Source organism: Streptomyces sp. NPDC059668, assembly GCF_042734135.1.
Classification (GTDB): domain Bacteria; phylum Actinomycetota; class Actinomycetes; order Streptomycetales; family Streptomycetaceae; genus Streptomyces.
The window spans coordinates 1-56,821 of the sequence record NZ_JBHWEL010000007.1; the positions used below are offsets into that span (position 1 = coordinate 1).

The following is a 56,821-nucleotide window of genomic DNA, read 5'->3' on the forward strand; positions in this document are numbered from 1 at the left end:
CGACTCGGCGCCCTGCGCGAGGAACTGCGCGGCAGGATCCTCGTCGACGTCTCCAACGCCACCACCGACGGACCGGACGGACTGCCCGCCGACCTCATCCACCCCGGTGCGAGCCTCGCCGAAAAGCTCCAGGAAGCACTCCCCGAAACGCACGTCGTCAAGACACTCAACACCATGCTCTTCCCGGTGATGACCGCGCCGGCCATGCTCACCCAGGCGCCCGACGCCTTCCTCTCCGGCGACGACCCGCAGGCCAAGAACACCGTCCGCGACCTGCTCACCGACCTCGGCTGGCGCAAGGAATGGATCACCGACCTCGGCGGGATCCAGACCGCCCGCGCCACGGAAGCCGCGATCCTGTTCGTCCCGCACGTCATCCGGTCCACCGGATTCACCCCCTTCGCGATCTCGATCGCCCGATGACCGTCGAGCCGCGCCGGCTCCAGGTGACCGGAGTCGGCGCCGGCATCGATGGGTTCCCGGTGGGACACGATCGCGGCAGGCATGGTCCGACCTGGTCGCGGAGTTGACGTTGACATGAGGTCGTCGTGCATGAATTCAACTGAACATCAGAGCGCTGGCGTGCAGGTCGACGTCCGGGTGCGGCAGGCTGATCTTGGCCGAGGCAACTCGGCAAGCACGATCGGCATGGCCCGCTGGCTGGAGGACGCCCGGATCCGGCTGCGGCTGCACCGTTTCGAACGCCGCATCGATAAGGGCGGGTTCGGCCCGTTCCGGATACTGCTCGTCGGCCAACGGGTCAGCCGGCTCGCTCCGGCTGGACCGGCCGGTTCCCGCGTTCGGGTGCACACTGGCGTTCGCCGGGTCGGGCGCTCCTCCTTCACCTTCGAACAGGTGATCATGGTCGGCGGTACGTGTGTGGGCAGTGGCGACGCAACTGTCGTACTGGCCGACAAGTCGGGGCCACTCCAGCTTCCAGACGAACTGATCGCCGATCTCGACGAGATGCGGCTACCGGAGACAGGGGAGGCAGGAAGGTCCGCAGCTACCCGTCCGCGCACGGAGCGCCTGGACCGAGCCCACTACTCGTACTGGGTCCCGCTGCGTTCCCGGATCGGTGACGTCGACTCCAACCAGCATGTCAACTTCATCGCATTGGCCACTTGGTACGACGAGGCCATCGCCGCATTCACCTTGGACTCGATCGGGACGACCGGTGGGGGCTCGATGCCGGATCTGTTGCCCTGGTCGTACCAGATCCAGTATCTCGGTGAGGTGACCTACCCGGGCGACTATGAGATCGCCCTTTCGGTCCGTTCCGTCGACACCGGGTCCCTGCACTACGAACTCGGTGTCTTCCGAGGCAGCACCTGTCTGGGTGTGGCCGACGCCATCGGTCCACACGGCGAACTGCCGGCCGAAGCCAGGGAAGCGACCTGGGCGACGGACTGAACGCAGCTTCTCGGGTGCCGGGCCGTCCCGACCTGCGGCGCCGTCAGATGCCTTCCGAGACAGCACCTGCCTGACCAGTCCCAACTGGCGGGCATGGGTGATGTCGGCGCGGCCTCCGGGCCTTGGCCGGACTGCAGAACAGGACCCGGCCGTCCCTGGCTGTGAGCAGCGTTGCCTTGACGGCGTTCCGCCATTCTTTGTCGGAGACGAACTCGTCCCGGTCCTTGCGTCCGGCGGCCGTTCACGAGCCCATCAGGGGTCGGATCTCGCGTTGCCGAACTGGGCGGCAGGTCCTAGCCGAACCGGAAGCATCAGCTCCGCCTCTCGACCGCTGCCATGCGAGCCGTCTATAGGAAGATTGGCACAGTGCTCACATGAGCCATGGCGACGTCCTGCGGAACACGGTCACAACAGGACGGCGTTGAAGCAGTGAATGCGAGATCGGAGAGGGATGCGCAGTACTGGAGCGGAGGCCGACAGCGGGCGTGGGGTGTTCGCAGTGGACTCGACCGTCCCGGGCGACGCACCGCGGGGACTGGACGTATTCCGGCGCGGGTGGGAGACACAGATCGGCGACGATGTCTTCCAACTTCCGGCCTTCAGCCCGGACACGATCGGTGACTTCCGGGTCAAGGGCAATGTGACCAAGGTGCACGGCGCGGCGATCGCCGATCTTCACGCCGCATCGGCAACCCGGACCGCGGACGTTCAGGGCGGCGATCAGGATCTGGTTGCCATGTACATAGTGCGGCGCGGCACATGGACATTGGGCGGCGCGCCCGGTTATGGCGACCAGGCCGTGTCGGCCGGGCAGTTCCTCGTCCGGCACCTCGGGCGCCTGACGGCCTTCGAGACGACGGCGCACCTCACGGCGAAGTTCCTTGTCCTGCCACCCGGCGAGCTCAAACCCCTGGTCGGGAACCGGGCCATCACAGGGCCGGCGGACTCGGCCGAGATGCGCTTGCTGACCGCCTTCACCAACATGATCCACATAACCGTGGCGGACCTGGGCCCGGCTGGTGTGGCAGCTGCCCACGGCTCCCTGATCGAGCTGGCCAAGGCGGTGGCGAAGGGCCGGTTCGACGACGTGGAACCCCGTCTGGGTCCCGCGCTCGCCCAGGCAGCCAAGGATCTCGCGGACCGTCGGCTCGCTGATCCCGAACTTTCCCCGGCGATGCTCGCGCGTGAACTCAACGTCTCCGTCCGTACGTTGCACCGGGCATTCGCCGCGGCGGGGGAGCAGATGACCACCTACATCCGGCACCGGCGCCTGCACGAGGCCCGGCTCGCCCTTACCGCGACGTCAGGTCGCCTGAGCATCTCGGAACTCGCCGCACACTGGCAGTTCGCGGACGGCAGTCACTTCACCCGAGCCTTCAAGAAGCACTACGGACAGACTCCCACCGAGTACGCCCGCTCGACCGGAGCAACCTCGCACTCGCCGGACCGGCACTCGGTGGGTCACGAGCCGGCCGAAAGCGTGTGATCAGGGGCACGACCGCAGTTCAGCGGATGCCGCGTTCTCGTGTCCCAAGCAAGGCAGTGCGGCGCTGTGGGCGGCCTGGGCATCGACTGGAGGCCCCGTAGCCTCACGGCCATGCCCACCGGTCACAGCACTTGCCATTGCGTCGTCTGCCAGGACATCAACGGACTGGACTCCCGTACCCAGTCGACCGTCGACACCATCCGCCTGCACGGCTGGCAGGTCGTGACGATCCCCGCCGACGGCTTGGGGCCGGGCTGGGCCTACACCATCGGCCTGTGGCACCGGCATCGGCTGCCCGAGCTGGCGATGTTCGGTCTGGACACCTCGCGTACGCAGACACTCCTCAACGACCTCGCCCAGCGAGCCGTAGAAGGGCAACCCCTCGAAGCGGACCAAGAGGTGCGCGACATCGCGAACGTCCCGGTCGCTGTCAAGAGCGTGGACCACCGCTGGTACAAGGCGTTCTTCGGCACCGCGATCGGCTCCTACCGCAAGCCGCCGTTCCCGTTCCTCCAGGCCGTCTGGCCCAACCGTGACGGCGCCTTCCCCTGGCAGCCCGGCGGAGAGGGCCTCCTGGAGCGCCAACCCCGATTGTCGCTGCGTCCCGACGAACACCCCGTCGGAGTCTGGACACAGGGCTTGTGAGGAAGCGACCGCCACGCCGCTGTGGAGAATGACGTCATGACACGCTGGTTCCGCAGCTACTGGGCCGAGGAAGACACCTGGTTCTACTTCGAGACCGACGCCGAAGGATGGGTTACTCGACAGGTCGAACTTCAGGGGTCACTCCAGAAGCCCGTCGCGGCAGCCTCGTCGACCGAGTGGGAAGCCACCCAGCGAGCCGGAACTCACGCAGACTACGAGGCCACGTTCGGCTTCACGGCGGAGATTCCGGTACACGAGTGGGATCCACACGCCCCCGAGGACCTCGCCGCAGACGAGTTCGAAGCCGTCTGGCTGACAGCACGTGCAACCTGTCAGGCACGAGCCCGTGCACGTGCTCCGCACGGAGCCTGAACCCGAGCACGCTCCCGCGCTCACTGCCTACCACCCGCGCGTCGGAGAATCCTCCTGGGCAGTTCAGGGTCCGCGAGGTCAAGACTGAGCGCACGCGCAAGCCGGGCCCGGATGAGAGCGGTTTGCGCGAAGGGCGCCTGACCGGTGAAGGCCGAGGTCAGGCGCCCTTTCGCAGGTGTCTAGAAGAAGCCCAGCTTCTTCGGCGAGTAGCTCACCAGAAGGTTCTTCGTCTGCTGGTGGTACGGCCTCTGCAAGGGCCTGACCAGCGCCAATGCGTCGTGTGGAGGTGTCTGGGCAGACGTTGGCCCGAACGTGGTCCGGATCATGGAAGAGGCGACCCGGCCCGCAAGCCCAGTTGCTCTACCGTTTACGAGTTGGTGCGTGATGGCCCGCGGGGATCTCGCAGCGTCATCTCGGTTTCCTGGTCGTGGAGTTGGCTGGGCCGTGGCAAGCCGGGGTCGAAGGCCGCCGTCAAGCTGCGTGGGGTGGGACCAGGAGGCGCGAGTGAGGCGTGTTTGGTCGGTTGAATGATCTGACTGGTTCACGGGACGGCCCCCTGCCGAGCCGTGGCCTTTGGCTCGGCAGGGGGCCGTGTGCTGTCAGGCCAGGTCGGCCCTATCCGACGTTGAGGTTGTCGTCCACGAGGAACTCCGGGTAGCCGAAGCGCTCACCTAGAGCGGTGAGAGCTTCGGAATGGTTCTCGTCGATGGCCACGAAGTACTCCTTCATGGCCCGCAGGAACAGGCGGAACCCGAGATCCGCGCAGGCCTCTGTGACGACCTGCTCCAGTGCGGGGACAAGGCCGGGCAGCGATCGTTCACCGGCAGCCCGTTCCAGGTCGTCGGCGACGGTGCCGATCTGTTCCAGAACGCGCCTGCGTAGGTCCGCGTCTGTCACCGGCTGCGGCGCGGGCGGGACGAACGTGGTGTCGGCCTCGCGGACGCTCGCGGTCCACGTCTCCTCGATGCGCGCCAGCCACTGCCTCCCGGTCAGGCCGTGAGCTGCGGGGTCGAAGTACCCATTCGTGGCTCCCAGCCATACGGTGCGGAGCACGTCGTCCGGGAGCGAGGAAGACAGAATCCTCCGCGCGTCCTCGCCGATCTGCATGGCGATCACGCGGTGCATCGTGCCGACGGCCAGCTGGATCAGACCCAGCTGGGCGTCCACGGGGTTCGGGGGTACGAACTGGGTGTAGTCCTTTGCGGACAGCCACATCGGGTACGCCGACTTCGACGCGAGCCAACTGAGCCCGATGTCCTGGATGAACGGGTCGTCGCCGGTGGGTCCTACTGGTTCGCCCTGTTCTGTCATCGCGGTCATCTTTTCACTCCGGATAGGACGTGTAGACAACGTACTTGCTGGGCTTGTGCTTGCCCGCGTACTTGAGTTGGACGAGGACCGTGTTCCCGGTGCGCTCACCCTGCACTCCGTCCTTGACCCAGACGCGGCCGAGGGACCCCTGGTCCCGCAGCTGCCATTTGAAGTCGAGCAGGTCGTGCCGAGGATCGAACGCCGGGTTGTGGGACTGCTCCTTGAGCCACTTGTCCAGCCGCTTCACATTGCTCGGCCTCTTGATCCAGGCGTCGAACGCGGCCTGGACGCTCTTGACGGCCGTCGCCTCGTCATTCCACCTGGTAGCCGTGCCCTTCTTGATGGCTTCCGCCGCCATCATGTTGTCGTCGGGTTCCACATGCTCTCTGAGGGTGTGTGCCTCCTCGACGCCCTCGTCCTGCACCAGGTTCAGGCAGTTGTGGACGAGTACGTCCCGGGAGTGCCCACCCCGCGGGCGGACGTAGAAGGTGTGCAGGCCGTCGACTGTCAGGTCGTAGACCGGACGCGGAGCCAGCCCGCGCCGGTCGTGCAAGGCGATGACGGACTGCAGGGTCCCGTCGGAGGTCCGGAGCGCGTTCCCCACCCGCAGGTCGGACACGTGCACCCAGCCGTGCCCGGCCACGTACACCCGGTGTCCGCTCGTGCTCGTCAGCGTGCCGCCGCCAGCCAGGGAGACGTCGACCAGGTGGTCCGTGCGATGCCGGAAGGTGTCGGTGACGGGCTCGGGCCGAGTGCGACCGGAGGCAGGGTCGGTGGCCAGCACCAAGTCACCGACACGAACGTCCAGGATCGGCCTACGCGTACCGTCGGCCATCAGTACCCGGGTGCCACCCGGGAAACTGTTCCTCTCACACGCGGTCACGGCCTCTTCGTAAGTCTGGACCTCCCTCTCGATTGCTGCGACCGCCGCGGCGTCGACGCCCTTGAGGGCTTTGAGTGCCTGGAGCGCGTCCCGGACGCCGATGCCGGTGACGAACGCGGCGTCCACGGCGCGTAGTGCTTCCGCGATGGGTCGGATGATCTTGCCGGCGAACAGGCTCGCGACGTCCAGGGACGCCCAGGCGCATCCGCCCCAGCTGCCGCCCTCGAACCCGGAGGTGAACTTCTGGGCGCACTTGATCCAGCTGCCGAAGAGGATGTCGATGGGGTCAACGCCGTCCTGCCACTCCGCGATCGTGATGGTGTGCGCGACCTCCTGGGACAGTTCGTCGGTCTTGACCTCGCCGAGATACGTTGTGGCCCCGGTCGGGCACATGAGCTTCTGGGGATCGATGCCCTCGGCACTGCACAGGTACAGGTCGAGAACGGCCTTGTACTTGATCTTCGAGGTGATCGTGCAGTTGCCCCGGTAGGCGAGGTGGTTCCACCAGTGGTCGCAGCCGTCGGTCTTCTTGATGACCTCCGGATCGCCGATCTTCTCGATGTGGTCGATGACGTAGAAGACGTTGCCGATTGCGCGGCCGTTCTCGTCGGGAACGGTGCCGTCGCTGATCTGCTTCGCCTTCGCGGCCTTCTCGGCCCTGTCCGCCGCTTCCTGGGCTTCGGTGGCGTATTTGTCGGCGTCCTTGGCAGCCTGTTCGGCTTCGGTCGCGGCCGTGTCGGCGCGGCTGGCGGCCGCTCGGGCGTCCTTGGCGTCCTGTTCGGCCTGGGTGGCGGCGGAGCGGGCGGCGGAGGCGTCGAGTTCGGCGACGTCGGCGCTGTCGCGGGCGTCCTTGGCGTAGCCCTCGGCGTTGCCTGCGGCCTTGTCGGCGGCGGCTGCGTCGGTGGTGGCCTGCTGGTCGTAGTCGATGGTGCGGGCCAGGGACGCTGAGGCTGCGGCCGCGGCCTTGGCGGCGTCGGCGGCGTAGCCGAGGGCGTCCTTGGAGTAGGTGCGGGCGTCGGCGGCGTACTGGGCGGCGTTGGCCGCGTGCTGGTAGGCCTCCTTGGCGTCGCCCTTGGCTTGGTCGGCGATGTTCTTGGCGGCCTGGGCCTCGGCGGCGGCGTTCTTGGCGTGGGCGTCGGCGACCGCCTGCTGCTGCTGCGCGATCGTCTTCGACGACTGGCCGGTCAGGACGACGAGGCCGGCGGCCGAGTCGGAGTCGACGTAGGAAGAGCCGAGCTGGATCGCGTCGTTGGCGGGATCGGCGACCTGCTGGGCCGCTTCGCCCGCGTCCACGGCCGCCTGGGCGGTGACGTGCGCGAAGCCGGCCGCCTTCGCCGCGGCCGCGAGTGCCTTGCCCGCCTCCGTGTTCGCCGCGTTCGCCTGGGTCTTGGCGTCCTTGGCGTGCTGCTGGGCCTCGTCGGCGAGCTTGACCGCGGCCTTGGCCTCGGCGGAGGCGTCCTGGGAGGCCTTGATGGCGTCGGCGACGGCGCTGGTGGCGGTCTTCACCGCGGCGTCGGCCTTCAGCTTGGCCGCCTGTGCGGCGTCCGCGTCGGAGCGGGCCCGTTTGGCGGCGGCTTCGGCGCGGGTGGCCGCGGCGTCCGCGTCGGCTGCCGCCCGGGTGGAGGCGTCGGCCTCGGAGCGGGCCCTGCCGGCCGCGGTCTCGGCGTCGTCGGCCGCCTTGTCCGCGTCGTTCGCGGCGGCCCGGGCAGCGGTCGCCGCGTCGCCGGAGTCGAGGGAGTCGGCGTAGGCCTCCTTGGCATCTGCCTTGGCGCGGGCCGCGTCGGCCTTCTGCTCGGCATCCCAGGCGTCGTCGCGCATCGCCTTGGCGTGGTCCTTGGCCGCGACGGCGTCGTCGCGCCGGTCCCCGGCGGTCTTCTCGGAGGCTTCCGCCTTGTCCTTGGCGTCCTTCGCCTTCGTCGCCTCGGACTCTGCGTTCTTACGGTGCTCGGCGGCCTCGGCCCGGCTGGCGGCGGCGTTCTCCTTCTCCGCCTTGGCCGTCTTCTCCTCGGCCTCCGCCGCGAGCCGCTTGGCGTGCGCGTCGGCGGCGGCCGCCTTCGCATCGCCTTCGGCCTTCAGCGCATCGGTGAGCTTCGCCTCCGCGGTTTCCTTGTCCTTCTTGGCGTTGTCGCGGTGCACCTTCGCGGCATCGGCAGCGGCCTTCGCCTGCAACTCGGCTTTCTCCGCGGCCTTCTTGCGGAACTCCGCCTTCACCTGCGCGGCCTGCGCGAGCGCGCGCTCCGCGATGGTCTGGCTGTCGCCGCCGGAGGCGCGGGTGGCGGCCTCGGCGGTCTCGCCGGCCTTCACCATCGCCTCGAGCGCAGCCGCCGCACCCTGGGTGACCTGTGCCTTCTGCTGCCCGACCAGCAGACCGCGCCCCCGCGGCGCGCCGTTGGTGTCGGCGATGGTGTAGGAGGCCTGCTCGGCGGTGTCCGAGGCGGTGGCGGCCTTCTTCACGGCGGCGAGCTGGGCCTTGAGGACGTCGAGCTGCTTCTTCGCCGCCGTCTGAACGGCCGTGATGCCGGCCTTCGCCTTGTCGAACTGGGCCTTGGGGGGCACGGTGCCGGTGTGCCCGGAGGGCGTGACGTCGAACTGCTGCGGCCCCGTGCCGTTGCACGTGTACAGCCACGAGTTGTAGCCGTTGGTGTACTCGTGCAGGTCGAGGCACTTGTCGGTGCCGACGTTGCGCAGGCTGCCGGTGGCGCGGAGGTTGAACTCCCACGTCTGCGCCGGGGAGCCGACACACGTCCAGATCTGGATCTTCGTGCCGTTTGCCGGGTTGTTGTTCGAAACGTCCAGACACTTCTGGGAGTTGACGTTCTGCAGGTGCAGTCCCCGGTCGTCGCCGTAGACCTTCCACTCCTGCGCCGCCGAACCGTTGCACGTGTACAGCTGGACGGGGGTGCCGTTGTCCTTCTTCGCACCCTCGACGTCGAGGCACTTGTCCTGCGCGGCGTGCACCTCGATCACCGCCGGCGCGTCGCCGACCCAGCCGGCCCCGCCCGCGGACCAGTAGTCCTGCCAGCGCGCGAGGTGGTCTGCGGCCCACGAATTGCCCAGCAGGTCACCCAGTGCCTTGGCGCCGGCCGCCAGGGACTTGGTGGCGTCCTTGTTGGCAGAGAGGATCTGGTTGCGTTGCGTGGCCTGAGAGGCGATCTCCTGCTGCCACTCCGTGGCGGCCGTGCCGGAGACGTCGCCCAGGACGTTGTCGGGATCGATCGGGTCACGCCAGGCGCACGCGGCGAACCGGGACTTCAGGTCCTCGACGGCGATGCGGTATTCCGCCGTGCCCGGCTGCGGGGCGCTGCGGGAAAATCCCCCCGCCGCCAGGAACATGCGGGCGTTGTCCGCGCCCGCGTTCTCCCCCGGAGCCCCGTGCAGCCATCTGAACGCGTCCCGCTCGGCGAGGGCCCTGGTCCACTCGCCGCCCGGCAGCCCGACCGGGTCGGGGTCCTTGCCGTACAGAGGGCTACCCAGGTCGTCGACGGCCCTAAGGGTCGCCGCGTCCGCCTTGGGCGTGGAGTCGGTATAGAAGTCGCCGTCGCTCTTCCAGAACCGGTCGGCGGTCCACTTCGTCAGACCGGTCTGGCCGTAGAAATCCTCCTTGCCGTCTCCCGGAGACCCCGGAGGCCAGTGGAAGTCGGTCTCGGTGAAACCGGCCGGTGTCGTCAGACCGACGACAGGCTTCTGCCATCCGTCCCGGAGAGCATGGAGGGCGTCCAGCTCCTTGCCCGCCGCGTCCCGGTCCGTCTGGTACGAGGTGGCGAGCGGGGTCTTCTCCCAGCTCTTGCGGTCGGCGAGCGTATGAAGCTTGTCCGCGGGCTGGTTCAGGCCGTCCTGCGCGGTCGTGGCCATGGACGGGCCGCCCAGTCGCAGCACATCGGCCATGAGGCACTGGTCCTGCCGCAACTGCTCGGCAGCGGTGTCCACACTCCAGTCGTACGAGGCTGCCGCCGGGTCGGCGTCCGCTCCACGGCCGAGCAGGTCGGGCTGGGCAGCCAGGCCGCCGAGGACGGCCAGCGCGGCCACGGACGTGACGACGGGAGTGAGGAATCCGGATCTTCGCGATCCGGGCATACGCAACCACGGTCTGGGGCGCAACAGAGCATCTCTTTCTTCGTTCAAGGGGGGCGGGCGCAGTCAGGCCCGGTCGAAGACAAGGGGAGAACAGCGGTCCTGAGCGGGAGTCAGGGACGCACGGCGCAGGCTGGACCAGCGTGCGCGGACGACCGGTATGACGGCATGACGAAGCAACCCCTCCCCGTGGGCGACGGTGTTCCCCCGGTCGCCGAATGACAGACGCGTGTGTCCGGACTGGTCAAGATCCACCGCACGCGGCGGTCACCATAGACACAGAACACGTGAACAGAACAGGGAAGATTCAGGGCCTACAGGCACACGCACACGCCGCTCCAGGGAGACGACATCCGTTCCGGAATACGTCGTTCACGTGCGCATCCCATGCGGGATCTGTGTGATTCTTGTGAAGCGGAACGAGCGCTGAAGCATCCGGCGGCTTTCCGCACCCGCCACCAGGTGATGCACGTCACGACACGGAAACGGCATGCGGGGCGGCTCGGTGCCAGGCAGAACGGCTGAGGACGCCACCACCTTGGCCACTACGCGTCACCGCCAGGGCCTCACTCCCCGTCGGCGACGCAGCACCCCCTGGGCTGGGTTCGCCCAAGAATGCCTGGCAGCGCGAACCCGACGAGGAGTGGCTCCACGCGCTGGACTGGATGAAGCGGAACTCTCTGCCTGTCAGCGCCCTTGCGGACGCGGATGTTCTGCGCAGGGCCCTCGATGCTATGTGCCGCAAGCTGGACGGCAAGGCGGCTGCGGCCAAGACAGCCCGACGCAAGAGGGATGCGTTCAACGAAGTTCTCAACGCTGCGGTGGAGAAGATGTACTTCGCGGAGAACCCCCTCAACGGGCTCCGGTGGAATGCGCCGGCGGTCAATGAGGAGGTGGATCCGGCTGCCGTTCCCAATCCGGCCCAGCTGCTTCGGCTACTCGAGGCTGTTGCCGGCCAGCCGGGGCGGGGGCGTCATCTTGAGGCTTTCTTCGGCTGCATGTACTTCGTGGCCATGCGGCCCGCTGAGGTTATCCATCTTCGGATCGAGCAATGCCACTTGCCGAAGACCGGATGGGGAATGCTCAACCTTTCGGGCGGAGTCGTCACGTCTGGCAAGGAGTGGACTGACGACGGTGAGGTGCACGAGGTGCACTCGCTCAAGCGTCGCGCGGCAAGCGCGACGCGGCCTGTGCCCATCCCACCGCAGCTCGTACACATGCTGCGTGCCCACGTGGAACGCTTCGACGTGGCACCCGATGGCCGACTCTTCCGGAACGAGGCTGGCAACTACGTCGACGCTGCCGCATACGGCAAGACGTGGGCGCGGGCCCGGGAACACGCCCTGACTCGCCCGGAGCGCACCTCTGGCCTGGCTAAGCGACCTTACGATCTCCGCCACGCGGGGATCTCGTTCTGGCTGTACTCCGGAGTGGACCCGGCCGAATGCGCCCGCCGCGCCGGCCAAAGCATCGAGGTTCTCTTCCGTCACTACGCCAAGTTCCTCGACGGCGTTCGAGAACAGGCGAACCGCCTCATCGAGCAGTCGATGCAGGAGTGGGGGCGTGCCAGCCAAGGCGAAGCAACCGAGGGCTGAAGCGTGGGTTTGGTCCGTGACTGGTCCGGAAGTACTGGTCAGGAGCGGTACAGGTGCGGGAGGAACTGGGAGTTAGCACGCAAGCCGGGCTCGGTCGAGAGTAAGCTGAGGGAAAGGCGCCTGACGGGCGAAAGGCCAGGTCAGGCGCCTTTTTTCGTGCTCCTAGAAGAAGCCCAGCTTCTTCGGCGAGTACGACACCAGAAGATTCTTCGTCTGCTGGTAGTGCTCCAGCATCATCTTGTGCGTTTCCCGGCCGATGCCGGACTGCTTGTAGCCGCCGAACGCCGCGTGCGCGGGGTAGGCGTGGTAGCAGTTCGTCCACACCCGGCCCGCCTGGATCGCGCGGCCCGCGCGGTAGGCGGTGTTGATGTCGCGCGTCCACACGCCGGCCCCGAGGCCGTACAGGGTGTCGTTGGCGATCTTGATGGCGTCGTCGAAGTCGTCGAACGACGTGACCGAGACGACGGGGCCGAAGATCTCCTCCTGGAAGATCCGCATGCGGTTGTCGCCTTCGAAGATGGTCGGCTGGACGTAGTAGCCGCCCTTCAACTCACCGTCATGCTCGATGCGTTCACCGCCGGTGCGGATCGTGGCACCCTCCTGGCGACCGATGTCCAGGTAGGAGAGGATCTTCTCCAACTGGTCGTTGGAGGCCTGCGCGCCGATCATCGTGTCGGTGTCGAGCGGGTGCCCCGGCTTGATGAGCTCGGTGCGGGCGACCGCCGCCTCCATGAACTCGCCATAGTTGCCGCGCTGGACGAGCGCGCGCGACGGACAGGTGCACACCTCGCCCTGGTTGAGCGCGAACATCGTGAAGCCCTCGAGCGCCTTGTCCCGGAAGTCGTCGTTCTGGGACCAGACGTCGTCGAAGAAGATGTTCGGCGACTTGCCGCCCAGCTCCAGCGTGACCGGCTTGATGTTCTCGGAGGCGTACTGCATGATCAGCCGCCCCGTCGTGGTCTCGCCGGTGAACGCCACCTTCGCCACCCGCGGGCTGGAGGCGAGGGGCTTGCCCGCCTCCACGCCGAAGCCGTTGACGATGTTCACGACGCCCGGCGGCAGCAGGTCCGCGATCAGGCTCATCCAGTAGTGGATGGACGCCGGGGTCTGCTCGGCGGGCTTGATGACGACCGCGTTGCCCGCCGCCAGTGCCGGCGCGAGCTTCCAGACCGCCATCAGGATGGGGAAGTTCCACGGGATGATCTGCGCGACGACACCGAGCGGCTCGTGGAAGTGGTACGCGACGGTGTCGTCGTCGACCTCGCCCAGCGAGCCCTCCTGGGCGCGGATCGCCCCCGCGAAGTACCGGAAGTGGTCGATGGCGAGCGGGATGTCGGCGGCCAGGGTCTCGCGGACCGGCTTGCCGTTCTCCCAGCTCTCGGCGACCGCCAGCTTCTCCAGGTTCGCCTCCATGCGGTCGGCGATCTTGAGCAGGATGTCGCCGCGCGCGGTGACGGAGGTCCGGCCCCAGCCGGGCGCGGCCGCGTGCGCGGCGTCCAGAGCGCGTTCCACGTCCTCGGCGGTACCCCGCGCCACCTCCGTGAACGGCTGCCCGTTCACCGGGCTCGGGTTCTCGAAGTACTGCCCGCGAGCCGGCGGCACATACTCGCCGCCGATGAAGTGGTCGTAACGCGCCTGGTAGGAGACGATCGCGCCTTCGGTGCCGGGCGCCGCGTAACGGGTCATGCTTGTCTGCCTCCCGGAGAAGCGCTGCCCGCCGTTGGGCAGCTCTCGCCCCGAGGCTAGAGACGCGGACGTTGCGACGACGTTGCGGACGGGCGCACGTGGCCTCTCCCACCGGGCCTCGCGGGCGTCCACCCGGCGGGCGCGGCCTGTTCGGCCTCCACCTCGTCGAGCCGTGACCGTACCGCGGCCGTCGGGCGTACGGCGGCCAGCGCCCGCCACACGTCGAGGTCGTCCTCGCCCCACGGGGCGCGTGCCCAGTCCGCCAGCAGGTCGGGATCGCGGCGGGCGATGAGCGCCGTACGCAGTCCGTCGGCGAGCCGGCGCCGCAGGCGTACGACGGCCGGGGCCACCGAACCCGGGAGCAGCGGACCGGTGTACGCCGTCATGGCCCCCGTGACCGCGCCCGAGCCGAGCCGACGCTCCACCACCGCGACGTCCGACTCGACCGGCGCCGTGAGCCGGTAGGGGCGAGAGGCCAGCAGGCCGGAGTCCAGCAGACGGCGCAGGCGGGTCAGCTCGGCGCGCAGCGTCACCGGCGTCACCGACTCGTCCTCGTACAGCGCGCACAGCAACTCGTCGCCCGTCAGCCCTTCCGGGTGCCTGGCGAGCAGCACCAGGATCTCGCTGTGTCTGCGACTGAGCCCGACCTTCCGTCCGCCCGCGACCAGTTGGGCCTCGTCGCGGCCCAGCGCGGTCAGCTCGACCGTGTCGGCGGCCGCTTTCGGCGGTGCGAGCAGCGCCAACTGGGACTCCGCCGCCCGTGCCACCGCCTGCACGAAACCGAGACTGTGCGGATGCGCGAGTCCGTCCCCACCGGTGATGTCGATCGCACCGAGCACCCGGCCGGTGCGCGGGTCGTGCACCGGGGCCGCCGCACACGTCCACGGCTGGACACGCCGTATGAAGTGCTCGGCCGCGAAGACCTGCACCGGACGGTCGACAGCGACCGCGGTCCCCGGCGCGTTCGTACCGACCGCCGTCTCCGACCACCGGGCACCCGGAACGAAGTTCATCCGTCCCGCCTGGCGCCGTGTCGTCGGATGTCCTTCGACCCACAGCAGCCTGCCCTGCTCGTCGCACACGGCGAGAAGGTGCTTGCCGTCCGCCGCGAACGTCCCCATGAGCTCACGGAAGAGCGGCATCACCGCGGCCAGCGGATGCTCCGCCCGGTAGGAACCAAGGTCGCCGTCCGTCAGCTCCACCGTGGCGGTGCCGTCGGGCGCGACACCTGCCCGCGCCGAGCGACGCCAGGAATCGGCCACCACGGAGCGCACCGGACGGGGCACCGTGCCCGCCTCGGTGAACGCCTCGTGGGCCCGGCGCAGCGTCCGCACTCGTTCGACCGGATCGGCACCCGGCTCCAGGGCAACCCATGGATCGGTCATTCGGCCTCCCGGAACGGCGATGCGGCTGGGACCATCGTCACGTCCAGCGAGGGTCCGGACAAGCTCTGTGACGATGCGGCGGTGGTCGGATCGGGCGAGCCGGGTGGCGACGGGCGGAGGAGAGAGGGGAAGGGCGTCGGTGCTCCGGCGTTCAGAGGCGCAGTGCCGCGGCGGTTTCACGCAACCGCGCGTGCAGACCACGATGTGTCTCGCGCGCTGGCAACCACTCCTTGCGGAGCTTCGCGACGCAGGTGTAATTGGTGTCGCAGACGTTGGCGAGCGGTGACTCGACCGCCTGGGTCGCGAACTGGTACGCGTCCAGCGCGCTGAACCCGTAGTCACGCACCAGCCACTGCACCAGGTCGAGTTGGGAGATGCGGAACGCGTCCTCCAGTGGGCGTGCCGAGCCGGTCGAGACGATGTGCGTGTCGGACTCGATGCGCGGCCAGGGGGTGGCGACTCCCTTGAGCAGCTCGACGATCACCACCGTGTTCATCGCGCACTCGACCGCCACGCCGCACGTCTCGCCCTCGCCCTGCCGCGCGTGTCCGTCACCGAGGCTCAACAGGGCTCCCTCGACGTTCACCCCGAGGAAGCAGGTGACGCCGGCCCGCATCTCCGGCGTGTCCATGTTCCCGCCGTGGGCGTCCGGCACCAGCGCCGAGCGGACCTCCAGATTCGCCGGCGCGACCCCGACGGTGCCGTGCATCGGGTCCATGGGCAGCTCGATCTGGATGTCGCTCTCCCGGGCGTGGAACAGGGCGGTGCGCCGCTCCCGGTCGAGCTGCCAGATCCACACGGTCTCCGGCAGCGGCGGCTGCAGCGTGGCGGTGGTGTGCGTGGAGGTGAGCGCGCCGAACAGCGGGACCGTCGTCGAGGCGGCCCAGTCGCGGGCCGGCTCGATGGACACGAAGTGCACCGCGACGGTGTCGCCCGGCTCCGCGCCCTCCACGTGGAAGGGGCCGGTCTGCGGATTGAGGAACGGGAACTCGCACACCTCGGACACCAGGTCCTTCTCGGAGCGCACCCGTCCGGCGAAGCAGTCCTCCGTGTACAGATCGAGGATCGTGCCCGGCGCGATGCGCGCCACGGGCGGCGCCCCGCCGAACGTCCACGCGTACTCACCGGGTTCGGGCCGGACGGTCAGGATGCGAGGGTCGCTCATGGCTGGGTGGCTCCGCTCTGCCGAAGGTCGGGGGACGAGGTCTCGTCGAGGTGGACACGGGCGGTCTCGGCTATGCGCCCGGGATGGCGGCGCGCGAGGACGATCAGTACCACGACCCCGGCCGCCATCCATACCCCGACGACCGGTCCCGCGTACGACACGGGCGCGGTGAGGGGGGAGACGAAGTCGAAGACCGGCAGACCCGCGGCGGTCAACAGGGCGGGGACGAAGGCGACGATGCCCAGCAGCGGGAACAGCAGATGCCGTACCGGACGGAACGACGCGCGCCCACGGCGCAGGAAGTAGCCCGCGCAGGCGAGGTTCACCACGATGTACACACCGATCACGACCGTGACGATCACCGTCGCGAGCAGCAGGAACGCCGTCACCGGGTCGTAGGCGAAACCGAGTCCGAGCATGGCCGCGACGGCCACGGCGCACTGTACGGCGACTCCGGCGACGGGGGAGCGGTGCCGGGGGTGCAGGCGTGCGAACAGTTCCGGGAAGACCTTGATCCGGCCGAGGGCGAAGGCCGTCCGGGTGGAGACGGTCGCGCAGGCGTTGGCGTTGGCGATGGTGGAGTTGACCACGGCCAGGAACACGAGCACCCAGAACAGCCCGAACGAGGCGCGGGCCACGCCCTCCCAGGACGCGGCTCCGGAGGCCGAGAAGCCCGCGAAACGGTCCGGGCCGACGTACACGGTCATGGCGTAGGTGGTGAGGACGTAGACGAGACCGATCGCCAGAGCCGCGCCGAGGACCGCTCGGTGCATCGTCCGGCGCGGGTCCTTCGTCTCCTCGGCGAGCGGGGCCGCCGCCTCGAACCCCGCGAAGGCCAGTACGGTGTAGACCGATCCCGCGAACACGCCGCTGATGCCTTCGTACCCCTGGGCGGTGTGTGACGTCCCGAAGACCGACAGGGTGTTGTCACCGCCCGCCTTGACGATCAGCCAGACGGCGAAGACGACGAAGACCAGCACCTCGAAGATGCCGAGGACGGTCCCGAAGCGGGCCGAGGCGCGCACTCCGAAGTAGCCCGCCACCGCGATGACGGCGGCACCCGCGAGCGACCACGGCCACCACAGGTCGTCGGGGTACGAGGACCACTCCTGGTGCAGCGTGCCCGCCGTGGTGAATCCGAGTTGAAGGAGCAGCAGCGGGGGCACCAGGGCTTCGACGAACACATAGCCCCAGCCGACCAGGAACCCCACGGTGGGGTGGAGCCCCTGTGCCGCGTAGGTGGTCACCGATCCCGCGGAGGGCAGGTGCCGTGCGAGCTCGGCCACACACGACGCGGTGAACAGGCACGCGACGAGGGCGATCAGGACCGACAGTGGCAGGCTGCCACCCGCGAACGCCGCGCCCGACGGAATGGACGCGGCGACCGCGGCGGCCGGCGCCATGGCCGTGACACTCTGGAACAGGACCTCGCGCAGCCCGATGGCGTCGCGCCGCAGTCCCGGAACCGTCTCCCCCGACATGTGACCCCCCGATCCGTTTGGACACCGGTCCGCCTGGCCGTCGAGCCGTCGGCCCGATGGCTGCGCCTCGCGTGAATCACGTTACGGCGCTCGCCGGTTGGGCCGGAAGGGCGAGGCGTGAGTCGGTGGACAAGTCCTGGACTGTGGATGAGCGGGCCACCCGTGAGAGGGAACGGGAGCCCCGTGCCCCGTCCCGCGTTCCGTGGCGGCCGCGACCGTGTGCCGCGACCGCCTGCTACGACCGGCCCGCGACCGACGACGGATCGTCGAGCACGGCCCGCACCACCGAGTGGGCGGCCCCCAGCAGCGGCCCTTGCGGACCCAGGCGCGAGACGGCCACGGCACAGGCGGGACCCGCCGTGCGTCGCGCCAACTCGTCCTCCAGCGAAGGAAGCAGCCAGGGCGCGAGGCCGGACAGCGCTCCGCCCAGCACGACGGTCTGCGGGTCGAGCAGGTTGACCGCCCCGGTCAGCGCGATGCCGAGCGCGGTTCCGGCGTCGCGCAGGGCACGTCGTACGTCCTCGTCGCCGCGGGCGGCGCGTTCGGCCAGTACACCGACCCGGTCGCCGCCCGGTTCCAGACCGGCCGCGCGCAGGACGGCCTCCTCACCCGCGTACTGCTCGAGGCATCCGCGTCCGCCGCACGGACACGCCGGTCCTTCCGGACGCACCGGTACATGGCCCAGCTCGCCCGCGAAACCCCGTGTCCCGCGCAGCAGATGCCCGTCCACCAGCACCGCCGCGCCGATGCCGATCTCCGCCGACACGTGCAGGAAGTCGCGGGCGGTCGCCTCGCCGAGCCAGAGTTCGGCGAGACCGCCGAAGTTGGCCTCGTTGTCCACGGTCAGCGGCAGTTCGGCGGGCAGCAGCGCACCGAGGTCCGTGTCGTGCCAGTCGAGGTTGGGGGCGCGCACCACCGTCCTGGCGTCGCGTGCCACCAGGCCGGGCACGGCGACGCCGAGGCCCGCGGGCCACAGTCCCTCCCGTTCGGCCTCGGCGATGACCTGACGCACGAGCGCGGTCAGTTCCCTGAGCACGGGCCCGGGGGACCGACCGCGGTTCGTGCCGTGCCGCACCGCACGGGCCCGTACGTCTCCGCGCAGATCGACCGCGCAGGCTGCGAGGTGATCGACGCCCACCTCGGCGCCGATCCCGGCGGGTCCGTGTCCGCTCACCGCGAGGGCCGAGCCGGGGCGCCCCACCCGGCCTGGACGCTCGGGGCCGAGCTCTTCGAGGAGCCCGGTGCGGATCAGCTCGTCGACCAGCGTGGAGACGGCCGCCCGGGTCAGACCGATGCGCGAGGCGACGGCCGCACGCGACAGCGGTCCCTCGGCGCTGAGGGTGTGCATGACCCGGGAGAGGTTGCGGCGGCGCATGCCCTGCTGGGTGTCGGGCAGGCGACGGCCGGAACCGGTCGGGTGGGCCTCGTGCAGCGGTGCGGTCATGCCTCCGTCAGTCCTCGTCCGGCCGGTCCCCGCGGGGCTGCCCTGGTCTGTGCGCGGTCAGGTCCTGTTCGACTCCCGTTCCAGCAGCGGGGCCGCGTCGGAGAGTACCCCGGCGATCCTCGCGAGTGTCTCCTCGTCCCGTTCCACGGCTTCGAGCACCGGGCCGTGGGCCGTGCCCCAGCGCCGGGCGACCGCGGCCGGGTCCTCGCCGGTCAGCAGACCCGCGGCCTGCGCGGCGGCGCCCAGCGCCACCAGTTCCCTGGCCTCGGGCACCTGCACCGGACGTCCCGACAGTCGGCGTACGGTCTGCTGCCAGGCGGTGCCCCGGGCACCGCCGCCGATGAGAAGCAGCGGGGCGGAACGGTCGGCGTCCGCGTCGAGCACCAGGTCCAGGGCGCCGAGCAGCGAGTGGACCGCGCCGTCGTACGCCGCCTGGAGAAGCTGGCCGCCCGTCGTGTCGTGCCGCAGGCCGTGCAGCAGCCCCGAGGCGTGCGGCAGGTCGGGGGTGCGCTCGCCGTCCAGGTAAGGGAGCAAGGTCACGCCCGCGCCGGGTTCCACGGCCTCGCGGTCGAGGCCCAGCAGGGCCGCGACACGGTCGACGGCGAGGGTGCAGTTCAGGGTGCAGGCCAGCGGGAGCCAGTCGCCGCGCGCGTCGGCGAAGCCCGCGACGGTGCCGGTCGGATCGGTGGGGCGCCGCGTCGAGACGGCGTACACGGTGCCCGAGGTGCCGAGGCTCAGCACCGCGGTACCGGGGCGCAGCCCGAGGCCGAGCGCGGCGGCCGCGTTGTCACCGGTGCCGGCGGCGACCAGCGTGCCCCGGGAAAAGGGCAGCTCGTCGCGGGCGTGCACGGTTCCCGCCACCTCGCCCGGCCGGACGACGCGGGGGAGCAGGGCGGGGTCGAGGCCGATGTGCGAGAGGACCTCCTCGTCGTACGCCTCGGACCCGGACGCCCACCAGCCCGTACCGGAGGCGTCGCCCCGGTCGGTCGTGGCCTCGCCGGTCAGGCGTTCGGTGAGGTAGTCGTGCGGCAGCCGTACGGCGGCGGTGGCGCGTACGGCGTCCGGCTCGTTCTCGGCCAGCCAGGCCCATTTCGTGACCGTGATGGAGGGCCCGGGGACGGTGCCGGTGCGCTCGGCCCAGGCCTTGGGGCCGCCCAGCTCGTCGATCAGCCGGCGGGCCTGGGGCGCCGAACGCACGTCGTTCCACAGCAGCGCCGGGCGTACCGGATCGCCGTGGGCGTCCAGGGTCACGAGCCCGTGCTGCTGGCCGCCGATCGAGACCGCCGCGGCCTCGTGGGCCGCGTCACCGCACTGGTGGAGTGCCTCGCGGAGCGCGTCCCACCACTGGCGCGGATCGCTCTCGCGGCCCGCTCCGGTGGAGACCGTGTGCGGCGCCTGTCCGCTCGCGACCACCCGTCCGGTCGATGCGTCGACGACCAGGACCTTGGTGGACTGGGTGGATGTGTCCACCCCGACGACGAGCGGACCCTCGGCTGCTGACATCGGGCTCTCCCTCTTCCGCGGCTCCGCGGGATCTGTCCTGGTGGTGGGCTTTTGGACCGGCGCGGCCCAGGTTTCACACTTCGTCTCTTCCCAGAGATGCCTTCGCATACTAATTTGTTAACCGCCATGACGAAATAGTCGGAGCTAACAAGGAGCCGCGGCATGAACTACCAGCCCACCCCCGAGGACAGGTTCACCTTCGGCCTGTGGACCGTCGGCTGGCAGGGAAGGGACCCGTTCGGCGACGCCACCCGGCGCGCCCTCGACCCGGTCGAGTCGGTGCAGCGCCTGGCCGACCTGGGTGCCTACGGTGTGACCTTCCACGACGACGACCTGATCCCCTTCGGGTCGTCGGACACCGAGCGCGAGTCGCACATCAAGCGGTTCCGCCAGGCCCTGGACGCGACCGGCATGCGGGTGCCGATGGCCACCACCAACCTCTTCACGCACCCCGTCTTCAAGGACGGCGCGTTCACCGCGAACGACCGGGACGTGCGCCGGTACGCGCTGCGCAAGACGATCCGCAACATCGACCTGGCGGTCGAGCTGGGCGCCCAGACGTACGTCGCCTGGGGCGGCCGTGAGGGTGCCGAGTCCGGCGCCGCCAAGGACGTGCGTGTCGCCCTCGACCGCATGAAGGAGGCCTTCGACCTCCTCGGCGAGTACGTGATCGCCCAGGGGTACGACCTGAAGTTCGCGATCGAGCCGAAGCCGAACGAGCCGCGCGGCGACATCCTGCTGCCCACCGTGGGTCACGCGCTCGCGTTCATCGAGCGGCTGGAACGCCCGGAGATGTACGGCGTGAACCCCGAGGTCGGCCACGAGCAGATGGCCGGGCTCAACTTCCCGCACGGCATCGCGCAGGCACTGTGGGCGGGCAAGCTCTTCCACATCGACCTCAACGGCCAGACCGGTATCAAGTACGACCAGGACCTGCGTTTCGGGGCCGGCGACCTGCGTTCCGCGTTCTGGCTGGTCGACCTCCTGGAGAGCGCCGGATACGCGGGCCCCAAGCACTTCGACTTCAAGCCGCCGCGCACCGAGGACCTCGACGGGGTGTGGGCCTCCGCGGCGGGCTGCATGCGCAACTACCTGATCCTGCGGGAGCGGTCCGCCGCCTTCCGTGCCGACCCAGAGGTCCAGGAGGCGCTGCGCGCCTCACGTCTGGACGAACTGACCCAGCCCACCGCGGCGGACGGTCTGCAGGCGCTGCTCGCGGACCGTGCGGCCTTCGAGGAGTTCGACGTGGAGGCGGCAGCGACAAGCCCGACAAGAAGGGGCCCACCGAGAGCAGCGGTGGCACGAAGAACTCTCCCTCACCTTCGCTGAGCATCCCGTCCGAGCTGCCCAGTGAGCTGCCGAGTGTGCTGCCTTCCGGGCTGCCGTCGGAATTGCCGTCGGGCCTGCCGAGCGGCCTGCTCAGTGGTCTGCCGAGCGGTCTCGAGTCACTCGTCCCGGATCTGGCCGACGACGAAGTGCCGTACTACATGTTGGGAACAGGCGACTGTTTCGACACCAGCGCGGCCCGGCCCGGGCAGGCCGCCAAGCGTTCGTGCGGCGCACCGCACGACGCGGAGGTCGTCGAGGTGGGCGAGCTCAACGGCACCTATGCCACGGATTCCGCGCTCAAGAAGGCCGCGTCGGCCCTCTGTGAAGCACCTCTGGAGCGCAGGGCGGCACACCAGTCGGCGGGCACCGTCCGCGGCACCCTGGTGCAGTACCCGGATTCCGGCATCTACAGGACAGGTATCGACAAAGTGACCTGCAGTCTGGCCGCGGACGTGGGCGACGGCACGCACCGGCTCACCGCACCACTGAAGTGACCGGCGGCACGCACGCGTGGTCGCCGTTCGCGCCTCACGCGCGCGTGCCGTACGAGAACGATCCTGAGGTCCGGGTTCCACAGGCGGTCGCGAGTGCGCCCGGCCTCGACGCGGTGGGCGCGCGGCGTCATTCGTTCGTCGAAACGCCCGGTGGGTCTTCCACCGCCACCGCCATCGCCGTCGCCAGGGCTGTGGCGGGATCCCCGACCGGCTCTCCCACAGGTGTCCAACCGCCACGCTCCTCGCGATACGGCCACCATCGGCCGTCCTGTCCGAGGCGCAGCTGCACCGGCGCTCCGGCCACGGTCCAGCGGTTGCGGGAGGCGACCAGCGACGGCCGTTCGTCCTCGGTCCAGGCGGACGCCAGCGCGGCACGCGCGCGTGCGAGAGCCTCCGTCCCCACGGTCCACTCGTCCTCGAGCACGGACAGTGCCACCGCTCCGCCGAACTGCCAGGCACACACCGCGAGCGTCAGTTCCCGGCGGCCCCGGCCCGATCCATGGGCGAGGCGCCCGGCGATCGGCGGGGCCGGGTGGGCCGCCGCGAGTCGGACCGCGTCCTGCTCAAGCGTCAACTCCTGCTCCGGCGGTGCCCATTCGTGACCCGGTCCGACCGCACGGGCCAGCAGCCGGTACGCCTCGGCCGCCGTCGCCATGGCCAGGAACTCCAGGGCGGACGGGTCGACACCGGGCGGCGGCGCGGTCCCGGTGTCGGAGGAAGGCGGCCGGCCGGGCCCTTCGGGCGGGGGAGGAGGGACGGGCAGGGGAGGCAGCAGGTCACCGGCCGCGTACGCCTCGGCGGCGGCGACGCTTCGGCACGTGGGTTCCGGCACTCCCTGGGCGTACCGGTTCCGTGCGTTCGCGCCGCCGGCGGTACTGCCGCGCCGTTGGAGTTCGTCGAGCAAGGTCCGTTCGGTGCGCCCGCGCAGGAGCAGCAAGGCGAACGGGTCGTGGTCCAACAGGCGCGCCATCTGGTAACTGAGCGCCGAGGTGTGCGCGCAGTGGTCCCAGGCCCCGCAGTCGCAGTCGGCCTCCAGGTCGCCGAGCCCCGGCAGCAGTTCGACGCCGGCGTCCGCCGCGTCCTCGACCAGGTGTGCGGGCATCTCGTGGTCGAGGAGCGCCGCGACATGTCCGGCCCGTTCGACGGCCATGTCCACGAAACGGTCCCACCGCTCGTCGGCCAGTTCCTGAACCAGTACGTCGGCCCGGTGCGTGGTGTGATCGCGATCCCGTACGACGGCCGTGATGCGTCCCGGACGCACCGACACGGAACCCACCGCTCCCGCGCGCGCGAGCCTGCGGCCCGCCTTGAGCTGTTCGGAGTCCAGCGAGGCGTCCTCCAGCGCCTTCACCCAGGCACGACCCCACCAGGTGTGCGCGAAGCCCCGACCGCGCAAGGGAGGCAGCGCCGCGAACGTGCGCTCGTCGCCGTCGTCCGTCATCGTGCGTCCCCTCGCAGTTCAACCAGTTCGGCTAGCTCGGCGTCGGTCAGTTCCGTGAGCGCCGCCTCCCCGGCACCCAGGACCGAGTCGGCCAGCAGCTGCTTGCGCCGCAGCATCTCGGCGATGCGGTCCTCGATGGTTCCCTCGGCGATCAGCCGGTGCACCTGCACGGGTCGGTGCTGGCCGATGCGGTACGCGCGGTCGGTGGCCTGTGCCTCCACCGCCGGGTTCCACCAGCGGTCGTAGTGCACGACATGCTCGGCCCGCGTCAGGTTCAGGCCCGTTCCCGCGGCCTTCAACGACAGCAGGAAGACGGGGACCTCGCCCGCCTGGAAGCGCCGCACCATCGCCTCGCGCTCGTCGACGGGTGTCCCTCCGTGCAGGAACTGGGTCGGTACACCGCGTGCCGCGAGATGGCGCTCGATGAGGCGTGCCATCCGTACGTACTGCGTGAAGACCAGGACGCTCGCGCCCTCGGAGAGGATCGTGTCGAGCAGTTCGTCCAGCAGTTCCAGTTTCCCGGACCTGCCGGGGATCCTCGGCAGGTCCTCCTTGAGATACTGCGCCGGGTGGTTGCAGATCTGTTTCAGCCCGGTGAGCAGCTTCACGACGAGGCCGCGCCGCGCCATTCCGTCCGAGCCCGAGATCTCCGCGAGCGTCTCGCGCACCACCGCCTCGTACAGACCCGCCTGCTCTGCCGTGAGCGAGACGGCACGGTCGGTCTCGGTCTTGGGCGGCAGCTCGGGCGCGATACCGGGATCCGACTTGCGGCGCCGCAGCAGGAAGGGCCGGACCAGGCGGGCCAGCCGCTCGGAGGCGGCCGGGTCCTGACCGCTCTCGACTGCCTGCGCGTACCGCGTCCGGAAGGAGCCGAGGCTTCCGAGCAGACCCGGTGTCGTCCAGTCCAGGATCGCCCACAGCTCCGAGAGGCTGTTCTCCACCGGGGTACCGGTCAGCGCCACGCGCGCGCGTGCGCCGATGGTGCGCAGGGCCCGGGCCGTCGCCGAGTAGGGGTTCTTCACGTGCTGGGCCTCGTCGGCGACGACCATGCCCCAGGGCACCTCGCCGAGCCGCGCCGCGTCGACCCGCATCGTGCCGTACGTGGTGAGCACGAACTCCCCGCCCCGCAGTTCTTCCAGACCGCGCCGGGAGCCGTGGAAGCGGCGCACCGGGGTACCAGGGGCGAACCTCTCGATCTCGCGCTGCCAGTTGCCCAGCAGTGAGGCCGGGCAGACCACGAGCGTGGGCCCCGCGGCAGCCTCGTCGGTCTGGCGGTGCAGATGCAGTGCGATCAGGGTGATCGTCTTGCCCAGCCCCATGTCGTCGGCGAGACAGCCACCCAGCCCCAAGGAGGTCATCCGGGCGAGCCAGCCGAGACCACGCAGCTGGTAGTCCCGCAGGGTCCCGTGGAGCGCGGCCGGCGGGCCAGCCGGCTCCTGCGACTCCGGGTCCGCCAGCCGCTCCCGCAGCGTCGCCAGCCACCCCGAGGGCCGCACGTCGACCTGGTGGCCGTCGACCTCCGTGGAGCCCGTCAGAGCGGCGCTCAGCGCGTCGACGGGTGTGACCTTGCGGTCCCGCAGCGCCCGGGCGCGGTGCACCTCGTGAGGGTCCACGAGGACCCACTGGTCGCGCAGCCGCACCATGGGACGGTTCGCCTCGGCGAGCAGGTCCAGCTCCCGCCGTGTGAGCTGCTGATCGCCCAGGGCGAACCGCCAGTCGAAGGCGAGCAGGGCGTCCGTGGACAGAAAGGACGGCGTGTCCGACGAGACCCGCTCCGGCCCCCGCCCCTCGTCGGACGGACCGACGACCGCGCGGGCGGTCAGCTTGCGTGCCAACTCCCTGGGCCAGTGCACGTCGACGCCCGCGAACCTCAGCAGACGGGCGCCCTCGCCGAGGAGTTCGGTCACCTCTTCGTCCACGAGTTCCACGGCATCCGGCACCGCCGCCGAGAGCAGTGGTGCCAGCGGGGCCCAGGCGTGGGCCGCGCGGCGAAGGGAGAGCAGGACGTCCATCCGCGCCCGCGGGCCGAAACCCGGCGCACCGGCCCAGACCGCGGAGGCGTCCGCGACGACGCCGGGATCGCTCAGGCTGTGCACCTGGAGCACCGCGCGGAACGGCAGCCGTGCCCCGTACACATCGGCCGACGCCAGGCCAGGGATCTCCACGCGCACCGAGACGCGTACGCCCGCGTCGTGGCCCGCGGCCACGTCGGCCGCCCAGGCGCGCAGCTGTGGCACCTGCTGCGGCTCCCGGGCCGCGAAGACCGGACCGCCCGAGGCGAGCGAGGCGGCGGGGGAGCGGGGCAGTGCGTCGGCCACCGCGTCGAGGAAGGCGCCCAGCAGCCGCTCCGGTTCGGGCAGCCGCGGTGGCTCGACCTCGCCCACCGGCACGGCGTGCGCCTCGGGCGGCATCGCGGCGGCGAGCTCGCGCACCCGCTCCCGGTCCTCGGCGCGCAGCGGCCCCGCGCGCCAGGCGTCGTGGCCGTCGTCGGTCACCCCCGGCAGCAGCAGACCGCGAGCGGCGAACTGGAGGGCGAGCACGGAGGCGGCGCCCCAGAACGCGGCCGCCCGGTGGGCCCGCGCGGCGGCACGCGCGCGCGTGAGGACCGGCAGCGCGGCCCGGACGGGGAGCTCGACGCCGGACACGGTCACCAGGCCGACACCGCCGTCCCCGGGCAGTACGACGGTCAGGTCCCGAGGGGTGCCCGACGCCACCGCCGGCGGGATGCCGCCCTCGGGCCGCCAGAAGACGACGCTCCCGGCGCGGGCGGGTTCGGCGGGCATGAACACGGCGCAACAGTGAGCCAGTTCGGAGATCTCGGCGGGCGTGGCCGCGGGAATTCTCTGCTCGGCGATGACGTATTCCTCAAATTTGACTACTGGGGTCGGAGTCGCCGAGGGTACAGCACTCGGCCCGCACGGGCAGGTACGCCGCCGCGCCGAAGCACGTCGCCCCGCACCGGGGGTGCAGGTAGCCCCCCTGCGCGCGAAGGGACAGCCTCCGTACGCATCCGGGTGATGGCGCCATGGCTGCCGGAGGGTACCGATTCGTACGTTTCATCAGGTCAGCCGATGCCTGAGAGAACCGGAGACCCACCATGCCCGACACCGCCGCAGCCGTCGCGGAACACCCTCCAGGGGCAGAGGTCGGGCAGTCCCCGGGAAGCGGGTTCGCACCACTCCTGCGCGCTGTCAGGAATCAGGGTCTCCTGGAGAGGCGCCGAGGCTGGTACGCGCTCACGATCACCGTGAACGCGCTCTTCCTGACCGCGATCGTGACCGGCGTCGTCCTGCTCGGCGACACGTGGTGGGCGGTGCTCCTCGCCCCGCCGCTCGCCGTGTTCTCGGCCCGGACGGCCTTCATCGGCCACGACGCCGGTCACTCACAGATCACCACCGACAAGAAGACCGGCCGTGTGATCGGCCTGATCCACGGGAACCTGCTCCTGGGGATGAGTTACGGCTGGTGGAACGACAAGCACAACCGGCACCACGCCAACCCCAACCACATCGACAAGGACCCCGACGTCGTCGCCGACGTCCTGGTCTTCACCGGTGAGCAGGCCGGGGAGCGGGTCGGCTTCCGGCGCTGGCTCACCCGCAACCAGGCCTGGCTCTTCTTCCCGCTCACTCTCCTGGAGGGCGTCGCCCTGAAGGTCCACGGCTTCCGGGACCTGCGGAGGCAGCCGCCGCGCGAGCGGACGGTGGAAGCCATGCTGCTGGTGGCGCACGTCGTGGCGTACGCGACGCTGCTGCTCACCTCCATGTCCCCGGCCAAGGCGCTGACCTTCGCCGCGCTGCACCAGGCGCTGTTCGGCCTGCACCTGGGCATGGCCTTCGCACCGAACCACAAGGGCATGGAGATGCCCGACCCGGACGGCGAACGCTGGGGCCACCTGCAACGCCAGGTGCTCACCTCGCGCAACGTTCGCGGCGCCGTCCTGACCGACTGGTTCCTCGGCGGCCTCAACTACCAGATCGAGCACCACTTGTTCCCGAGCATGCCCCGGCCCCATCTGCGGCGCGCCCAGCCGCTGGTACGGGCACACTGCCGGGAATTGGGTATCCCCTATGCGGAGACCGGGCTCGTCGACTCCTACCGGCAGGCCCTGCGCCACATGTACGAGGTCGGTGAGCCGCTCAGGGCCGAGTAGCCGCGGAATGGCCGGCGCGCGTGCGGATGGACTCAGGGGTGAGTAGGGGAGCGCCTCAGGGATGTCTCAGGGTCGCGCACTGGAACCGAGAACGGCGCGGGCCCGTTCTCAGGACAGAGAGCGGCAGTAGCCGCGAAGGAGGCGACACATGTCGAAGAACGCGAAGATCGCCGCAGGAGGTGTGGCGGTCGGCCTCATCCTGCTGATCTGGCTGCCCTGGTGGGCCGCCTTCCTGATCGTGGTGGGGGTTCCGGCTGCCGCGTACCTGACGCTGGACCCCTCGCAGCGGCGCCGGCTGCGCCGGGTCACCCGCAAGGAGCTAGGACGCTGAGCGCCGCAGGCCCGGAGCGGGCGGTCCCGGCGTAGAGGGGGAGACGGTCATGTCGCCGCTCGCGGACCTGAAGGGCGTACGGCCCGCGAGCGGCAGCACGCACCGTCCTGGGTGCTCGCGCGGCGCGGCCGCTCAGCTGGGACGAACGGCCATCTTGTCGAGGGCTTCCAGGAGCCCGGGCAGTTCGGGGCCGCGCCCGACGGGAAGGACCTCACCGGGCTCCTCGTCCAGGAGGACGAACGCGATGTCGTCGGTTCGGGCGACCATCGACCAGCCCGGGCCGTCCGCCCGCAGGGTCCGGGCGTCGCCGGTGGCGAACGAAGAACGGACCCGGCCGAGCGGCGGCGGCGTGTCCACGTAGGACCGCGCCTCCGCCAGCACCCGGCGGATTCCCTTGCGCCCCTTGCCGTCGCTCGCGGACTCGTCCTGAGGCGTGTCCTTGTCCCGAACCTTGCCCTCGTCCCGAGCCTCGCCTTCGTCCCGAACCTCGTCCTCCGCCGGTGCCTCGTCCTGAGCCTGGGTCTCGTCCTCCGCCTGAGCCTTGTCCTCCGGCGTGACGAACTCGGCGTCGTCGATCTGGTCCCGCCACGTCGACCACTGGAGGGCGATCTCGTCGGCGCCGAGACGCCGTTGCGCCGGCCCCCAGTCGGTGGTGTCCGGCGGACAGAGCGGCGCGCGCTCCGTGAGCTCGGGAGCGGGGTCGTGCGGGGCGGGAACCCCCGGCGCCGCGACAGCGACCGCGAGGGGCCAGCCCGGCAGCGCGCAGACGACCGTCCGCTCGTCGGGCGACAGCTCGTGCTCCATGCCGCAGTCCCAGGACGCGATGGCGACGGCGACCAACGAGACATCGTCGATGACGACCGTCCACCGCGCGCCGTCCCCATCCTGACCGAGCACGATGCCGTACCCGTCGGCCAGCGGCGCCAGATCGAGCGCCGCGCAGGCCTCCGGGTAGTCGTCGCCCAGCACGCTGGGGAACTTCGCGGGCGTCAGCAGCACCGCCGTCAGCACATACAGCGCGTCGTCGTCCCCGGTGGCGACGGCGTCATCGTCCGTCCCAGCCATCCCAACCTCCCCATCGCTACCTTCGTCGGCGCACCCTAGTGCGACCGGAAGGTGCTTGTCACGGGCCCGAAGCCCACGCGGAGCTGCAGTTATCCGGCTGGACAGGGGCGAAACGGCCGTCGCGGCCCCGGCCGTCAGCCTGTCGGCAGACCCAGCAGCGTCCGCGCCACGGTACGGGGCGACTCGTCACGCTCGCGGGCCAGGGCGATGACCGCGCGGCAGGCCAGTTCGTTCACCCCGAACGACAGGGCCTCCGGCGACACCCAGGTCGCGGCCTCGTCGATCCGCTCCTGATCGTCCTCCGCGCACGCCGACACATATGCCGCGGCGGCCTCGAACAAATTGTGCGCGCGCTTCTCGCGGCGCTGCTTCGCGGGCTCCCGCCCCCCGGCCTCCTCGGCCGTTCCGGGGCCCCACAACCTGCGGAATCTGGCGAACATGCCGGACATCGGACCGCCTTCCCCTGCGGACTCTTCATCGCTGACCGTTCATCTGCCGCTACTCAACGTAGAGTTGAAGCCTCGGCGGCAGAAGGGGGACGGCCCGGTGAAGCGCTACGAGCGGCTCGAACAGATCCGGCGGATGGATCCGTACGAAGAGGCGTCGGAGATCTATCGGCTCAGCTCCGCCTACGAGTTCCCCTGGGACCTCACCCGGGCCCTGGAACTGGCCCTCTACCGCACGTACGCCGTCCCCGGCATCGGCCGGCTCCTCGCCGAGACGGCGGAGCTCACCGGCCGCACACAGAAGCGGTACGACGACACAGCGCTGCTCCTGGACGCCCTCGTCGAGCACGGCTTCGAGTCCGAGGAGGGGCGTACCGCGATCCGGCGCATCAACCGGATGCACCGCAGCTACGACATCAGCAACGCGGACATGCGGTACGTGCTCTGCACCTTCGTGGTCGTGCCCAAACGGTGGATCGACGCCTACGGGTGGCGCAGGATGTCACGGCACGAGATCGTCGCGTCCGCGGTCCACTACCGCGCTCTGGGACGGCACATGGGGATCGAGGACGTCCCGCAGACGTACGAGGAGTTCGAGACATGCCTCGACGCCTATGAGGAGGCCCAATTCGGCTGGGACGAGGGCGCGCGACGCGTCTCCGACGCGACCCTCGACCTGATGGCCTCCTGGTACCCGCGCCCTCTCGCGCCCCTGCTGCGCGCCTCGACGCTCGCGCTGCTCGACGAGCCGCTGCTGCGGGCGTTCCGGTACGAGCCGCCGGGTGCGGCCACCCGCGCGCTGGTCCGCCGTGCGGTACGGACGCGCGGCCGTCTGGTCCGGCTGCTGCCGCCCCGCCGGGATCCGCACCACGCCCGGCAGAACCGAGAGATCAAGGGGTACCCGAACGGCTACCGCGTCGCCGAACTGGGCACGTGGCCGGTGCCGGGCGTGCGCGGCTGCCCCGCCTCACCCGTCCCTCGCGTCGAGTGAGCCGATCGTGGCCCGCGGCCACGACGGTTCGGCCACGCTCGTGGCCCGCGCGATGGTGCGGATGCCGCGTCTGAAGGGGTCGTCGAGCTTCTCGGCGCGCGGTGAGCATGTCGAAAACGGCGGCCACGCGCGCGTGCTCGACGAGGTCGGCCCCGTCTGGACCGTCACCATGCGACTCGCCGGCCCGCTCGCCCTCCACCGGACCGCGACGGGACTCGCGCGCGGCACCACGCCCACGGTGCGCCGCCTGCTGGAGAGGTCGACGGTGGCCTGGCCCGTGACCGCCTTCAGGGGGAGCTGAGCGGCGAACCGGCCGACAGGACTGGGCTGGAGTCCGCCGGTGTGCGTGTGGTGACCGTGCCCGGAGTGGGGCACGACATCATGTTCGACCACCCCGACGCCTTCGTGGCAGCGGTCTCCGCGACACCCTGAGGCCTCAACTCCGGCGTACCGCGAGCGCCAGGAAGCGCGCGTCCTCGTCGGCGTACGACGTCAGATCCCATCCGGAACCCGCCAGCAGAGGACGCAGGTTCGCCTCCGCGCGCAGATCGTCCGGTGTCACCCGGCGCCCCTGGCGGGCCGCGAGAGCCGCCCTGCCGATCGGATGGAACAGCGCCAGCGTGCCACCCGGACGCACCACACGCGCCAACTCCCGCAGATTCGCCTCCGGGTTCGGCAGATGGGCGATGAGGCCCGCGCCGAACACGGCGTCGAGCGACCCGGTGCGCAGGGGCAGCGCGGCGACGTCGGCGAGCAACAGCCGCCCCTTGCGGTCCTGCCCGGCCCGTACCGCGGCCGTCAGCATCGCCGGGGTCAGATCGGCCCCGATGACGACTCCGGACGGCCCCACGGCCGCGCGCAACGGCGGCAGGGCGCGCCCGGTGCCGCAGCCCGCGTCGAGTACCCGGTCGCCCTCGCGCAGGCCGAGTTCGGCCGCCGCAGCCGCGTACGCGGGCCCGTCGTCGGGAAACCTGACGTCCCAGTCGGCGGCGCGCGCCGTGAAGAACTCCCGGACATGTGTGTGGTCGTCGCTCATGTTCCGCATGATCCCGCACCGACACGAAGGACGACGCTGCGCACACGTTCGAGCGTGACCCGATCGCCCGCCTGCCGTTCTGTGTCATATTGCAACACCTTTCGAAATGCGCCCCCTTGCTGCGCCCCCACCGGGGCTAGCGTCCCTGGGCCATGGGACACCTGGACCACGCCGCCTTCGGCTGGCTGACCCCCGTGCTGTCGTACGCGATGGCCTGTACCGGCGCCGCTCTCGGGCTGCGCTGCACGGTCCGGGCGCTCGGCGCCACCGGACGAGCGCGCCGCAACTGGCTCCTCGCCGCGGCCTCCGCGATCGCCACCGGCATCTGGACGATGCACTTCGTGGCGATGCTCGGGTTCAGCGTCAGCGGCACGGAGATCCGCTACGACGTCCCGCTGACCATCCTGAGTCTGCTCGTCGCCCTGCTCGTCGTGGGAGGAGGCGTCTTCGCCGTCGGGTACGGCCGCGACCGTGGGCGCGCGCTCGCCCTCGGCGGACTCACCACAGGGCTCGGGGTGGCGAGCATGCACTACCTCGGGATGGCCGCGCTGCGACTGCACGGCTCCGTGCACTACGACCCGATGCTCGTCGGGCTCTCGGTGGTGATCGCGGTGGTCGCGGCGACCGCGGCTCTGTGGGCGGGGCTCAACATCAAGTCACCCGTCGCGGTCGTCGGGGCCTCCCTCGTCATGGGAGGCGCCGTGAGCAGCATGCACTACACCGGCATGCTGGCGGTGAGCGTCCGCGTCAGCCCTTCCGGTGAGGCTCTTCCCGGGGCCGCGGTGATGCAGTTCGTCTTCCCCCTCGCCGTCGGCCTCGGGTCCTATCTCTTCCTGACATCGGCTTTCGTCGCCTTGTCGCCCACGGCCCGCGAGCGGGAGGCGTCCGCGGCGGCCCAGCGGCCGGTCGGGAGCGCCGCCCGCTAGCCACGGTCCCCGTTCCCGGAGCCGGGCCGACCCGCCCGGAGAGCCCCGAATCATTGAGTGAGGAGGCCATGCGTACACCCCGCACAACCCCCGTACCCGGCGGCGCCGAGGCGCCGTCGTCCCGGGCTCCGGCGCGCGGTCGTCGTGCCCACGCGGGATCGCCCGCCGAGGAGCACGGCGACGTCGACGCGGACACCGCCGGGAAGGACTCCGAGGGGAACCCGCCTTCCGAGGCGATCCTGCGCCGCGCGGGCCGCTGGAGTCCGCGCCCCAGGACCGTGCGGGCCAAGATCATCTGCCTGCTGATGGTGCCGGTCGTGTCCCTGTTCGCGCTGTGGGCGTACGCCACCGTGACGACGGCTCAGGACGTCGCGCGACTGCGCCAGTTGCAACGCGTTGACTCCATGATCCGTGTCCCGGTCGACAACGCCGTCACCGCGCTGCAGGCCGAGCGGACGGCCTCCGTCCGGTATGCGACCGATCCGGACCCCGAGCGGCAGCGAGACCTCGGGACGCTCGCGCAACGCACCGACCGTGCGGTGGCGAAACTGCGCCTCGGTGACCGCAACACCGTCGCCGACGGTGCCGACCTGCCGGCCGGGGTGGCCGGTCGCCTCGAGTCCTTCGTCACCGGAGCGGAGGACCTGCGAACGCTGCGCAGCGCGGTCCGAGCGCGCCGCGTGGGCTGGGACGAGGCCTACGGGCAGTACACCAGGGTCATCTCGACGGCCTTCGCGGTGACCGGCGCGCTCACCAGCGTCCAGGACCCCGGCCCGGGATCCGAGGCGCGCGTGCTCCTCGAGTTCTCCCGGGCGGGGGAGGCGCTCGCCCAGGAGGACACGGTGCTGTCCGGCGCACGGCTCGCGGGCACCCTTGACGGTGAACGACTGCGGCTGTTCACCGGAGCCGTCGCCACCCGCCGCGCGCTGACCGACGCGTCCGTCGCGGATCTGCGGGGGGCCGAACAGGCCTCCTGGCGCGCCCTCATGGGCGGGAGCGCGTACGGCGACGTGGGCGTCGTCGAGGACAGGGCGCTCGCGTCCCGGCCGGGCGTTGTCGCCCTCGCCGCCGCTCCGGAAGCCGACTGGAACGCGGCTCACGCGCGCGTGCGTGACGCCATGCGCACGATCGGGGCCGGCGCGGGCCGAGGTGCCGAGGGCCGGGCCTACCCGTTGACCCGCGGTCTGCGGACGCCCGCCGGTGCCGCCGTCGTGTTCGGGCTCGCCGCCGTCGCCGCGTCACTCGTCATCTCCGTACGCATCGGCCGGGGCCTTGTCGTCGAGCTGGTGGCCCTGCGCAACAGCGCCCTGGAGATCGCCCGGCGCAAACTCCCCGACGCCATGCGCAAACTGCGCGCGGGGGAGGAGATCGACGTCCGGGCCGAGGCACCGTCGGGGCCGCCCTCCGAGGACGAGACCGGCCAGGTCGCCGAGGCCCTGGGCATCGTCCACCGGGCCGCCCTGCGCGCCGCGGTCGAGCGTGCGGAACTCGCGAGTGGAATCTCCGGGGTCTTCGTCAATCTCGCCCGGCGCAGCCAGGTCCTCGTGCATCGCCAACTGAGCCTGCTGGACAGCATGGAGCGGCGGTCGGAGGACCCGGACGAACTGGGCGACCTCTTCCGGCTCGACCACCTCACCACCCGTATGCGGCGCCACGCGGAGAACCTCATCATCCTCTCGGGCGCGGCTCCCGGCCGGGCCTGGCGCCTGCCGGTCTCACTGACGAACGTGGTCCGTGCGGCCGTGTCCGAGGTGGAGGACTACGCGCGCGTGGAGGTACGGCAGTTCCCGGAGACGTCCGTCCTCGGTGCCGCCGTCGCCGACCTCACGCACCTCCTCGCCGAACTCGTCGAGAACGCCGCGCAGTTCTCACCGCCGCACACCCATGTCCGGATCACCGGCGAGCCGGTCGGCAACGGCTACGTGCTGGAGGTCGAGGACCGGGGGCTGGGCATGGGCAAGGAGACCCTCGACGAGGCCAATCGGCGCATCGAGGAGACCGAGACGCTCGACCTGTCCGACAGCGACCGGCTCGGTCTCTTCGTGGTCAGCAGGCTCGCCGCCCGGCACGACATCAAGGTGCACCTGCGGACCTCGCCCTACGGAGGCACGACGGCGGTCGTCCTGCTTCCCACGGCGCTGCTGCAGTCGGGCCCGGCGGAACGATCCCCTCGCCAGGCGGACACCGAAGGGCCCGCGGAACGCGAGTACGCGCGCGTGTCGGCCGCCCCCGAAAAGGAGGCCGTCCGGACACCCGTCGAGCGGCCCGTCCTCGTGGCTCCCGTACAGGCCGCCGTCGAAGCCGCCGTGGACACCTCGGCCGAAACACCGCCACCAGGAGTCACCACCTTGCGGTTGCAGCGTCCTCCGGAGGCCCCCGACGGTGACGACGGCCTCCCCAAGCGCGTACGGCAGGCCAGCCTCGCACCCCAACTGCGCGAGCAGCGCGCGGAGGAGCCCGCGTACACGCCCGGTCCCCGGAGGGAAGACACCCGCACCCCCGAACTCGTACGGGACCGTATGACCGCCTACCGCGCCGGCTGGGCGCGCGGCAGCGGCCGGGCATCCGGTCCCGGTGGCACCTCGGCCCCCGATGCGGGTGGCGACAGCGGCGAAGGAGACCCCGCGTGATTCAGGACCCGAGCCTGCGGGCTGCCCAGAGATCCGGCGAGCTCGACTGGCTGCTGGACGACCTGGTGCTCCGGGTGGCCGAAGTACGGCACGCGGTGGTGCTGTCGAACGACGGGCTGGCGGTGGGCGCCTCCACCGGTCTCGTCCGCGCGGACGCCGACCACCTGGCCGCCGTCGCCTCCGGCTTCCACAGCCTGGCGAAGGGCGCGGGACGCCATTTCGGTGCCGGAGGCGTACGACAGACGCTGGTCGAGATGGACGACGGCTTCCTGCTCGTGGCGGCGGCCGGCGACGGCTCGTGTCTCTCCGTCCTCACCGCCGCGACGGCCGACATCGGCCTGGTGGCGTACGAGATGGCACGGCTGGTCAAGCGTGTCGGCGAGCACCTCCACGCGCCTCCGCGCGCCGCCGCGCAGCCGCCCGCCGGCGGTTCGGCCGAGGAAGGCAGATACGGATGAGCGAGGGTGCGGCGGGCAGCCAGTGGTACGACAACGAGGCCGGACCTCTCGTCCGCCCGTACGCGATGACGGGCGGCCGCACCCAACCCGGCCCCACCGGAGTGCGGTTCGATCTGATCGCCCTGGTCAGCCTCGACACGGGCGCGCCCGCGGCGGACGACTCACTGCTCGGGCCGGAGCACCGGCACCTCATCGACCTGTGCCGTGTCGAGACCCAGTCGGTGGCCGAACTCGCCGCGGACACCGACCTGCCGGTGGGCGTGGTCAGAGTTCTGCTGGGCGACCTGCTGGAGCGTGGCCGCGTCAAGGTCAGTCGCCCGGTGCCGCCCGCGCAGCTGCCCGACGAGCGGATCCTCCACGAGGTGATCGAAGGACTGAGGGCGCTCTAGATGAACCATGTCGGCCCGTCCCTCGACCGCTTGTGCCCAGTTCTGGATGCCGAACAGCCGCGAGACGGTCGCAACGGACCATTTGCGGTCCGTTCCCTCGTGGGGGAGCCGCAGTTGCCATGATGCTGACTTCGCGCACCCGCAGACCTGTACCGAACGCACCGAAGCGCCCGTCCTGCACCCGGGTTCCATCACACCGGGTGCGGACGGGCCATGCCGACCCCTGTCGGCACTCCCGAGGGAAGTGATCGATGCTCTCCGAGAACTCCGACGCCTCGGCCGCCGAGTCGTCCGCGCTGGCGTTGAAGATACTGGTCGCCGGCGGGTTCGGCGTGGGGAAGACGACCCTGGTGGGCGCGGTCAGCGAGATCCGCCCGCTGCGCACCGAGGAACTGCTGAGCGAGGCAGGTCAGTCGGTGGACGACACCGAGGGCGTGGACCGCAAGGCCACGACGACCGTCGCCATGGACTTCGGCCGCATCACCATCCGGTCCGGTCTCTCGCTCTATCTCTTCGGCACCCCGGGACAGGACCGGTTCTGGTTCCTGTGGGACGAGTTGTCGCTGGGCGCGCTCGGCGCCGTCGTCCTCGCGGACACCCGGCGCCTGGAGGACTGCTTCCCTGCGGTCGACTACTTCGAGCACCGGCACATCCCGTTCGTGGTGGCCGTCAACTGCTTCGCGGGCGCCCGCGCCTACGGAGCCCAGGACGTGTCCCGCGCCCTCGACCTCGACCGGGGCACGCCGGTGGTGCTCTGTGACGCCCGGGACCGCGACTCCGGCAAGGAGGTGCTGATCCGACTGGTGGAGTACGCCGGGCGGGTGCACACCGCCCGGCTGCTCGACTCCGTGGGCTGATCCCTTCGGGTCGCCGGAGGCTCACGGACGAAGGGATCAGCGGTCAGTCCGCCACCGCGGAGTAGGCGAGGACCTTGCCGATGCGCACGCGGACGAGGAGTTCGCCCGGGACTCCGTTGCGTCTGCCGAACTCCTCCGCCCGCTCCGCACCCATGTAGCGGCCGCCGATGCGGGTGGCCCAGTGCCGCAACTCGTCGAGGTCCTCGGACAGTTCGGCCCGGCCTTCCAGCACCACGAAGTCGAAGGGCGGCCGGTCGTCGTCCACACAGAGGGCGACCCGGCCGTCACGGGCCAGATTCCGTCCCTTCACGGTCTCCTTCGAGGTGTTGAAGACCAGGTCGTCGCCGTCCAGCAGGAACCAGATCGGCGCCACATGCGGACTCCCGTCCGCCCGGACGGTCGACAGTTTTCCGGTGCGGGTGCCGTGCGAGACGAAGGCCCGCCATTGTTCGTCGGTCATCTTCTGTGCCATGCCCCCATCCTCCTTGCCCGGAGCGCGGCTGTGGGGAAGGCTGGCTGGTCGAATCCTCCGGTCAGGGGGAGTCACCACAGGGGGAGACGGACATGGATCAGAACACGGGACTCGGCTGGCTGCTGGACGATCTGACCGAGCGCGTCGAACACGTACGGCACGCGCTGGTGCTCTCCAACGACGGGCTGGTGACGGGTGCCAGTACGGGACTTCGACGCGAGGACGCCGAACACCTGGCGGCGGTCTCGTCGGGTCTGCACAGTCTGGCAAAGGGCTCCGGCCGTCACTTCGGCGCGGGCCAAGTACGTCAGACGATGATCGAGTTCGACGAGGCGGTGCTCTTCGTCACCGCGGCGGGCGACGGCAGCTGCCTGTGCGTTCTCAGTGCCGCGGAGGCCGACATCGGTCAGGTCGCCTACGAGATGACCCTGCTCGTGAACCGGGTCGGCGAACACCTGCGCGTGGACACCCGCCAGCCGGAACGATCCCCCACAGCGGACTCCTGACCTGCGGAGACGTATGCGCGGCGGAGTTATCCACAGGCATGCCGCGAGATTCGCCGGACCGGCTACGGTTTTTCTCGAGGCGAGCGCACACCGGCGCGAGCACCGAACTCCACGGGGGAGACCGTCATGTCCGGCAACACCATCACGCAGTCCGTCACATGGTCGCTCGCCCGCGCTGCCCGCGAGCTGGAGCTCAGGCGCGGGGAGTTCGACCTGGCCGTGCACCTCGGATACGTCCGCACCGGGCCCGACGAAGGGGGTGGAGGTCGCCGGGTCACTCATGCGGAGATCGACCGCGTGCGTTCCCAGGAGGGCTTTCCCGAGAGGCTGCGAGAGCGCGTCAAGGCCGTCGGTACGACAGAGGGTGCCGCCCTCATGGGCATCTCCACCGCGAGGTTCACCCGCCTCGCGCGCCTGGGCCTCGTGGTGCCGGTCAAGTTTTATCTGAACCGCTACAGGGCCGTGGTCTGGCTCTATCTGGCCGAGGAACTGCGGCGGTTCCCGGCAGACAGGCAGAACGCTCCGCTGCTCAGGGGCCGTACGCCCGAAGGACTCCGCGACCAGTTGGAGGCCGGCCTTGACCTCCGTCCCCGCAACTGGCGGGGCAGGCACATGGGATTCCTGCTGCGCCAGGCCGAGGGCCCCTGGGCGAGGGCGGCGGTCGTGGCCTCCCTGCTCGACCCCGTCCAGGTGGCGGAGGTCGTCAGGGATCCGTACGAGCGCGCCTGCCTGAACCGGTTCCGCCCCGAACGCCCCTCCCACGGCGCGCCGGACTCGCCCGCCGCGCACCTCGTCTCCCGGATCATGACAGCCGAGGACCCCGACGAGATCAGCTGGCTCCGCGCCGACCTGGGGCAAGCCGTCGCCGAAGCCCGGGAGACGCACCCCGCACCGCGTCCGACGCCGGGGGCCGAGGCCGGCGACGTCCCAGAACCGGCCGGATCGTTCCCGGGCCGTTCAGTCCCACCGGCGTCGCGACCGGCCGTCGCGGCTCCGGCCGCCTTCGCGCCGGCTGCCCCGGTGCCGGTCGTCGCCCCGCCGGTCGTCCCTCCGACGGCGGCTTCGCGGCCGGAGGCGGCCACCCCCGAGGACCTGCCCGCGCCCGAGGGACGCGAACGGCCCCGCGGGCTGCTCGGCTGGTTGCGCCGCGGCAGCACCTGACGACCTGGCAGGCCGTCACATCGCCATCGCTACAGCGCCCGGAACAGGCCTTCCTGGACGACGGAGACGAGCAGGCGTCCCTTCCTGTCGTAGATGCGCCCGCGGGCCAGCCCCCGGCCGCCGGTCGCGATGGGCGACTCCTGGTCGTACAGGAACCACTCGTCCGCCCGGAACGGCCGGTGGAACCACATCGCGTGGTCGAGCGAGGCCATGTCGAAGCCACGCGGACCCCACAGCGGCTCCACCGGGATGCGGACGGCGTCCAGGAGGGTCATGTCGCTCGCGTACGTGAGGGCGCAGGTGTGCACGAGCGGGTCGTCGCCCAGCGGCCCCACGGCCCGCATCCACACCGCGCTGCGTGGCTCCGCGTCCTTGATCTCGTCCGGTGTCCAGCGCAGCCGGTCCACGTACCGGATGTCGAACGGCTGGCGGCGCGCCATGCGTTCCAAGGCCTCGGGCAGCGTGCCCAGGTGCCTGGAGATCTCCTGCGGCAGCGTCGGCAGCGACTCGGGGTCGGGGACTTCGCGAGCCGGTGGCAGCTGGTGCTCGAAGGTCCCTTCCTCAGGCTTGTGAAAGGAGGCGGTCAGGTTGAAGATCGTGCGTCCCTGCTGCACGGCGGTGACACGCCGGGTGGTGAAAGAGCGCCCGTCACGGACCCGTTCGACCTGGTACACGATCGGCACGCCCGGCCTGCCCGGACGCAGGAAGTACGCGTGCAGCGAGTGCACCGGCCGGTCGCCGTCCGTGGTGCGCCCGGCGGCGACCAGCGCCTGGCCCGCCACCTGCCCACCGAAGACGCGCTGCAGCGACTCGTCGGGGCTGCGGCCACGGAAGATGTTGACCTCGATCTTCTCCAGATCGAGCAGGTCGACGAGTCTCTCGGCTGGGTTCGTCATGCGTGTGTTTCTCCTGTGCTCACAGCTGGCCGACGTCGGTGACCTTGACGACGGCACGTCCCTCGGCGTCGGACGCCGTGAGGTCGACCTCCGCGCTGATGCCCCAGTCGTGGTCGCCGTTCGGGTCGGCGAAGGTCTGACGGACGCGCCACAGGCTGTTCTGCGGCTCCTCCACGATGGACAGCAGCTTGGGACCGCGGGCGTCGGGGCCGGTGCCGAGGTCCTCGTACTCGTCCCAGTACTTGTCCATCGCCTCGCCCCAGGCATCGGCGTCCCAGCCGGAGTCGGCATCCATCGCGCCCAGCTCGCCGACGTTGTCGAGCGCGGCGAGCTCGACCCGGCGGAACATCGCGTTGCGGACGAGGACACGGAAGGCGCGGGCGTTCGCGGTGACCGGTTTGACCTGGTCGGCCTTCTCCTGGGCCTCCTCGGCCGTCATCACCTCCGGGTTGGCGAGCTGCTCCCACTCGTCCAGCAGGCTGGAGTCGACCTGGCGCACCAACTCGCCCAGCCAGGCGATCAGATCCACCAGGTCCTCGGACTTGAGGTCGTCCGGGACGGTGTGCTCCAGGGCCTTGTAGGCGCCGGCCAGGTAGCGAAGGACGATGCCCTCGGTGCGCGCGAGCTCGTAGAAGGAGACGAACTCGGTGAAGGACATGGCACGTTCGTACATGTCACGGATCACGGACTTCGGCGACAGCGGGTGGTCGCCGACCCACGGGTGGCTCTTGCGGTAGGTGTTGTAGGCGTGGAAGAGCAACTCCTCCATCGGCTTGGGGTACGACACGTCCTGGAGCCGCTCCATGCGGTCCTCGTACTCGACGCCGTCCGCTTTCATCGCGGCCACGGCCTCGCCCCGTGCCTTGTTCTGCTGGGCCGCGAGGATCTGTCGCGGGTCGTCCAGCGTGGACTCCACGACGGACACCATGTCGAGCGCGTAGGACGGGGACTCGGGGTCCAGGAGGTCGAACGCGGCGAGCGCGAACGTCGACAGCGGCTGGTTGAGCGCGAAGTCCTGCTGCAGGTCGACGGTGAGACGCACGATGCGGCCCTCGGCGTCCGGCGTGTCCAGTTTCTCGACGACGCCGCCGTCCAGAAGCGAGCGGTAGATCGCGATCGCCCGCCGGATGTGCCGCAACTGCTGCTTGCGCGGCTCGTGGTTGTCCTCCAGCAGATGCCGCATCGCCTCGAAGGCGTTCCCGGGCCGTGCGATGACCGACAGAAGCATTGTGTGGGTCACCCGGAAACGGGAGGTGAGCGGCTCCGGTTCGGAGGTGATGAGCTTTTCGAAGGTGTTCTCGGTCCACCCGACGAAGCCCTCGGGAGCCTTCTTGCGCACCACCTTGCGGCGCTTCTTCGGGTCGTCGCCGGCCTTGGCGAGAGCCTTCTCGTTCTCGATCACGTGCTCGGGCGCCTGCGCGACGACGTAGCCCGCCGTGTCGAAGCCCGCCCGTCCCGCGCGCCCCGCGATCTGGTGGAACTCACGGGCGCGCAGCGTGCGCACGCGATTGCCGTCGTACTTCGTCAGCGCGGTGAACAGCACGGTGCGGATGGGGACGTTGACACCGACGCCAAGGGTGTCCGTGCCGCAGATGACCTTCAGCAGGCCGGCCTGGGCCAGCTTCTCGACCAGTCGCCGGTACTTGGGGAGCATGCCGGCGTGATGGACACCGATTCCGTGGCGTACGTAGCGGGAGAGGTTCTGGCCGAACTTGGTGGTGAACCGGAAGTTGCCGATCAGCTCGGCGATCTGGTCCTTCTCCTCCCGGGTGCACATGTTGATGCTCATCAGAGCCTGCGCCCGCTCCACGGCCTGCGCCTGGGTGAAGTGCACGATGTAGACCGGGGCCTGCCTGGTCGCGAGGAGCTCGGTGAGGGTCTCCGTCATCGGGGTCAGCTCGTACTCGTAGAAGAGAGGCACGGGCCGGGTCGCCGAGCGGACCACCGACGTGGGACGGCCGGTACGCCGCGTGAGGTCCTTCTCGAACATCGACATGTCGCCGAGCGTCGCCGACATCAGGATGAACTGTGCCTGGGGAAGTTCCAGGATCGGGATCTGCCAGGCCCAGCCGCGGTCGGCCTCCGCGTAGAAGTGGAACTCGTCCATCACGACCTGGCCGACATCGGCGTGCTTGCCGTCCCGCAGCGCGATGGACGCCAGCACCTCGGCGGTGCAGCAGATGACGGGCGCGTCGGCGTTGACGGAGGCGTCGCCGGTCAGCATGCCCACGTTCTCGGTGCCGAAGATCTTGCACAGCTCGAAGAACTTCTCCGAGACGAGCGCCTTGATCGGCGCCGTGTAGAAGGTGACCTCGTCCCGGGCGAGCGCCGCGAAGTGCGCACCCGCGGCGATCATGCTCTTCCCCGAGCCGGTGGGGGTCGAGACGATCACGTTGGCCCCCGAGACCACCTCGATCAGCGCCTCCTCCTGGTGGGGGTAGAGCGTGAGACCACGTTCCCCGGCCCACGACTCGAAGGCTTCGTAGAGGGCGTCGGGATCTGCGGTCTGCGGCAGCTGATCGATAAGGGTCACGCCCCCATCTTGCCTGTCGACCCGCTCGATGGGGGAATCGGATGTTCGGCCGAAGATCACGAACGTTACGCTGTGGCGCCGGCGAAGCGTCACCGCGCGCGGGCAACTGGACAGCGGCACAAGTGGAATGGGGCGGGGAACGGCCATGATGGGACCAGCACACTCACTGTCGGGGGCCGCGGCCTGGCTCGGGGTCGGGGCTGCGGCCGCCGCCACCGGTCACACCATGCCCTGGCCGGTTCTCCTCGTCGGGGCCCTGATCTGCGCGGGGGCCGCGCTCGCCCCCGACCTGGACCACAAGGCGGCGACCATCTCGCGGGCCTTCGGACCGATCTCGCGTTGGCTGTGCGAGATCGTCGACAAGCTCTCCTACGCGGTCTACAAGTCGACACGCAAGCCCGGCGACCCGCGGCGCTCCGGTGGCCATCGGACGCTGACGCACACCTGGCTGTGGGCGGTGGCCATCGGTGCGGGGTCCTCGCTGCTGGCGATCACGGGTGGGCGCTGGGCGGTGCTGGCGCTCCTGTTCGTGCACATGGTGCTCGCGATCGAGGGGCTGCTGTGGCGGGCCGCGCGCGGGTCCAGCAGCGACGTCCTGGTCTGGCTGCTGGCGGCGACCAGCGCCTGGATCCTCGCCGGGATCCTGGACAAACCGGGCAACGGGTCGGACTGGCTGTTCACCGCGCCCGGCCAGCAGTACCTGTGGCTCGGCCTGCCGATCGTCCTGGGCGCGCTGGTGCACGACATCGGGGACGCGCTGACGGTGTCCGGCTGCCCGATCCTGTGGCCGATCCCGCTCGGCCGCAAGCGCTGGTACCCGATCGGCCCGCCCAAGATGATGCGCTTCCGGGCCGGCAGCTGGGTCGAGCTCAAGGTGCTGATGCCGGTGTTCATGCTGCTGGGCGGGGTGGGCTGCGCGGCGGCGCTCAATTTCATCTGACCGACCGGGGGGGGCGTCGTCGCATCCTGTGACGACGGCGCTCCGGCGTCCGGTGGCCTTGGTTCTCCGGCATCCGGCGACGACGGCGGTCCGGCATCCGGCGGCCACCGTGCCCCGACATTCGCAGGCGGCGGTGTTCCCGCGTCCGGTGGCCACGGCGCCCCGGCGCCGGGCGACGACGATGCTCCCGCGCCCGGCGGGGGTGCCGCTTCCGAACCCGGTGGATACGGCGCTCGCGCGCTCCGCACCGACCGGGTCAGGGCCTCACGCCGTGTCCTTCTCGTCCCCGCCGCCCTGTCCGGAGCTTCCGTAGCGCTTCTCGAACTGCGCGATCCGGCCCTCCGAGTCCACCGTCCGGGCCTTGCCGGTGTAGAACGGGTGGCTCTCCGAGGAGATCTCGACGTCGACGACCGGGTAGGTCTCCCCGTCGTCCCAGTCGATGGTCCGCTCACTCGTCGCGGTGGACCGGGTGAGGAAGGCGAATCCGGCGGCACGGTCGCGGAAGACGACAGCGTGGTAGTCGGGCTGCTTGTCCTGCTGCATGGGTGCTCCTTGCCTAGGAGGGGCAGGCCGGGCCGGACCCGGTCAGCCGGACAGGGTGTCCTCGTCGACGACGTGCATCGCGGCCTCCTCGGCCGAGGCCGCGGCGCCGTCGATACCGATGTCGGTGGCGATCAATCCGCTCTCACCGTCCTCGTGAGCTCCTTCGTCGGGGGCGACGAGACGGCCGGAGCGGGCGCTGCCCACCTCGTTGTCCAGGGGCTCGCCGTCACCGTCCTGGTAGTCGCCGATGCCGTCACCGTCGGGCGCCGCGATGTCGGGCACCTCCTCCGCGAGGCGCTGGTCCAAGGTCTCGCCGTGCATGCGCTCGGAGGCGGTCACCCCGGAGTGCTCCACCGCCCACGGCCGCTCCGGCGGGGACCAGCCGCGGTCGAGCGGGTCACCCACACCGTCGGAGTCCAGAGTGTCCTCGACGTCGAGCAGCCCCGCGTCGTCCTGCACCTCGGATCCGTCGGGCTGGTAGACGTCGTCTCCCCATCCGTCGGCGCTCTCCACGGGTACCTCCTGGTGATGCGGGTGAGCCCGGTCCCACCACCCTCGACGGCGGGCACGGTCACTGGACACCGGCCCCGCCCCGCGCGAACCGGGTGGTTCCCGGACGCTCCCCGAATCGGTGCCGACATCCAGCCTTCCACTCCGGTTCGGCACCGCGCAACGCCACAGGCTCCGACGCGGGACGGACCCGCGCACGGAGCGAGGACCCGGACACCGGCGCGTGGGCCCCGCCGGACCGGCGCCAGCCGCTCCACCCGGGGGCACGCATGCGCTCCCGGCGGGACCGGCGAGCCCCGGGCGTCCCTGGCCCGTCGCTCGGTCATGATCACCTCATCCGTGCCAGGACCTCCACAGAGCCGCGTAGGCGCCGTCGGCGGCCACCAGGTCGTCGTGACTGCCCAGCTCACTGATCCGGCCGTTCTCCACGACGGCGATGACATCCGCGTCATGGGCGGTGTGCAGCCGGTGGGCGATGGCGACGACGGTGCGACCGTCGAGGACGCGAGCGAGCGAGCGTTCCAGATGACGGGCCGCGCGCGGGTCGAGGAGCGAGGTCGCCTCGTCCAGCACCAGCGTGTGCGGGTCGGCGAGGACCAGCCGGGCCAGCGCGATCTGCTGGGCCTGCGCCGGGGTGAGCGCCAGCCCGCCCGAACCGACCTCGGTGTCCAGACCGTCGCCCAGGGCCCGTGCCCAGCCGTCGGCGTCGACCGCGCCCAGTGCCGCCCACAGCTCGGCGTCCGCCGCTCCCGTCCGGGCGAGCAGCAGGTTGTCGCGCAGGGACCCCACGAAGACGTGGTGCTCCTGGTTGACCAGGGCCACGTGGGTACGGACGGCCTCCGCGGGCATCCGCGAGAGTTCGGCGCCGCCGAGCGTGATGTGGCCGGTCCTGGGGGCGTAGATCCCGGCGAGCAGCCTCCCCAGGGTGGACTTGCCGGCACCGGAGGGGCCGACCAGTGCGAGCCGGGTGCCGGGCGGGACCTCCAAGGAGACCTTCCGCAGCACGTCCACTCCGGCGCGGTAGCCGAACCGCACCTCGTCCGCGTGGACGTCGCGCCCATCCGGCCGCACCTCGGGATCGCCGGCGGCCGGTTCGATGTCCCGCACGCCGACCAGCCGTGCGAGCGAGACCTGGGCGACCTGCAGCTCGTCGTACCAGCGCAGGATCAGGCCCACCGGGTCGACCAGCATCTGGGCGATGAGCGCGCCCGTCGTCAGCTGACCCACGTCGATCCAGCCCCGCAGGACGAAGACCCCGCCGATCATGAGGACCGAGCAGAGAACCGTGACATGGGTGAGGTTGACGACGGGGAAGAGCACCGAGCGCAGCCACAGCGTGTAGCGCTCCCAGGCCGTCCACTCCTTGATGCGGCGCTCGGACAGGTCGATGCGGCGCTCACCCAGGCGGTGCGCCTCGACGGTGCGTCCCGCGTCCACGGTCTCGGCGAGGGCGGCGGCGACGGCGGCGTAACCGGCCGCCTCCGAGCGGTAGGCGGCCGGGGCACGCTTGAAGTACCACCGGCAGCCGACGACCAGCAGGGGGACGGCGACCAGGACCGCGGGCGCGAGGGGCGGTGCGGTGACGGCGAGCCCGCCGAGCAGGAGCACGACCCACACCACGCCGATGGCGAGCTGGGGCACGGCTTCGCGCATGGCGTTGGCGAGGCGGTCGATGTCGGTGGTGATGCGGGACAGCAGATCGCCCGTGCCGGCCCGTTCCAGCACGCCGGGCGGCAGTCCGACCGACCGGACGAGGAAGTCCTCGCGCAGGTCGGCGAGCATCCGTTCGCCGAGCATGGCGCCGCGCAGCCGGACCTCGCGCACGAACACGGCCTGGACGACGAGCGCGGCGAGGAACAGCGCGGAGGTGCGGACCAGGTGGAGATCCCGCGCGTGGTCCGAGACCCGCTCGACGATCGCGCCCAGCAGATAGGGCCCGGCCATCGAGGCCACCACGGCCACCGTGTTGACGGTGACGAGCAGCAGGAAGGCCCGGCGGTGCCGTTGGAAGAGCTCGGTGACGTAGGCGCGTACGGTCGAGGCGGCGCCGACGGGCAGGGTGTTCGCCGTCGTCGGGGCGGCCGGGTCGTACGCCGGTGGCGCCAGGCCGATCATGCGGATTCCTCGATTTCTTCCAGTGCGTCGATCTTGCTGTTCCTGCTGTTTCTGCTGAGCCCGTCGAGCTTTTCGATCTTTTCGAGATCGTCCGTCACGTCGCTCGTGCCGACGCCCTGTCGCCCACCGTCCGCGGCGGCCTCCTCTTCCGTCTCGCGGGTGACCACCGCGCGGTACCGCGGTTCGTCGAGCACCAGCTCGCGGTGTACTCCGACGGCCGCGACCTCTCCTTCGTGGACGAGCACGACCCGGTCCGCGTGGTCCAGGAGCAGGGGTGAGGAGGTGAAGACGACCGTCGTGCGTCCGGCGCGCAGGGCGCGGACGCCGTCGGCGATCCGGGCCTCGGTGTGCGAGTCGACCGCGGAGGTCGGCTCGTCCAGGACCAGCACACCGGGGTCGGTGACCAGCGACCGGGCCAGGGCCAGGCGCTGGCGCTGGCCGCCCGACAGGGAACGTCCGCGTTCGGTGATGCGGGCGTCCATCGGGTCCTCGGCGTCCAGTGAGCCCTGGGTCAGCGCGTCCAGGACGTCGCCGCACTGCGCGGCGGCCAGCGCCTCGGCGGCACTCACCTCACCCGAGGCGGGCACGTCGAGCAGCTCGCGCAGCGAGCCGGACAGCAGGACCGGGTCCTTGTCCTGGACGAGGACGGCCGTGCGCGCGGAGTCGAGCGGCAGCTCGTCGAGCGGTACGCCGCCCAGGAGCACCGAGGTGCCCTCCGCGGAGGGATGGCCCCCCAGCCGCTCGGCGAGCACTCCCGCGGCGTCCGGGTCGCCGCAGACCACGGCGGTGAGCCGCCCCGCGGGCGCGAGGAGCCCGGTGACGGGGTCGTACAGATCGCCGCCCGGGACCTCGGCCGACCGTGACCCGCCGCTGTCCGTGGCCCGTTCGAGGGACAGCACCCGGGCGGCGCGCTTGGCGGACGGGCGGGAGAAGGAGTACGCCATGGCGATCTCCTCGAAGTGCCGCAGCGGGTAGGTGAGCAGCATGACGGTGCTGTACACGGTGACCAGTTCGCCGACCGTGATCCGGCCGGCGCGGGCCAGGTGCACGCCGTGCCAGATGACGGCGATCATGAGCAGGCCGGGCAGCAGCACCTGCACGGCCGAGATCAGCGACCACATCCGGGCACTGCGCACGGCCGCCCGGCGGACCTCCTGGGACGCGCTGCGGTAGCGGTCGAGGAACAGTTCCTCACCGCCGATGCCGCGCAGCACCCGCAGACCCGCGACGGTGTCCGAGGCCAGCTCGGTGGCGCGCCCGGCCTTCTCCCGCTGGAAGTCGGCGCGCCGGGTCGCACGGGGCAGCAGCGGCAGTACCGCGAGCGCCAGGACGGGCACGCCCACGGCGACGATCACGCCCAGGGCCGGCTGGTAGACGACCAGGCCGACGCAGACGAGGACGACGGTCAGCGCGGCCGCCGCGAACCGTGACAGGGCCTCCACGAACCAGCCGATCTTCTCGACGTCGCCGGTGGAGACGGCGACGACCTCGCCGGCCGCGACGCGCTGGGTCAGCGCGGAGCCGAGCTGGGCGGTCTTGTGGGCCAGCAACTGCTGGACGCGTGCGGCGGCGGTGATCCAGTTGGTGACCGCGGCCCGGTGCAACATGGTCTCGCCCAGTGCGATGCCCGCACCGCACAGTGCCATCAGCCCACCGGTCAGTGCGAGCCGCGTGCCCGATCTGTCGACGACGGCCTGCACGGCCAGGCCCACACAGAACGGAAGCCCGGCGACGGCGACGAAGTGCAGCAGTCCCCAGGCCAGGGCCTTGAACTGCCCGCCCAGCTGATTCCGGCCGAGCCACCGCAGGAATCGGGGGCCGGAGCGTGCGTCCGGCACACCAGGGTCGGGATAGGGAAGGTCTTGAATCTGCATGACGTCCCAGTGGCTCGTGTAAGGGGTGGGTTCAGGGTGGAGGGGAAGCCGTAACGTTTCGGCGACCAGGCCGGTCGCGGAGGCCGACAGCAAACCGTGAAAGGTTCGCGGCAGGGCGCGGTCCGAAGCAAGGGGTTTTTTCCGTCGGGACAAGGTTTCGGCCCACGCGGCGGGCCCCCGCCGCGTCCCGCCCCGGGTGGGACGACGTCCCCGGTCGCGCCCCCGTTCCGGGGTGCCGGACGCGCGTCCGTGAGGACGTCATGGGTCCAAAGGGGCGGAGGGAAGGGGCTGTTCGTCCGATAAGTGGTGCAACCATGGACCGCATGCGACCTGATGGAGCGATGCGTACGGGACTGGCCGCGGCGGTGTGCGGGGTCCTCGCGGTGACCCTTGCGGCATGCGGCGGTTCGGACGGAGGGGGTGGCGCGAAGGGGCGCGGAGGGACGGGCGGCAAGGCCGCGCGGGCACCCGCGGGCGGCGGCGACGCCACACGCGTCCCGGGCGTCGGCGACCGGTTGCGGGCGCACATCCCGTCCGACACCCGACAGGTCGTGGCCGTCTACGGCGCGGGAAGGAACTCCGCCGACTCCACGGTCGTTCTCTACACGAAGTCCGGATCCGCCTGGGACCCCCAGCGCCTGGGGAACGCGCACAACGGGGCGAAGGGCTGGACCACCGACCACCACGAGGACGACAGGCGCAGCCCCGTGGGGGTGTTCACGCTCACCGACGCCGGCGGAGTGCTCCGGGACCCGGGTGCCCATCTCCCGTACGACCGGTCGCAGGAGTACCAGGCCCCCCGCGGCTGGGCCAAGTCCTACTGGCACGACTTCGACTATGTCATCGCCATCAACTACAACCGCCGTCCGGGTACCCCGCCCGACGACCCGAGCCGCCCCCGGGGCCAGGCCAAGGGCGGCGGCATCTGGCTGCACCTCGACCACGGCAGCGGTACGTCGGCCTGTGTGAGCCTGCCCAAGCCGGCCATGGAACGGCTGCTGCGCACGCTCGACCCGCGTCAGCACCCCGTCGTGGTGATGGGGGACAGGGCGGATCTGAAGGCGTAGATCCCCCGGCCGGCCTGGGCGCACCACGGCCCGGCGGCCCCGAGGGCCCATTGCGAGGTGGCCCGACTCCCCGTAGAACACCGCACATGAGACGACGGATCGTCATGTCCATGCTCGCCGGAGTGTTCCTCGCGGCGAGCACCTGCCTCGCGACGGGCCCGGCCTCGGCGGCTTCCTTGCCGAGAGCCGCTCTCCGCACCCCGGCCACTGCTCTCGGCGCCCCGGCCCCCGCTCTCCACGCCCCGGCCGCCGGCTCCCGTGCACCCGTCACCGTCCCCGAGGCCCCCGCGGAGTTCGGCACCGACTGGCACGATCCCCTGACCGCCGCCCCTGCGATATCCCGGCCCGCCACCAAGTCCTGCGAAGTGACGCTCGCCGAGGCGAAGTTCAGCGACTTCACGCCCTACCGGGGGACCTACGCACCGCCCGACGGCTGCGGTGACCACTGGAGCAAGGTCGTCCTGCGGCTGGACGGGAAGGTCAAGGGCCGCCAGTACGACCGACTCGGCTATCTGCACGTCGGTGGCGTGGAGATCCTCCGCACGTCCACTCCGGAACCCTCGCCCGACGGCGTCGAATGGTCCGTGGAGAAGGACGTGACGCGCTACACCGACACGTTCCGGCGTGGCGGCGACGTCGAGATGCTCATCGGGAACGTCGTCGACGACACGTACACGGGCGTCCTCGACGTCAAGGTCACACTGACCTTCTACGCGCGGGGGAAGGCCGCACGGGCCGCCGCGGCCTCCGGCGTCCCCGACCGTGTCCTCACCCTCCAGGACGGCACCCTCACCACCCCGCGCAACAGCGAGCGCATCGTCGCCGAGGTGTACGCGACCGGCTCCGGCGGTGGCTGCGAGGAGTTCTGGTACCTGACGGTGCCCGACGCGGCCCCGTACTCCTGCAAGGCGGCGGACGGTCCGTACCGCGAGGTGCAGATCAAGGTCGACGGCCGACTCGCCGGTGTCGCGGAGCCGTTCCCGAACGTGTGGACCGGCGGATGGTCCAACCCCTTCCTCTGGTACGTGATCCCGGGACCGCGCGCCTTCGACGTCCGGCCGATCGAGTACGACCTCTCGCCCTTCGCAGGGCTTCTCGACGACGGCCGCCCGCACCGTGTCGACGTGTCCGTCGTGGGTGTTCCGGAGGGGCAGAGCGGATGGAGCGCTCCCGTCGACGTCCTCGTCTGGCAGGACGCGCGGCGCGCACACGTGACCGGCGCGCTCACCGAGGTCAGCGCCGACGGCCTCGCCAACACCTCCTCGTACACACCCGGTTCGCCGGAGCGACTCGACACGGCGGGCGGCCACCGGCTGACGGTCTCCGGCTACGTCGACACCTCGCACGGCCGGGTGACGACCACCGTCCGTCGCGTGCTCGCGAACACCTCCGTGCACCGGTGGACCGACGGTGAGGACACCGACGGACTCGAGGCCGCCTGGAACGACGACCAGACGGTCACCGTCGACGGGCGCGGGCCCGCCCGGGTGACGCGCACCCACCGCACGTACACGATGGACGGTACGACGACGCTCGGCCCGGACGGCCGGCTGCGGACCGTTCTGCGGCTCGGTGACCGGGCGGCGGTGGACGAACTGCGCGGAGGGCGACGGACAGCGTGGTCACGGCTCGACGACCGCTACGCCGGCGACGCGACGTACACGGCCGGCGTGCCGCGCGATCAGCGGCACGCGGTCGGGACGACCAGCGAGCGCTACGCACTGCGCGGATCCGACGGCTGCCACGACCGCCGTCTCGTCACCGAGCAGGGCGTGCTGACGGTGGATCACCGCTCCTGCTGAACTCCCCTGGGACCGGTGGGGCCTCGGTGAGGCCGGGGGCAGGGTTCAAGTATTCAGTCCAACGGGTCCGAGGGGGCCGCGCGTATCCGCCAGGGCGTCACGGAGCGGGTACGCGGGGCACGTCGGGTGCGCCGATGGGCCGAGCGGCCTCAGCAGCGCCGTTCCAGCCGGGGCATGCCGTCCACCAGGGTGTCCAGCAGCCCGCCCAGCACCTCGCGCTGCTCGTCCGACAGCGGGGCCAGGATCTCCTCCGCGGCCGATCGGCGCGCGCCCCGCAACTCCTGCAGTGCCGCGCGCCCCTGGTCCGTGACCTCGATCCGGATGACCCGCCGATTGCTGGGATCGGGGACGCGGCGCACCTTTCCGCTCGCCTCCAGGCCGTCGACCAGCGTGGTCACCGCCCGCGGGACAACTTCCAGGCGCTCGGCGAGATCGGCCATGCGCGGCGGTGAGCCGTAGTGCGCGAGCGTGCGCAACAGCCGGGACTGGGCCGGAGTGATGCCCAGCCCGCGCTGCTCCAGATGACGCTTCTGGATGCGGTGCACGCGGCGGGTCAGCCGCAGCAACTGCTCGGCGAGGAGGCCGTCGGCATCGGGGGTGGTCATACGGGAACAATATCAGGATGCGGTTCATTGTGAGTATAGGTAACAATGAGCTAAGCTCCGTGAGTCATCGTTCCTCCACCTCCGTAACCGTCCCCTCACCCACCGTAGGAGCCCATGCGCCCCGAGCGATCCACCTGGACCCCGTCACCTGCCGAGAGCGAACCGCCACGGCAGGTGCGCCGCATCCTGAAGCTCTTCCGGCCCTACCGCGGCCGCCTCACGGTCGTCGGCCTGCTGGTCGGCGCCTCGTCCCTGGTCACGGTCGCGACGCCGTTCCTGCTGAAGGAGATCCTGGACGTCGCCATCCCCCAGGGCCGTACCGGTCTGCTGAGCCTGCTCGCGCTCGGCATGATCCTCAGCGCGGTCGTCACCAGCATCTTCGGCGTCCTGCAGACCCTCATCTCCACGACGGTCGGCCAGCGCGTCATGCACGATCTGCGCACCGCCGTCTACGGGCGGCTCCAGCGCATGTCGCTCGCCTTCTTCACCCGCACCCGCACCGGAGAGGTCCAGTCCCGCATCGCCAACGACATCGGCGGCATGCAGGCGACCGTGACCTCCACCGCCACCTCGCTGGTCTCGAACCTCACCAGTGTCGTCGCCACGATCGTCGCGATGATCGCCCTCGACTGGCGGCTCACCATCGTCTCGCTGCTCCTGCTGCCGGTCTTCGTGTGGATCAGCCGCCGTGTGGGCAACGAACGCAAGAAGATCGCCACCGAGCGGCAGAAGCAGATGGCCGCGATGGCCGCCACCGTCACCGAGTCCCTCTCGGTCAGCGGCATCCTGCTCGGCCGCACGATGGGCCGCGGTGACTCGCTCACCCGGGCCTTCGCGGCCGAGTCGGACAGCCTGGTCGACCTCGAGGTGAAGTCGAACATGGCGGGGCGCTGGCGGATGTCCGTCATCGGCATCGTGATGGCCGCCATGCCCGCCGTCATCTACTGGGCCGCGGGCATGGCCATCCAGTTCGGCGGCCCGTCCGTCTCGCTGGGTACGCTCGTCGCCTTCGTCTCGCTCCAACAGGGCCTGTTCCGCCCGGCGGTGAGCCTGCTGTCCACCGGTGTGCAGATCCAGACCTCGCTCGCGCTCTTCCAGCGCATCTTCGAGTACCTGGACCTGCCCATCGACATCACCGAGCCGGAGCGTCCGGTCCACCTCGACCAGGTCAAGGGTGAGATCCGCTTCGAGGACGTCGAGTTCCGCTACGACGACAAGAGCGGCCCGATCCTCGACGGCATCGACATCACGGTGCCGGCGGGCGGCAGCCTCGCCGTCGTCGGCCCGACCGGTTCCGGCAAGTCCACGCTCAGCTATCTGGTGCCGAGGCTGTACGACGTCACGGGCGGCCGTGTCACGCTCGACGGGATCGACGTGCGTGACCTGGACTTCGACACGCTCGCACGGGGGATCGGCGTCGTCTCCCAGGAGACGTACCTCTTCCACGCCTCGGTCGCGGAAAACCTGCGCTTCGCCAATCCGGACGCCACCGACGAGGAGTTGCGGGCGGCGGCGCGGGCGGCCCAGATCCACGACCACATCGCGTCGCTGCCCGACGGGTACGACACGGTCGTGGGCGAGCGCGGCCACCGCTTCTCCGGCGGGGAGAAGCAGCGCCTGGCCATCGCGCGGACCATCCTGCGCGACCCGCCGGTGCTCATCCTCGACGAGGCGACCAGTGCCCTCGACACCCGCACGGAGCACGCCGTGCAGGAGGCGATCGACGCGCTGTCGGCCAACCGGACCACGCTCACCATCGCGCACCGGCTGTCCACCATCCGGGGTGCGGACCAGATCGTGGTCCTGGATTCCGGGCACGCGGTCGAACGCGGTACGCACGAGGAGCTGTTGGAGCAGGGTGGGCGCTATGCGGCTCTCGTCCGCCGAGACGCCCAACTGGAGCCGACAAGATGACGATATGCCGGAATTGTGACGATTAGCGGGTTACCGTGCCCGCATGCAGATGAACACTCCGCGACGGAGCACGATTCGACTGACGCGCCGGGGCCGGGTCGCCCTCGTCGCGACCGGAGCCGTCGTGGCGGTCACCGCCGTGACGGTGCCGCTGCTGATCGTCGGAGGCGAGGAGGCGCCCCGCGCGTCCCTCGTGATCCCGGAGGGCTGGCGCTCGGGCCAGGTCTACCGGGCCGTCGACAAGGCGCTCGCCCTGCCCGCGGGCGCCACCAAGAAGTCGCTGGCCAAGGCGCACCTGAAATTGCCCGACATCGCGTCGGGCAACCCGGAGGGGTACCTGTTCCCGGCGACGTACCCGGTCGACGCGGGGGCGACGCCGGAGTCGCTGCTGCGCTTCATGGTCGACACGGCGGACAGGCGATTCCACCGGAACCCGATCACCGCGGGAGCCCAGCACAACGCGATGGACGTCTACCAGGTGGTCACCATCGCGAGCATCATCCAGGCGGAGGCCGCCACCAGGAGCGACATGGCCAAGGTCTCCCGCGTGATCTTCAACCGGCTCCAGCAGGGCATGCCGCTGCAGATGGACTCCACGCTCAACTACGCGCTGAACCGCTCCACCCTGAACACGACCACGAGCGACACCAAGCTCAAGAGCCCCTACAACTCCTATGAGCGCATGGGCCTGCCGCCCACACCGATCGCCAACCCCGGCGAGGACGCCATGCGCGCCGCGATCAATCCGACCCCGGGCGACTGGCTGTACTTCGTCACCGTCAAGCCCGGCGACACCCGCTTCACGGCCAGTTACGAGGAGCACCAGAGGAACGTCGCCGAGTTCAACCGGAACAACCGGGCGGGCGGGTCCTCGGCCCCGTCGTCCGCCGGCTGAACGGCGGCCGTGCGGGGCGTCAGGCGCCGGCCGGCACTCCGGCCGTCAGCCGCCTGATGTCCCGTACCGCCGCGCGCCCGGCCCGGTTGGCGCCGATGGTGCTGGCGGACGGCCCGTAGCCGACCAGATGGATCCGGGGATCGGCCACCGCCCGGGTGCCGTCGACACGGATACCGCCGCCCGGCTCGCGCAGCCGCAGTGGCGCGAGATGGTCGATGGCGGCGCGGAAGCCGGTCGCCCACAGGATGACGTCGGCGGCCACGTGATGTCCGTCGGCCCACTCCACACCGTCCGGCGTGATGCGGTCGAACATCGGCTTGCGGTCCAGCACGCCGTCGGCGAGGGCCTGACGGATCGCGTCGTTCAGGGGTAGCCCCGTCACCGAGACGACGCTCTTGGGCGGGAGCCCCTGCCGTACCCGTTCCTCGACGAGCGCGACGGCCTCCCGGCCGAACTCCTCGGTGAACGGACCCTCCCGGAAGACGGGCGGCTTCCGAGTCACCCAGGTGGTCGCCGCCGCGTACGGAGCGATCTCCATCAGATGCTGGGTGCCGGACGCGCCACCGCCCACCACGACCACCCGCCGGCCGGCGAACTCCTCGGGTCCCGGGTATTGCGCCGTGTGCAACTGCCGTCCGCGGAAGGTCTCCTGCCCCGGATAGCGCGGCCAGAACGGCCGGTCCCAGGTGCCCGTCGCGTTGATGAGCGCCCGCGCCGACCACATGCCGTCGGAGCTCTCGACGAGCAGTCGTCCCCCGGTGCCCTCCCGGACGGCCGTCACCTCGACGGGTCGCCGCACCCGCAGGTCGAACGTGCGCTCGTAAGCGTCGAAGTACTCGGCGATGACCTCCGAGGACGGCCGTGCCGGGTCCGCGCCCTCCAGCTCCATGCCGGGCAGCGAGTGCATTCCGTGCACCTTGCCGTAGGTCAGCGAGGGCCACCGGAACTGCCACGCGCCGCCGGGCCGCGGCGCGTGGTCCAGCACCACGAAGTCCCGCTCCGGCTCGAAACCGGTGCGCCGCAGGTGGTAGGCGCTGGACAGTCCCGCCTGACCGGCACCGATCACCACGACATCGACCGCGCGCGCCCGCGCCCCAGTGCTGTTCACGCCTCTGCCAACTCGCCCGGGGCCGGAGATCTTCCCTCGGTGGACCAGGTGTGATCCACCCGACGGGAGCCCCTCAGCGGCCACCCGCGACCAGCAGCGGAGCGCCGCCCCCGACCGGGCCACCGGGCGCCGGCTCCGGGGTCCGCGGCAGCAACCCCCGGGCCGCCAGGACCGGCATCACGCCTTCCCCGAACCAGTACGCCTCCTCCAGGTGCGGGTACCCGGAGAGCACGAAGTGCTCGATGCCCAGAGAGTGGTACTCCTCGATCCGGTCGGCGACCTCGGCGTGGCTGCCGACGAGAGCGGTGCCCGCGCCACCGCGTACGAGACCCACTCCCGCCCACAGGTTCGGGGAGATCTCCAGCTCGTCGCGGGAACCGCCGTGCAGCGCGAGCATCCGCTGCTGGCCCACCGACTCACTGCGCCCGAGCGCCGACTGCGCGGCCGTGATCGTGTCCGCGTCGAGGTCGTCGAGCAACCGGTTCGCGGTCGACCAGGCCGCGGCGGACGAGTCGCGCGAGACGGAGTGCAGCCGGATGCCGAAGTGGACCGTGCGCCCCTCACGCTCGGCCAGCGAGCGGATCCAGTCGATCTTCTCGCGCACCTGGGCCGGAGGTTCGCCCCAGGTGAGATAGACGTCCGCGTGCCGGGCCGCGACCGGCCCGGCGGCGGCCGACGAACCGCCGAAGAAGATCTCCGGCAGCGGGTCGGGCGGCAGTGCCGTCAGTCCGCCGTCGATCCGGTAGTGGCTCCCGTCGAAGTCGTACGGCCGCCCGCTCCACACCCCGCGCACCACGGACAGGAACTCGTCCGTACGCGCGTACCGCTGATCGTGGCCGAGATGGTCGCCGAAGCGCCGCTGCTCGGCCGAGTCGCCACCGGTGACGACATTGA

General features: G+C 70.8%; 47 protein-coding genes and 1 pseudogene (1 of these 48 cut by a window edge). 23 read left to right on the top strand and 25 right to left on the bottom strand.

Translation table 11 applies throughout. The annotated features are described in order from the left end of the window. A partial coding sequence (locus ACFV2J_RS07895; RefSeq protein WP_385437711.1) for an NADPH-dependent F420 reductase occupies positions 1-423 on the top strand: 423 nt, incomplete at its 5' end. A gap of 135 nt (positions 424-558) precedes the next feature. Here ACFV2J_RS07895 and ACFV2J_RS07900 read toward each other — a convergent pair. Next, a complete protein-coding gene (locus tag ACFV2J_RS07900) occupies positions 559-756 on the bottom strand; it encodes a hypothetical protein (protein WP_385094246.1) in 198 nt (65 codons plus the stop codon). Between the two features lie 48 nt (positions 757-804). Between ACFV2J_RS07900 and ACFV2J_RS07905 the strand changes: the two genes are divergently transcribed. The 4 genes from ACFV2J_RS07905 (at position 805) to ACFV2J_RS07920 (ending at position 3,916) form a co-directional block, all read left to right on the top strand. After that, complete coding sequence (locus tag ACFV2J_RS07905) at positions 805-1,413, top strand: hypothetical protein (protein WP_385094249.1); 609 nt, start codon at positions 805-807, stop codon at positions 1,411-1,413. A 640-nt stretch (positions 1,414-2,053) separates the two neighbouring features. Further along, positions 2,054-2,899, top strand: a complete 846-nt coding sequence (locus ACFV2J_RS07910; protein WP_385094252.1) for a helix-turn-helix domain-containing protein — start codon at positions 2,054-2,056, stop codon at positions 2,897-2,899. 111 nt (positions 2,900-3,010) lie between these two features. Continuing rightward, positions 3,011-3,544, top strand: coding sequence for a DUF4262 domain-containing protein (locus ACFV2J_RS07915; RefSeq protein WP_385094255.1), 534 nt, complete (start codon positions 3,011-3,013; stop codon positions 3,542-3,544). Between the two features lie 36 nt (positions 3,545-3,580). After that, the gene (locus ACFV2J_RS07920) at positions 3,581-3,916 is read left to right on the top strand and encodes a hypothetical protein (protein ID WP_385094257.1); all 336 of its coding nucleotides are present in this window, start codon (positions 3,581-3,583) and stop codon (positions 3,914-3,916) included. Positions 3,917-4,531: 615 nt separating this feature from the next. On the opposite strand, the gene ACFV2J_RS07925 is transcribed toward ACFV2J_RS07920, so the two are convergent. Together ACFV2J_RS07925 and ACFV2J_RS07930 are read right to left on the bottom strand one after the other, a co-directional pair. Then, positions 4,532-5,236, bottom strand: a complete 705-nt coding sequence (locus ACFV2J_RS07925) for a hypothetical protein (protein WP_385094260.1) — start codon at positions 5,234-5,236, stop codon at positions 4,532-4,534. Between the two features lie 4 nt (positions 5,237-5,240). Further along, positions 5,241-10,184: a ricin-type beta-trefoil lectin domain protein gene (locus ACFV2J_RS07930; RefSeq protein WP_385437718.1), complete on the bottom strand. Its 4,944-nt coding sequence runs from the start codon at positions 10,182-10,184 to the stop codon at positions 5,241-5,243. A gap of 731 nt (positions 10,185-10,915) precedes the next feature. On the opposite strand from ACFV2J_RS07930, the gene ACFV2J_RS07935 reads away from it, so the two are divergent. Beyond that, complete coding sequence (locus ACFV2J_RS07935; RefSeq protein WP_385081909.1) at positions 10,916-11,776, top strand: tyrosine-type recombinase/integrase; 861 nt, start codon at positions 10,916-10,918, stop codon at positions 11,774-11,776. A gap of 162 nt (positions 11,777-11,938) precedes the next feature. On the opposite strand, the gene ACFV2J_RS07940 is transcribed toward ACFV2J_RS07935, so the two are convergent. The 6 genes from ACFV2J_RS07940 to xylB form a co-directional block, all read right to left on the bottom strand. Next, positions 11,939-13,462 (bottom strand): aldehyde dehydrogenase family protein, encoded by a 1,524-nt coding sequence (locus tag ACFV2J_RS07940; protein ID WP_385437720.1) that lies wholly within the window; start codon positions 13,460-13,462, stop codon positions 11,939-11,941. Between the two features lie 56 nt (positions 13,463-13,518). Continuing rightward, the gene (locus tag ACFV2J_RS07945; protein ID WP_385081908.1) at positions 13,519-14,847 is read right to left on the bottom strand and encodes a GAF domain-containing protein; all 1,329 of its coding nucleotides are present in this window, start codon (positions 14,845-14,847) and stop codon (positions 13,519-13,521) included. Between the two features lie 151 nt (positions 14,848-14,998). Continuing rightward, positions 14,999-16,012, bottom strand: coding sequence for an acetamidase/formamidase family protein (locus tag ACFV2J_RS07950; RefSeq protein ID WP_385081906.1), 1,014 nt, complete (start codon positions 16,010-16,012; stop codon positions 14,999-15,001). Beyond that, entirely contained in the window at positions 16,009-17,493 is a 1,485-nt protein-coding gene (locus ACFV2J_RS07955; protein WP_385081904.1) for an APC family permease, read from the bottom strand. The genes ACFV2J_RS07950 and ACFV2J_RS07955 overlap by 4 nt, the downstream gene beginning before the upstream one ends. Positions 17,494-17,728: 235 nt before the next feature. Continuing rightward, complete coding sequence (locus ACFV2J_RS07960) at positions 17,729-18,937, bottom strand: ROK family protein (RefSeq protein ID WP_385437723.1); 1,209 nt, start codon at positions 18,935-18,937, stop codon at positions 17,729-17,731. Positions 18,938-18,994: 57 nt separating this feature from the next. Beyond that, on the bottom strand, positions 18,995-20,440 hold the full coding sequence (gene xylB / locus ACFV2J_RS07965) for a xylulokinase (protein WP_385081901.1): 1,446 nt from the start codon (positions 20,438-20,440) through the stop codon (positions 18,995-18,997). A gap of 162 nt (positions 20,441-20,602) precedes the next feature. On the opposite strand from xylB, the gene xylA reads away from it, so the two are divergent. Both xylA and ACFV2J_RS07975 read left to right on the top strand, forming a co-directional pair. Then, entirely contained in the window at positions 20,603-21,769 is a 1,167-nt protein-coding gene (gene xylA / locus ACFV2J_RS07970; RefSeq protein ID WP_385437726.1) for a xylose isomerase, read from the top strand. Positions 21,770-21,804: 35 nt separating this feature from the next. Beyond that, the gene (locus ACFV2J_RS07975) at positions 21,805-22,263 is read left to right on the top strand and encodes a hypothetical protein (RefSeq protein WP_385437728.1); all 459 of its coding nucleotides are present in this window, start codon (positions 21,805-21,807) and stop codon (positions 22,261-22,263) included. Between the two features lie 127 nt (positions 22,264-22,390). On the opposite strand, the gene ACFV2J_RS07980 is transcribed toward ACFV2J_RS07975, so the two are convergent. Both ACFV2J_RS07980 and ACFV2J_RS07985 read right to left on the bottom strand, forming a co-directional pair. Then, positions 22,391-23,704 carry an SWF or SNF family helicase gene (locus ACFV2J_RS07980; RefSeq protein WP_385081896.1) on the bottom strand — a complete coding sequence of 438 codons (1,314 nt, stop codon included), beginning with the start codon at positions 23,702-23,704 and terminating at the stop codon, positions 22,391-22,393. Beyond that, on the bottom strand, positions 23,701-26,487 hold the full coding sequence (locus ACFV2J_RS07985; protein WP_385437822.1) for a DEAD/DEAH box helicase: 2,787 nt from the start codon (positions 26,485-26,487) through the stop codon (positions 23,701-23,703). The genes ACFV2J_RS07980 and ACFV2J_RS07985 overlap by 4 nt, the downstream gene beginning before the upstream one ends. A gap of 314 nt (positions 26,488-26,801) precedes the next feature. Here ACFV2J_RS07985 and ACFV2J_RS07990 point away from each other — a divergent pair, with 314 nt between their 5' ends. Further along, a complete protein-coding gene (locus ACFV2J_RS07990) occupies positions 26,802-27,857 on the top strand; it encodes a fatty acid desaturase family protein (protein ID WP_385081894.1) in 1,056 nt (351 codons plus the stop codon). Between the two features lie 148 nt (positions 27,858-28,005). Next, positions 28,006-28,188, top strand: coding sequence for a hypothetical protein (locus ACFV2J_RS07995; protein WP_101407670.1), 183 nt, complete (start codon positions 28,006-28,008; stop codon positions 28,186-28,188). A 132-nt stretch (positions 28,189-28,320) separates the two neighbouring features. Here ACFV2J_RS07995 and ACFV2J_RS08000 read toward each other — a convergent pair whose 3' ends face one another. Together ACFV2J_RS08000 and ACFV2J_RS08005 are read right to left on the bottom strand one after the other, a co-directional pair. Further along, on the bottom strand, positions 28,321-29,253 hold the full coding sequence (locus tag ACFV2J_RS08000; protein ID WP_385081892.1) for a hypothetical protein: 933 nt from the start codon (positions 29,251-29,253) through the stop codon (positions 28,321-28,323). A gap of 134 nt (positions 29,254-29,387) precedes the next feature. Next, on the bottom strand, positions 29,388-29,693 hold the full coding sequence (locus tag ACFV2J_RS08005; RefSeq protein ID WP_385081891.1) for a hypothetical protein: 306 nt from the start codon (positions 29,691-29,693) through the stop codon (positions 29,388-29,390). 106 nt (positions 29,694-29,799) lie between these two features. Between ACFV2J_RS08005 and ACFV2J_RS08010 the strand changes: the two genes are divergently transcribed. Beyond that, positions 29,800-30,690: an oxygenase MpaB family protein gene (locus ACFV2J_RS08010; protein WP_385081889.1), complete on the top strand. Its 891-nt coding sequence runs from the start codon at positions 29,800-29,802 to the stop codon at positions 30,688-30,690. Here ACFV2J_RS08010 and ACFV2J_RS08015 read toward each other — a convergent pair. Together ACFV2J_RS08015 and ACFV2J_RS08020 are read right to left on the bottom strand one after the other, a co-directional pair. Continuing rightward, positions 30,667-30,789: pseudogene (locus ACFV2J_RS08015) on the bottom strand (PadR family transcriptional regulator); the annotation flags it as partial. The gene ACFV2J_RS08010 and the pseudogene ACFV2J_RS08015 overlap by 24 nt on opposite strands. Positions 30,790-31,126: 337 nt before the next feature. Next, positions 31,127-31,726, bottom strand: a complete 600-nt coding sequence (locus ACFV2J_RS08020) for a class I SAM-dependent methyltransferase (RefSeq protein ID WP_385081887.1) — start codon at positions 31,724-31,726, stop codon at positions 31,127-31,129. A gap of 152 nt (positions 31,727-31,878) precedes the next feature. Between ACFV2J_RS08020 and ACFV2J_RS08025 the strand changes: the two genes are divergently transcribed. From ACFV2J_RS08025 to ACFV2J_RS08045, 5 genes are all read left to right on the top strand, one after another. After that, positions 31,879-32,652 carry an MHYT domain-containing protein gene (locus ACFV2J_RS08025; RefSeq protein ID WP_385081886.1) on the top strand — a complete coding sequence of 258 codons (774 nt, stop codon included), beginning with the start codon at positions 31,879-31,881 and terminating at the stop codon, positions 32,650-32,652. A 68-nt stretch (positions 32,653-32,720) separates the two neighbouring features. Next, entirely contained in the window at positions 32,721-35,282 is a 2,562-nt protein-coding gene (locus ACFV2J_RS08030) for a nitrate- and nitrite sensing domain-containing protein (protein ID WP_385081885.1), read from the top strand. Beyond that, entirely contained in the window at positions 35,279-35,740 is a 462-nt protein-coding gene (locus ACFV2J_RS08035; protein ID WP_385081884.1) for a roadblock/LC7 domain-containing protein, read from the top strand. The genes ACFV2J_RS08030 and ACFV2J_RS08035 overlap by 4 nt, the downstream gene beginning before the upstream one ends. Next, the gene (locus ACFV2J_RS08040; RefSeq protein WP_385081883.1) at positions 35,737-36,129 is read left to right on the top strand and encodes a DUF742 domain-containing protein; all 393 of its coding nucleotides are present in this window, start codon (positions 35,737-35,739) and stop codon (positions 36,127-36,129) included. Before ACFV2J_RS08035 ends, ACFV2J_RS08040 begins: the two co-directional genes overlap by 4 nt. A gap of 251 nt (positions 36,130-36,380) precedes the next feature. Further along, a complete protein-coding gene (locus ACFV2J_RS08045) occupies positions 36,381-36,986 on the top strand; it encodes an ATP/GTP-binding protein (RefSeq protein ID WP_385081881.1) in 606 nt (201 codons plus the stop codon). 43 nt (positions 36,987-37,029) lie between these two features. Here the strand turns inward: ACFV2J_RS08045 and ACFV2J_RS08050 are convergent, their stop codons facing one another. Further along, positions 37,030-37,458 (bottom strand): PPOX class F420-dependent oxidoreductase, encoded by a 429-nt coding sequence (locus ACFV2J_RS08050; protein ID WP_385081880.1) that lies wholly within the window; start codon positions 37,456-37,458, stop codon positions 37,030-37,032. A gap of 92 nt (positions 37,459-37,550) precedes the next feature. On the opposite strand from ACFV2J_RS08050, the gene ACFV2J_RS08055 reads away from it, so the two are divergent. Together ACFV2J_RS08055 and ACFV2J_RS08060 are read left to right on the top strand one after the other, a co-directional pair. Beyond that, the gene (locus ACFV2J_RS08055) at positions 37,551-37,964 is read left to right on the top strand and encodes a roadblock/LC7 domain-containing protein (RefSeq protein ID WP_385081879.1); all 414 of its coding nucleotides are present in this window, start codon (positions 37,551-37,553) and stop codon (positions 37,962-37,964) included. Between the two features lie 126 nt (positions 37,965-38,090). Further along, on the top strand, positions 38,091-39,125 hold the full coding sequence (locus tag ACFV2J_RS08060) for a DUF6397 family protein (RefSeq protein WP_385081878.1): 1,035 nt from the start codon (positions 38,091-38,093) through the stop codon (positions 39,123-39,125). Positions 39,126-39,154: 29 nt separating this feature from the next. Here the strand turns inward: ACFV2J_RS08060 and ACFV2J_RS08065 are convergent, their stop codons facing one another. Then, positions 39,155-40,021 carry an acyl-CoA thioesterase gene (locus ACFV2J_RS08065; protein ID WP_385081877.1) on the bottom strand — a complete coding sequence of 289 codons (867 nt, stop codon included), beginning with the start codon at positions 40,019-40,021 and terminating at the stop codon, positions 39,155-39,157. 19 nt (positions 40,022-40,040) lie between these two features. Continuing rightward, positions 40,041-42,554, bottom strand: coding sequence for a DEAD/DEAH box helicase (locus ACFV2J_RS08070; RefSeq protein ID WP_385081876.1), 2,514 nt, complete (start codon positions 42,552-42,554; stop codon positions 40,041-40,043). A gap of 145 nt (positions 42,555-42,699) precedes the next feature. Between ACFV2J_RS08070 and ACFV2J_RS08075 the strand changes: the two genes are divergently transcribed. Further along, entirely contained in the window at positions 42,700-43,494 is a 795-nt protein-coding gene (locus ACFV2J_RS08075; RefSeq protein ID WP_385081874.1) for a metal-dependent hydrolase, read from the top strand. 264 nt (positions 43,495-43,758) lie between these two features. Here the strand turns inward: ACFV2J_RS08075 and ACFV2J_RS08080 are convergent, their stop codons facing one another. The 4 genes from ACFV2J_RS08080 to ACFV2J_RS08095 all read right to left on the bottom strand — a co-directional run bounded on the left by ACFV2J_RS08080 (position 43,759) and on the right by ACFV2J_RS08095 (position 48,536). Next, entirely contained in the window at positions 43,759-44,037 is a 279-nt protein-coding gene (locus ACFV2J_RS08080) for a type B 50S ribosomal protein L31 (RefSeq protein ID WP_385081873.1), read from the bottom strand. A 42-nt stretch (positions 44,038-44,079) separates the two neighbouring features. Then, a complete protein-coding gene (locus tag ACFV2J_RS08085; protein ID WP_385081871.1) occupies positions 44,080-44,550 on the bottom strand; it encodes a DUF5709 domain-containing protein in 471 nt (156 codons plus the stop codon). A gap of 330 nt (positions 44,551-44,880) precedes the next feature. After that, on the bottom strand, positions 44,881-46,662 hold the full coding sequence (locus ACFV2J_RS08090; RefSeq protein WP_385081870.1) for an ABC transporter ATP-binding protein: 1,782 nt from the start codon (positions 46,660-46,662) through the stop codon (positions 44,881-44,883). After that, complete coding sequence (locus ACFV2J_RS08095; RefSeq protein WP_385081869.1) at positions 46,659-48,536, bottom strand: ABC transporter transmembrane domain-containing protein; 1,878 nt, start codon at positions 48,534-48,536, stop codon at positions 46,659-46,661. The genes ACFV2J_RS08090 and ACFV2J_RS08095 overlap by 4 nt, the downstream gene beginning before the upstream one ends. A 323-nt stretch (positions 48,537-48,859) precedes the next feature. Between ACFV2J_RS08095 and ACFV2J_RS08100 the strand changes: the two genes are divergently transcribed. Together ACFV2J_RS08100 and ACFV2J_RS08105 are read left to right on the top strand one after the other, a co-directional pair. Continuing rightward, the gene (locus ACFV2J_RS08100) at positions 48,860-49,603 is read left to right on the top strand and encodes a hypothetical protein (protein ID WP_385081868.1); all 744 of its coding nucleotides are present in this window, start codon (positions 48,860-48,862) and stop codon (positions 49,601-49,603) included. A gap of 176 nt (positions 49,604-49,779) precedes the next feature. After that, positions 49,780-51,405 (top strand): peptide-N4-asparagine amidase, encoded by a 1,626-nt coding sequence (locus ACFV2J_RS08105; RefSeq protein WP_385437824.1) that lies wholly within the window; start codon positions 49,780-49,782, stop codon positions 51,403-51,405. A 149-nt stretch (positions 51,406-51,554) separates the two neighbouring features. Here the strand turns inward: ACFV2J_RS08105 and ACFV2J_RS08110 are convergent, their stop codons facing one another. Next, positions 51,555-52,010 (bottom strand): MarR family winged helix-turn-helix transcriptional regulator, encoded by a 456-nt coding sequence (locus tag ACFV2J_RS08110; RefSeq protein ID WP_266697062.1) that lies wholly within the window; start codon positions 52,008-52,010, stop codon positions 51,555-51,557. Positions 52,011-52,124: 114 nt separating this feature from the next. On the opposite strand from ACFV2J_RS08110, the gene ACFV2J_RS08115 reads away from it, so the two are divergent. Continuing rightward, positions 52,125-53,924 carry an ABC transporter ATP-binding protein gene (locus ACFV2J_RS08115; RefSeq protein ID WP_385081866.1) on the top strand — a complete coding sequence of 600 codons (1,800 nt, stop codon included), beginning with the start codon at positions 52,125-52,127 and terminating at the stop codon, positions 53,922-53,924. Between the two features lie 43 nt (positions 53,925-53,967). Beyond that, a complete protein-coding gene (mltG, locus tag ACFV2J_RS08120; RefSeq protein WP_385437738.1) occupies positions 53,968-54,819 on the top strand; it encodes an endolytic transglycosylase MltG in 852 nt (283 codons plus the stop codon). A gap of 19 nt (positions 54,820-54,838) precedes the next feature. Here mltG and ACFV2J_RS08125 read toward each other — a convergent pair whose 3' ends face one another. After that, positions 54,839-55,927 (bottom strand): NAD(P)-binding domain-containing protein, encoded by a 1,089-nt coding sequence (locus ACFV2J_RS08125; RefSeq protein WP_385081864.1) that lies wholly within the window; start codon positions 55,925-55,927, stop codon positions 54,839-54,841. 73 nt (positions 55,928-56,000) lie between these two features. Further along, positions 56,001-56,821 carry the 3' portion of an LLM class flavin-dependent oxidoreductase gene (locus ACFV2J_RS08130; RefSeq protein ID WP_385437740.1) on the bottom strand. 352 nt of this gene lie beyond the right edge of the window, so 821 of the gene's 1,173 nt are visible here — the last part of the coding sequence; the start codon falls outside the window, past its right edge; the stop codon is at positions 56,001-56,003.

What these genes read in the sequence shown, in the direction of transcription:
- mltG (WP_385437738.1), top strand. Translation starts at nt 53,968, where the DNA reads ATGCAGATGAACACTCCGCGACGGAGCACGATTCGACTGACGCGCCGG.
- ACFV2J_RS08110 (WP_266697062.1), bottom strand. Translation starts at nt 52,010, where the DNA reads ATGACCACCCCCGATGCCGACGGCCTCCTCGCCGAGCAGTTGCTGCGG.
- ACFV2J_RS08065 (WP_385081877.1), bottom strand. Translation starts at nt 40,021, where the DNA reads ATGACGAACCCAGCCGAGAGACTCGTCGACCTGCTCGATCTGGAGAAG.
- ACFV2J_RS07915 (WP_385094255.1), top strand. Translation starts at nt 3,011, where the DNA reads ATGCCCACCGGTCACAGCACTTGCCATTGCGTCGTCTGCCAGGACATC.
- xylA (WP_385437726.1), top strand. Translation starts at nt 20,603, where the DNA reads ATGAACTACCAGCCCACCCCCGAGGACAGGTTCACCTTCGGCCTGTGG.
- ACFV2J_RS07985 (WP_385437822.1), bottom strand. Translation starts at nt 26,487, where the DNA reads ATGCCCGCCGAACCCGCCCGCGCCGGGAGCGTCGTCTTCTGGCGGCCC.
- ACFV2J_RS07955 (WP_385081904.1), bottom strand. Translation starts at nt 17,493, where the DNA reads ATGTCGGGGGAGACGGTTCCGGGACTGCGGCGCGACGCCATCGGGCTG.
- ACFV2J_RS07990 (WP_385081894.1), top strand. Translation starts at nt 26,802, where the DNA reads ATGCCCGACACCGCCGCAGCCGTCGCGGAACACCCTCCAGGGGCAGAG.
- ACFV2J_RS08095 (WP_385081869.1), bottom strand. Translation starts at nt 48,536, where the DNA reads ATGCAGATTCAAGACCTTCCCTATCCCGACCCTGGTGTGCCGGACGCA.
- ACFV2J_RS08115 (WP_385081866.1), top strand. Translation starts at nt 52,125, where the DNA reads ATGCGCCCCGAGCGATCCACCTGGACCCCGTCACCTGCCGAGAGCGAA.
- ACFV2J_RS07935 (WP_385081909.1), top strand. Translation starts at nt 10,916, where the DNA reads ATGTGCCGCAAGCTGGACGGCAAGGCGGCTGCGGCCAAGACAGCCCGA.
- ACFV2J_RS08000 (WP_385081892.1), bottom strand. Translation starts at nt 29,253, where the DNA reads ATGGCTGGGACGGACGATGACGCCGTCGCCACCGGGGACGACGACGCG.
- ACFV2J_RS07960 (WP_385437723.1), bottom strand. Translation starts at nt 18,937, where the DNA reads ATGACCGCACCGCTGCACGAGGCCCACCCGACCGGTTCCGGCCGTCGC.
- ACFV2J_RS07920 (WP_385094257.1), top strand. Translation starts at nt 3,581, where the DNA reads ATGACACGCTGGTTCCGCAGCTACTGGGCCGAGGAAGACACCTGGTTC.
- ACFV2J_RS08025 (WP_385081886.1), top strand. Translation starts at nt 31,879, where the DNA reads ATGGGACACCTGGACCACGCCGCCTTCGGCTGGCTGACCCCCGTGCTG.
- ACFV2J_RS08090 (WP_385081870.1), bottom strand. Translation starts at nt 46,662, where the DNA reads ATGATCGGCCTGGCGCCACCGGCGTACGACCCGGCCGCCCCGACGACG.
- ACFV2J_RS08020 (WP_385081887.1), bottom strand. Translation starts at nt 31,726, where the DNA reads ATGAGCGACGACCACACACATGTCCGGGAGTTCTTCACGGCGCGCGCC.
- ACFV2J_RS07925 (WP_385094260.1), bottom strand. Translation starts at nt 5,236, where the DNA reads ATGACCGCGATGACAGAACAGGGCGAACCAGTAGGACCCACCGGCGAC.
- ACFV2J_RS07950 (WP_385081906.1), bottom strand. Translation starts at nt 16,012, where the DNA reads ATGAGCGACCCTCGCATCCTGACCGTCCGGCCCGAACCCGGTGAGTAC.
- ACFV2J_RS08080 (WP_385081873.1), bottom strand. Translation starts at nt 44,037, where the DNA reads ATGCAGCAGGACAAGCAGCCCGACTACCACGCTGTCGTCTTCCGCGAC.
- xylB (WP_385081901.1), bottom strand. Translation starts at nt 20,440, where the DNA reads ATGTCAGCAGCCGAGGGTCCGCTCGTCGTCGGGGTGGACACATCCACC.
- ACFV2J_RS08060 (WP_385081878.1), top strand. Translation starts at nt 38,091, where the DNA reads ATGTCCGGCAACACCATCACGCAGTCCGTCACATGGTCGCTCGCCCGC.
- ACFV2J_RS08005 (WP_385081891.1), bottom strand. Translation starts at nt 29,693, where the DNA reads ATGTTCGCCAGATTCCGCAGGTTGTGGGGCCCCGGAACGGCCGAGGAG.
- ACFV2J_RS08055 (WP_385081879.1), top strand. Translation starts at nt 37,551, where the DNA reads ATGGATCAGAACACGGGACTCGGCTGGCTGCTGGACGATCTGACCGAG.
- ACFV2J_RS07980 (WP_385081896.1), bottom strand. Translation starts at nt 23,704, where the DNA reads ATGACGGACGACGGCGACGAGCGCACGTTCGCGGCGCTGCCTCCCTTG.
- ACFV2J_RS07995 (WP_101407670.1), top strand. Translation starts at nt 28,006, where the DNA reads ATGTCGAAGAACGCGAAGATCGCCGCAGGAGGTGTGGCGGTCGGCCTC.
- ACFV2J_RS08075 (WP_385081874.1), top strand. Translation starts at nt 42,700, where the DNA reads ATGATGGGACCAGCACACTCACTGTCGGGGGCCGCGGCCTGGCTCGGG.
- ACFV2J_RS08030 (WP_385081885.1), top strand. Translation starts at nt 32,721, where the DNA reads ATGCGTACACCCCGCACAACCCCCGTACCCGGCGGCGCCGAGGCGCCG.
- ACFV2J_RS08100 (WP_385081868.1), top strand. Translation starts at nt 48,860, where the DNA reads ATGCGACCTGATGGAGCGATGCGTACGGGACTGGCCGCGGCGGTGTGC.
- ACFV2J_RS08050 (WP_385081880.1), bottom strand. Translation starts at nt 37,458, where the DNA reads ATGGCACAGAAGATGACCGACGAACAATGGCGGGCCTTCGTCTCGCAC.
- ACFV2J_RS07940 (WP_385437720.1), bottom strand. Translation starts at nt 13,462, where the DNA reads ATGACCCGTTACGCGGCGCCCGGCACCGAAGGCGCGATCGTCTCCTAC.
- ACFV2J_RS07945 (WP_385081908.1), bottom strand. Translation starts at nt 14,847, where the DNA reads ATGACCGATCCATGGGTTGCCCTGGAGCCGGGTGCCGATCCGGTCGAA.
- ACFV2J_RS07930 (WP_385437718.1), bottom strand. Translation starts at nt 10,184, where the DNA reads ATGCCCGGATCGCGAAGATCCGGATTCCTCACTCCCGTCGTCACGTCC.
- ACFV2J_RS08045 (WP_385081881.1), top strand. Translation starts at nt 36,381, where the DNA reads ATGCTCTCCGAGAACTCCGACGCCTCGGCCGCCGAGTCGTCCGCGCTG.
- ACFV2J_RS08040 (WP_385081883.1), top strand. Translation starts at nt 35,737, where the DNA reads ATGAGCGAGGGTGCGGCGGGCAGCCAGTGGTACGACAACGAGGCCGGA.